Consider the following 56,514-nt stretch of genomic DNA (forward strand, 5'->3'; position numbering starts at 1 on the left):
GCAGCAATGCCCATGGGCGGCGTTCCAGCAACGGGCCCAGCAGCAGCAACAGGACCAGGTCGGCCATGGCCACCGCCGCCCACGCACCGTCGCCACGCGCGCCGGCCAGGTGCGCAAGCAACGGATAGGCCAGCGCCAGCGCCACCCGCAGGCCCATCAGCAACGCCGGTGGGGCCGCGCGCGCCGGGATCGCCGGCTCAGCCGGCCTTGCTGGTTTCGACATGCGCCGACAGCGCGCGCAGCGAGGCGAAGATGCGGCGGTTCTCGTCGTTGTCCGAGCGCAACTGGAAACCGTAGTGCTTGCTGATCGCCAGCGCCAGTTCCAGCGCATCGATCGAATCCAGGCCCAGTCCGCTATTGAACAGCGGCGCCTCGGGGTCGATCGCGCCGGCCTCGACGTCTTCCAGGTTCAGGCTTTCGACCAGCAATTGCGCGAGTTCGCGTTCGGCGGCGGTTTGCGGGGACATCCGGTGGTTTCCATGGGTGGCAGGGGCGACACGATCCGGTATCGGCGTCGCCTTGGCAACCGGCGCCCGCGAGCGCCGCGTTATCATGGGCCTCTGTTCCCGATGAACGCCGACCATGGTTTTGCCAGGATGACCGAAGCCGATCCCGCCAGCGCCCAGCCCCGCATGGAGACGCCGGCCGCGGAGTCGGTGGTCGCGATGGCGAAGGATGCGATGGCGGTCGACGTACTGGTGATCGGCGGCGGTCCCGCCGGTACGACCGCGGCCACTCTGCTGGCGCGCAAGGGCTGGAAGGTGGTGTTGCTGGAAAAAGGCACGCACCCGCGCTTCCACATCGGCGAATCGCTGTTGCCGATGAACCTGCCGATCCTCGAGCGCCTGGGGGTGCTGGAGCAGGTGCGCGGGATCGGCGTGTTCAAGCCCGGCGCGGATTTCCCGCTGCAGGGCGACGCCAGCAGCGTCAACGTGTTCCGCTTCGAGCGCGCCCTCAACCCCAGGTTCCCGCATGCCTACCAGGTCAAGCGCGAGGAATTCGACCTGCTGCTGTTCCGCAATGCGGTGGAGAACGGCGTGGACGCGCGGATGCAGGTAGCGGTGGAGAAGGTCGAGTTCGGCGCCGACGGCCGTCCCGGCACGGTGCACGCGCGCGGCGCCGAGGGCGAAGCCCTGGCGTTCGCCCCGCGCTACCTGGTCGATGCCAGTGGCCGCGACACCTTCCTCGGCGGCAGGCTGAAACTGAAGAAGAAGAACGCGCTGCACCAGTCGGCGGCGATCTTCAGCCATTTCCGCGGCGTCGCCCGCCGCGAAGGTCCGGACGCGGGCAACATCACCGTCGAGCGTTTCGCCCATGGCTGGATGTGGCTGATCCCGCTGCGCGACGACGTCATGAGCGTCGGCGCGGTGTGCTTCCCGGAATACCTCAAACAACGCCGCGGCGACAATGAGGCCCGCTCCAATGAAGCATTCCTGCTGCAGACCCTGCAGGGAACGCCATCGGTGTGGACGCGCATGCAACAGGCCGAACGCGTGGCCCCGGTCCACGTCACCGGCAACTATTCCTATACCTGCGCGCGGATGACCGGGCCGGGCTGGGTGATGGTCGGCGATGCGTACGCATTCATCGATCCGGTGTTCTCGTCCGGCGTATACCTGGGCATGAACAGCGCCGAGCATGCGGTGGAAGTGGTCGACGGCGCGCTGCGCGACCCTTCCAGCGAGACACGCCTGCAGCGGGCCATGGAAAAGCGCCTGAAGCGCGGGCTGAAGCATTTCTCCTGGTTCATCTACCGCTTCAACACGCCGGTCATGGAGCGCCTGTTCGCGAATCCGCGCAACACCTTCCAGGTCGAACAGGCGGTGATCTCGATGCTCGCCGGCGACGTGTTCGACAACAAGCCGGTGTTGCGCCGGCTGCGCCTGTTCCGGCTGATCTACGCATTCAATGCGCTGCAGCTGGCGCCGCGCGCGTTGCGCGGCTGGCTGCGCAGGAAACGCCAGGTCGGCGAAACCTTTGGCGGCGACACCCTCCAGGAAGGCAACCCATGAGTCGGCCGATGAGTTCACCACTATCCGCGGCCGCGCCGCACGCGCGCCTGGACGTGGACTACGTGCAGGCGGATTCGCCGGAGACACTGCTGCGCGGCGATGACGTGCTGGCGGTGCTGGGCTTCGGTAACGACGCCCCGCGCGTCGACGACCCGCGTTACCTGCGCGTGCCCTTGCAGCCGTATGGCACGACGCCATTCGAGATCTGGCGCACCCGCTCGCCGGTCGCCCATGGCCGCGAAGGCGACATCGCCTGGGCCACCGACGGACAGCTTTCGTTCGGTGCGATCGAGATCGATGAACGCGAGATCGGCATCGATGCCGCCGCCGAGAAGGCCTATTCCCGGCTGCTCGCCTTCGTCGGCCGCAGCGCCACGCCGCGGTTGTTGCGGATCTGGAATTACCTGGATGCCATCACCCTGGGCGACGGCGATGCCGAACGCTATCGCCAGTTCTGCGTCGGCCGCGCACGCGGGATGGGCGATTTCGACGCCACCACCTTGCCGGCGGCGACCGCGATCGGCCGTTGCGACGACGAACGCGTGATCCAGGTCTACTGGCTTTCCGCGCGCGAGGCCGGCACGCCGGTGGAGAACCCGCGCCAGGTCAGCGCCTACCACTATCCCCGCCAGTACGGCCGCCAGTCGCCCAGCTTCGCCCGGGCGATGCTGCCGCCACCGGGCGGCAACATGCCGCTGCTGCTCTCGGGCACGGCCAGCGTGGTCGGCCACGCCTCGCAGCATGCCGGCCAACTGCAGGCGCAGATCGAGGAAACCCTGGCCAATTTCGATGCCCTGCTGGGCGCGGCGCGACAGCGCGCGCCTTCCCTGCCGGCGCAATTCGGCCCGGGCACGCGGTTGAAGGTCTATGTGCGCGATGAAAGCGATCTGCCGACCGTGGCCGAGGCCCTGGACCAGCGCTTCGGCGACCGCGTCCCGCGGATACTCCTGCATGCGGCGATCTGCCGCCGCGAACTGAGCATGGAAATCGACGGCGTCCACGGTTGATCCCGAAGCGAGCGTAGGAGCGCCCCTTGGGCGCGATGCCTTTCGACCAGATCGCGCAAGAGCATCGCGGGCAAGGCCCGCTCCTACGTGCGCAACAACTTCAACAATTCCGCGCGCGGCAACTTGCCGGTTTCGCTGCGCGGCAACGCGGGCACGCATCTGAGCGGGCGCGGCAGGAACACCGGATCGATGCTTTCGCGCAGCATCGCAAGGATCGTGGCTTCGTCGAGCGTCGGCGCCACCACCAGGGCGGCGACGCGCGCCACGCCGAGGGCGTCGCCTTCGTCGTGTTGCAGCATCACTCCATCGACCACGCCGGGAATCGCGAGCAGGCGCCGGGTCAGATCGCCGAGCGAAGCGCGCTTGCCGGCGATTTCCAGCAGGTCGGCCTGGCGCCCGCGCAAGTGGAAACGGCCGTCGTCCTCCAGTTCCACCAGGTCCGCCAGTGTCACCGGCAACGGCAGGTGCGCCGCGCTGACCAGGGCGCCGTCGGGCCGTGGATGCACGTCGACTCCGGGCAGCGGCGTCCACGCGGTTTCGCGGGCGGTGCGGCGGCGCGCGATCACGCAGGTCTCGGTCGATCCGAATACTTCGCGCACCTCGCAGCCGAAACTCGCCTCGGCCGCGGCGGCAAGCTCCTGCGACAGCGGCGCCGTGGCCGAAACGATTCCGCACAGCGGCGGCAGGCGCACGCCGGACTCGACCAGCGCGCGCAGGTGCACCGGCGTGGTCGCCAGCAACCGTGGTTCCGGGGTTTCCTCCAGCACCCGGGCCACGTCCTGCGGAAAGAACGGCCGTCCCACATGCAGGCCCGCAGGACCGAGCAAGGGCAGCAGCACCGACAATTCCATGCCGTACATGTGTTGCGGCGGCACCGTCGCCACCACGTTCGCCATCGCATGTCCCTGCCACAGGCTTTCCAGCGCGGCCAGGTTCTGCCCGGTGCTGGCGCGGAACGCGGCCCAGGTCTTCGGGTTGGGCTTGGGATGGCCGGTGCTGCCCGAAGTGAAGCCGATCGCGACGACGGCGCTTTCGTCGATGGTCGGCACTTCAGTCGGCGCTTCGCCCGCAAGCGCAGGCAGGGGTTCGGGCAGCAGCCAATGCCCGGGCGGCACCGCCTCGAGCAGGCCGTCGCCCAGGCTGTAGCTGTCGGCGTACTGCGCCAGCACGTCGGCGACCACCGCCGGCGCGCGCGAAGGCGGCAGCAGGGTGACCTGGCCGCGCAACGCGACCGCACAGAACGAGACCAGGAAACGATAACGGTCCTCGCAAAGATTGACCGCATGCCGGCCCGCCGGCAGCACGGCGGCGACGGCGCGCACATGGGCGAGGAAGGTATCCAGATCGGTGCGTCCGTTCCCATCGAAGGCGACGGTGCGATCGCCACAGCCCACAGCCAGTGGCTGCGGCCGGGACGATCCGGTCGAGGATTGGACGACTGCCGACATTGCGTTGCGCTCTCCTGTGGTTATCCGGGACGCCGGCTTCCCCAGCCTCGCGGCCCCGCCTCTTGCGCAGGTGCAGCGACCGGCCGAGGGCGCATGGATTGTGTCGGAAACGGCGTGACGAAGGAACCGCATGCGTTCAGCCAGCGGGCATGACCACTGGCCGGGTCGGCGGTCGCGCCCGGCTGGTACCCTTGCGGTTCAGCGTATCCAACGGAAAAAACCATGCGTCCCAGCCTGCCGGCCCGCCTGTCCGCGTTGTTGCTTGCATTGCCTTTCTTGTTCGTCGTCCACAACGCATCCGCCCAGGACGCTGCGCCGCTGACCATCGAACAGGTGATGGCCGACCCGGACTGGATCGGTCCGCCGGTGGAAAACGCATGGTGGGCCTGGGACGGCCGACAGGTGCAATACCAGCTCAAGCGCGAGGGCAGCCCGATCCGCGATACCTACCGGCAAGCGCTGGACGGAAGCGCCGCGCAACGCGTGGCCGACGGCGAACGCGACCACCTGGATGCGGCCGCACCCGCCTACGACGCGCAACGCCAGCGCATGGCCTTTGTGCGCAACGGCGATGTCTTCGTCCGCGACCTGCGCAGCGGCGCGCTGCAACAGTTGACCCGCAGCAACGACGAGGAATCGCAGCCGCGGTTTTCCCCCGATGGCGGCGTGGTGTGGCGCGTGGGCAACCAGTGGTATCGCTGGACCCCGGGCGGCGGCGTGGCCCAGGCCGCGCTGGTCAAGGCCGAGAAGGATCCCGCGGCCAAGCCCAAGGCGGATGCGTTGCGCGAACAGCAGCTGCGCACCCTGGAGACCCTGGCCCGCGACAAGGCCCAGCGCGAGGCGCAGCGCCAGCAGGGCGAGGCCTGGCGCAAGGCCGACCCCAGCCGCGCGCCGGCGCCGGTGTACCTGGGCGATGAAGTCGAGATCGTCGACACCGCTCTGTCTCCCGACGCGCGCTGGTTGCTGGTGGCCACGCAGAAGAAGGGCGCCGAGGCCGGCCAGGCCGGCAAGCTGCCGCGCTACGTCACCGAATCGGGCTACGAGGAATTCGAGGAAGTGCGCACCCGCGTCGGCCGCAACGCGCCGCTGGCGCAGACCCTGTGGCTGGTGGACCTGGTTGCCTCCAGCGCGCGCGAACTGAAGTTCGATGCCCTGCCCGGCATCCACGACGATCCGCTCGCCGCCCTGCGCAAGGCCGCCGGCAAGGAACCGCTCAAGGGCAACCGCGAGGTGCAGGTGGCGACCAGCGGCGACAACGGCGACGCCTCGCTGCTGCGCTGGAGCGACGACGGCCGCAACGCCGCGATCATGGTGCGCGCGATCGACAACAAGGACCGCTGGATCGCCAGCGTGGACCTGGCCGCAGGCAAGCTGCAGCCGCGCCATCGCCTGACCGATCCGGCCTGGATCAACTGGGGCTTCAACGACTTCGGCTGGCTGCCGGACAACAGGACGCTGTGGTTCCTGTCCGAGCAATCCGGTTATTCGCACCTGTACACGCAGCGCGATTCCGGCAAGCCCATGCAGGTCACCTCCGGCGATTGGGAAGTGTCGCTGCCGCAACCAACGCCCGCTGGCGATGGCTTTTTCTTCCTCTGCAACCGCAACGCTCCCGGCCGCTACGAAGTCTGTCGCGCGGACGGCGGCAAGGTCCGCGAACTCACCGACCTGGGCGGCGTGGAGGACTTCACCCTGTCGCCGGACGGCCGCCAGTTGCTGTTGCATCGTTCCGGCAGCTACCTGCCCTCGCAGCTGAGCGTGGTCGGCGTCGAGGGTGGCGCGGCGACCGCACTGACCGACACGCGCACGCCAGCGTTCAAGGCGCGCGCGTGGATCGAACCGACCCTGGTCCAGGTGCCTTCGCAACACGGCGCGGGCAAGGTCTGGGCGAAATACTACGGCCCGCAGGCGATGGAACCGGGCAAGAAGTACCCGATCGTGATGTTCGTGCACGGCGCCGGCTACCTGCAGAACGTGCATGCGCGCTATCCGGCGTACTTCCGCGAGCAGATGTTCCACAACCTGCTGGTCCAGCGCGGCTACATCGTGCTGGACATGGACTACCGCGGCAGCGAAGGCTACGGCCGCGACTGGCGCACCGCGATCTACCGCAACATGGGCCATCCGGAGCTGGAGGATTACCTGGACGGCCTCGACTGGCTGGTCGCCAACAAGCAGGGCGATCGCGACCGCGCCGGCATCTACGGTGGTTCCTACGGCGGCTTCATGACCTTCATGGCCCTGTTCCGCGAACCCGGCAAGTTCAAGGCCGGAGCCGCGCTGCGCCCCGTGGTCGACTGGACCCAGTACAACCACGAATACACCAGCAACATCCTCAACACGCCGGAACTCGACCCCGATGCCTACAAGGCGTCCTCACCGATCGAGTACGCCGCCGGCCTGCAGGACCACCTGCTGATCGCGCACGGCATGATCGACGACAACGTGTTCTTCCGCGATTCCGTGGTGCTGACCCAGAAGCTGATCGAGCTGCACAAGGACAACTGGGAAATCGCGCCCTATCCGCTGGAACGGCACGGCTTCACCCGCGCCGATTCGTGGCTGGACGAATACAAGCGGGTGCTGAAGCTGTTCGAGGAAAACCTGAAGTAGGCGATGGCGGTGAAGGCGATGCCGCGCTCGGAGTTCGTCACGGTCATGGCCTGGATTTCGCTGGCCCTGGGAATTGCGGGCGTGGCTTCGGGAATCGTGCAGGGCATGATGCTGCTGGCCCTGCCGACCGACCGCATGCTGCACGACTTCCTGGGCGTGATCGCGCCGGAAGCGCAATTGCCTCCGGCAATGTTGTGGGTATTCGGGAATCTCGGCCTGCTGAACTTCCTCTCGCTGCTGTCGTCGGCGTTGTTCGCCGCGGTTTCGTACGGCTTGTTGAAGCGTTTCGAGTGGGGACGCGTGGGCTTCGTGCTGTTCCTGGCCGCGAGCGCGCTGGCCGGCCTGCTCGGCGCCATCGCCTTCGTCCATGTCCTGTCGCTGGCGAGCGGAATGGGCGCCACCGACATCGCGGAGCTCGACCCCGCGTTCCAGAGCCTGCAGTCGGCCATGAAAGTGGCGATGATCGCGGCCGCGCTGCTGGTCGCCATCCTGCATGGGGCCATCATCTGGAAGTTGTACCGACCGGAGATCCGCGCCGAGTTCACCCGCTGAGTCGTGTGGGAGCGGCGTAAGCCGCGAGCTCTTCCCTCCCTATGCTTTGCAGCTGGCGTTAATGAGCCAAAGTCAAAAGCTCGCGGCTTACGCCCCGAAGGAAGTCCCCTTGGGGGACGCCGCTCCCACACTTCTACACGCCGCTAGAATGTGCGCATGAACGAATTCGACCGCGTCCGCGATTACCTCACCGGCCTGCAGGACCGCCTCTGTGCCGCCATCGAAACCGCCGACGGTGGTGCGCATTTCATCGAAGATAACTGGACGCGCGCCGAAGGCGGTGGTGGCCGCACCCGGATCCTCCGCGACGGCGCTGTGTTCGAGCAGGCCGGGATCGGCTTTTCCGATGTCTCCGGCACCAAGCTGCCGCCCTCCGCGTCCGCGCACCGGCCGGAACTGGCCGGCGCCTCATGGCGCGCAGTCGGCGTGTCGCTGGTGTTCCATCCACGCAATCCCTACCTGCCCACCACCCACGCCAACGTGCGCCACTTCCGCGCCGAGCGCGACGGACAGGCCGTGGCCTGGTGGTTCGGCGGCGGCTTCGACCTGACCCCGTTCTATCCGTTCGACGAGGACGTGCTGCACTGGCACCGCACCGCGCGCGACCTGTGCGAGCCATTCGGCGGCGAGGAGCGCTACGACGCGCACAAGCGCTGGTGCGACGACTATTTCTTCCTCAAGCATCGCAATGAGACCCGCGGCGTGGGCGGGCTGTTCTTCGACGACCTGGGTGCGGACTTCGAGCGCGACTTCGCCTACCAGCGCGCGGTCGGCGATGGCTTCCTCGATGCCTACCTGCCGATCGTCGCGCAACGCAAGGACATGGCCTACGGCGAACGCGAGCGCGAGTTCCAGTTGTACCGGCGCGGCCGCTACGTGGAGTTCAACCTGGTCTACGACCGCGGCACCCTGTTCGGCCTGCAAAGTGGCGGCCGTGCCGAATCGATCCTGATGAGCCTGCCGCCACGCGTGCGCTGGGAATACGGCTACGCCCCGGAAGACGGCAGCCCCGAATCGCGGCTGGCCGATTACCTCAAGCCGCGCGACTGGCTGCAGGAGCTCAAGACCCCGTAGGAGCGCCCCTTGGGCGCGATGCTCTTGTGGGAGCGGCTTTCCGCCGCGAGCTCTCCGTCCCGCGTCCGGGATCCCACCGAAGAGCATCGCGGGCAAGGCCCGCTCCTACAGTCGTCGTCATGACCTATCGCGCGTGACCAGGGTGATGTGGCCGTTGGTCTCCAGCACCGCCATGCGGATGTCGTCGAGATCCTCGACCCCGGATTCGCGCATGGCCTTGTCGAAATCCGCGCGGCTGATCAATTCGCGTCGCAACACGTCCTTGTAGACCTTGCCATCGCGCGCCAGCAACACCGGCACGCCTTCCACCAGCGCTTCCATCCTGGCGCTGCGCGCCGAGACCAGCCCGACCAGCCAGTTCAGCAACAGCAAGGTCGCCGCCAGCAGCAGGCCGCCGCCGACCGAGGTGTCCTGCCCCAACAACGCGTTCTGCACCGCATTGCCCAGCAGCACCACCAGCAGCATGTCGAAAGGCGTGAACTGGCCCATGGTGCGTTTGCCGGAGGCGCGGATCAGCAACAGCAGGATGAAGTACACGATGCAGGCGCGCAGCACGAACGCCCACCACGGCATCGCCAGGTCGAACATCCCATCGAATGCATGCGCCATGGTCGGATCCAGAAGAGTTTGGAGAGTGGGTGCGCGCACCTTAGCGCAACGCGCTTGCGGATCCGGAGGAAAAAAGGTTCCGCAAATAAAAAGCCCCACCGACCAGGGGGGGGTCAGCGGGGCCAGGGAACTGGGCCTGGGGAGGGGCCTTCGTTCCAAGATCACTCCAGGGGATGGGAGGGATCCAGTGACAGACCTTGCATCTGTCACGGGCTATATGACCAGACCGGGCATGGATAGTTCGTGAAGATTCCGATTAAAAAAACGTAATGTTTAGGGCGGATTCATTTTATTGAACTGGCCAGTATTGAATTTACAGCGCGCTCCCTCGCACAGGAACCCGCCGTAACCGCCCGCACGCCAACGGAATTGTGCTTGTTTCCGGCACTCAGTGCGCTTCATCCCAGTTGTCGCCGACTCCACTGTCGACCACCAGCGGAACGGAGAGTTGCGCCGCGCCCGACATTCTCGTGGTGACCGCTGGCAGCAGCGTGTCGACGAAATCCTGTTCAGCTTCGAACACCAGTTCATCGTGCACCTGCAGGATCATCAACGCGCTCGAGGCGTGATCCATGAGCCAGGCATCCACCGAAACCATCGCGCGCTTGATGATATCGGCGGCGGTGCCCTGCATCGGCGCATTGATCGCGGCGCGCTCGGCGCCGGCGCGCTGGCCCTGGGTGCCCTTGTTGATGTAGTCGAGATAGAGGCGGCGACCGAACACGGTCTCCACATAGCCCTGCTCGCGCGCCTGCTGGCGGGTCCGTTCCATGAAATCGCGCACGCCCGGATAACGGCTGAAGTACAGCGCGATGTAATCCTGGGCCTCGCCGCGACCGATGCCGAGCTGGCGCGCCAGGCCGAAGGCGCTCATGCCGTACATCAGGCCGAAGTTGATCGCCTTGGCGGCGCGGCGTTCGTTGCCGGTGACTTCGTCGAGCTTGCGGCCGAACACTTCGGCCGCCGTGGCCTTGTGCACGTCCACGCCGGATTCGAAGGCGCGGGTGAGGCCGGGGTCCTCCGACAGGTGGGCCATGATCCGCAGTTCGATCTGCGAATAGTCGCATGCCACGATCTTGCGGCCCGCCGGTGCAACGAAGGCCTTGCGGATGCGGCGGCCGTCGTCGGTGCGGATCGGGATGTTCTGCAGGTTGGGATCGGAGGAAGACAGGCGTCCAGTCGCCGCGCCGGCCTGGTGGTAGCTGGTATGCACGCGGCCGGTGTCGGGATTGACCATTTCCGGCAGCTTGTCGGTATAGGTGCTGCGCAGCTTGGCCAGGCCGCGGTATTCCAGGATCACGCGCGGCAGTTCGTGCTGGTCGGCGATCGCCTCCAGCGCCTCCTCGTTGGTCGAAGGCTGGCCGGAAGGCGTCTTCACCATCACCGGCAGCTTGAGTTCCTCGAACAACAGCGCGCCCAGCTGCTTGGGCGAATCCAGGTTGAAGGTGCGCCCGGCCAGTTCGGTGGCTTTCTGCTGCGCGGCCAGCATGCGCTTGGACAGGTCGGCCGACTGCCGACGCAGCTCGTCGCCGTCGATGCTCACGCCATTGGCCTCGATGCGTTCCAGCACCGGCACCAGCGGCATCTCGATGTCCCGATACACGCTTTGCAGGCCGGGTTCCGCCGCGAGCTTCGGCGACAGCGTGCGATGCAGGCGCAGGGTGATGTCGGCGTCCTCGGCCGCATAGCGGGTGGCATCGTCCAGCGCGACCTGCGAGAACAGGATCTGCTTGGCGCCCTTGCCGGCGACCTGTTCGTACTTGATCGTGTCGTAGCCGAGATAGCGCCTGGCCAGGCTGTCCATGTCGTGGCGGCTGCTGCCCGAGTTCAGCACGAAGCTTTCGAGCATGGTGTCGTCGGCATAGCCGGCGACCTCGACGCCATGGCGGCGCAGCACGTGCAGGTCGTACTTGCCGTGCTGGCCGAGCTTCTTCTTGTTCGCATCGGCGAACAGCGGCGCCAATGCGGCCAGGGTCGCGGTGCGATCCAGTTGCGCGGGCGCGCCGGGATATTCGTGCGCCAGCGGCAGGTACACGGCCTTGCCGGGTTCCACCGCGAAGCTCAGGCCGACCAGATTGGCCTGCATCGGATCCAGGCTGTCGGTTTCGCTGTCGAAGGCGAACTCATCGGCTTTGCGCAGCACGCCGATCAAGGCGTCGAGCTGATCTCCGGTAAGCACGGTTGCGTATTCGCCCGGCGCGGACAACGCGGGATCCAGCGCCACTGCATCGGTCGTGGCGGCAGCGGCGAAACCGGTTCCGCGCGCGCGGCCGGGCTCCTTTTCGGCGACGGGGCCAGAAGATGTCGCTGCCGATCCGCTTTCCAGTTCTTTCAATGCCTGGTTGAAACCATAGCGCTGGTACAGCCGGCGCAGCGCTTCCACGTCGCGCTCGCGCAGGCCCAGGCTTTGCGCGTTGCCGTCGAGCGGGACGTCGACCTTGATCGTCACCAGTTCGCGATTCAGCGGCAGCCGCTCGAGCGCGGCGCGCAGGTTGTCGCCGATCTTGCCCTTGATCTCGCCCGCATGCTCCATCACCCCGTCGAGCGTCGCGTATTCGGCCAGCCATTTGGCCGCGGTCTTGGGCCCGCACTTCTCGACGCCCGGTACGTTGTCGACCGCATCGCCCATCAGCGCGAGCAGGTCGACGATCTGGCCGGGCTTGACCCCGAATTTCTCGAACACCTTTTCGTCCGAATCCAGGCGGCTGCCGCTCATGGTGTTGACCAGCTCCAGGCCCGGGCGCACCAGCTGGGCGAAATCCTTGTCGCTGGTGGAGATGGTCACGTCGATGCCGTCGTCGACCGCCTGCAGCGCCAGCGTGCCGATCACGTCGTCGGCTTCCACGCCATCCACACGGAGGATCGGCATGCCCAGCGCCTGCACGATCTCGCACATCGGCACGACCTGCGCGCGCAGGTCGTCGGGCATCGCCGCGCGGTTGGCCTTGTACAACGGATACAGGTCGTCGCGGAAGGTCTTGCCCGGCGCATCGACCACGAAGGCGAGGTATTCCGGATTCTCCTTCAGCGTCGCGCGCAGCATGTTGACCACACCGAACAACGCGCCGGTAGGCTCTCCCTCCGCATTGGTCAGCGGAGGCAGCGCGTGGAAGGCGCGATACAGATAACTGGAACCGTCGATCAGTACGAGTCTGGGCATGCGCCGATTCTACCCCTCATGCTTTGATCCTCATGCCCAGGAAACTCCTGTTCATCCCTTTCGCCCCCAGAAGTCGGCAGCCGAAGGTCAAGAGCCTACTCGTTCCTCGTTCCTCACTCCTCTCACCCTCTCACCCTCTCACCCACACTTAGCGCGCCCGGCGCATAATCCGCATCCGATACCGACCGCGAGGAATGGTCATGAAAGCCTTGTTGATCGTCCCCCTGCTGGCGCTCGCCGGTTGCGCCGCGATGGGCTCGTCACGCAACGATCCGGCAGTGGACCTGGCCGATGCGCAGGTCGCCGTGCGCACCGAAGCCAATGGCGACGTGATCGAGGAATATCGCGTCGGCGGACTACTGCGCATGGTCAAGGTCACGCCTGCGCGCGGGCCGGCCTATTACCTGATGGACGAGAACGGCGACGGCCGCCTGGACAAGAGCAAGGGCGAAGGCCCGGTTTCCCCGGTGTACTGGAAGCTCTACGGATGGTGAACGGCGCGATCGGCCCGGGCTGATTCCAGCACGTGGCGTAGGGCGGGCCATGGCCCACCTTGCGAGATTCCGAAATACCCCGAGGGTGGGCCAAGGCCCACCCTGCGCTGTTACAGCTTTTTCCAGCCAAGCCCTTCGCCACGCCGGTAATAGACCGCCAGCGCGCGTCCATACAGCCCGCTTGCCGGTACGAAACCGAAGAACCGGCCATCGTGGCTGTTGCCACGCGCATCGCCCAGCATCAGCACCTGGCCTGCCGGCACCGTGATCGCATGCAGGTCCGGACCTCCGCCGTAGGCGAGATTGAGGCGCGCGCGATGCTGCTCGAACAGTTCGGTATCCGCCTGGTCCAGCGCCTGCATCGCCACGCCGTTGATGCTCAGCCGGCCTTCGACCAGGTCCACTTCGTCGCCGGCCACCGCCGCCACGCGCTTGATCAGGCGCACGCCGTCCTCCGGCGAATCGAAGATCGCGATATCCCCGCGCTCGGGCTTGCCGGTCGCCAGTAGCTGCACGTCGGTGAACGGCAGGCGCACGCCGTAGGCGCGCATGTCTACCGCCACCCGGTCGCCGACCTCCAGGGTGTGCTCCATCGAACCCGACGGCACGTAGTAATGATTGGCGAAGGAATCGCGCGCCGCGGCGAGCAGCAGCAGCATCAACAGCAGTTGCGGCAGTTCGGACCTCAGCCAGCGGGCAACCGGCTTGCGGCCTGGCGACGGCGTGGCGGTGGCATTCATGGCATGTCCGGTGGGGGCTACGTCAGTGAATGTCCGCCATCGGCGGCCTGCGGGGCATGTGCCATGGGTAATAGCGGCTCAGCGGATCCGCGCGGGATTGCCCGCCACTGTCGCGGCCGCCGGCACATCGCGGGTCACCACGCTGCCGGCGCCGATCAGGGCGTCGTCGCCGATGCTCACGCCGGGCAGGATGATCGCGCCGCCGCCGATCCAGACGTTGCGGCCGATGCGCACCGGCTTTCCGGATTCGAGGCCGGTGCTGCGCAGCTGCGGATCGCGCGGATGGTCGGCGGTGTAGATCTGCACGGCCGGGCCGATCTGGGTGCCGTCGCCTATCGCCACTTCCACCACATCCAGGATCACGCAATCGAAGTTGAGGAAGACACCGGCGCCGAGATGGATGTTGTAGCCATAGTCGCAATGGAACGGTGGCCGGATCACCGCGCCAGCGCCTACGCTGCCGAAGCGCTCGCGCAGCAATACATGGCGCGCTTCATTGCCGTGGTCGATCGCCGCGTTGTAACGCGCCAGCCAGGCCATGCTGGCGGCCTGATCGGCCTGGATCTCCGGCGAATCGGCGCGATACAGCTCGCCGGCCAGCATCTTTTCCTTTTCCGTCCTGCTCATGTGCGTTTCCTGCCCTGCGCCCGTTCGACGGGTATCGGACCACCTGCAGGTTGGCGTAGGCCGGCACCAGCCGCGCCGCGATCGAACCAAGGCGCCCTTTTCTCCAACGCTGCGCACCGCACGGAAGTCCATCCGCTCATGCGGAAGAGAGATTCGCATAGGCGAGAACCAGCCATTTACTCCCAACCTCGTCGAAGTTCACCTGCACGCGCGCATGGGCGCCGTTGCCTTCGTAGTCGGTGACCACGCCCTGGCCGAACTTGGGATGCATGACATTGGCGCCGAGCCTGAGCGGCGGCGCCTCGATGGCGGCGTGGCCGGGGTTGCGCGACGGACCCGATGAATACGTGCGCGACACCTGCACCTTGGGCCGCACTTCATTGAGCAGGTGCGGCGGGATCTCGCGCAGGAAGCGCGAGGGAATGCCGTACATGTCCTGGCCGTGGATGCGCCGGGTCTCGGCGTAACTCAGCATCAGTTTCTGCCGCGCACGGGTGATGCCCACGTAGGCCAGGCGCCGCTCCTCTTCCAGGCGTCCGCTTTCGTCCAGCGACTTGCCGCTGGGGAATAGGCCTTCCTCGAGACCGCCGAGGAACACCAGCGGGAATTCCAGGCCCTTGGCCGAATGCAGGGTCATCAACTGCACCCCGTCCTCGCCGGCCTGGGCCTGGCCTTCGCCGGCCTCGAGCGAAGCATAGGATAGGAACGCGACCAGTTCGCTCATCCCCTCGGTCTCTTCCTCGTCGCGGCGCACGAAGCGCGAGGCCACGGATACCAGTTCGTCGAGGTTATCAGTGCGCGAGTCCTGCTGGCCCTTGCTTTCGTTGAGGTAGAACTCGCGCAGGCCCGAGCGCATCAGCACGTGGTCGATCTTGTCCTTGAGGTCCAACGTGGCGGCTTCGACCGACAACGCCTCGACCAGGGCGATGAACCCGGCCAGCGCGTTGCGCGCGCGGCCGGCGAGTTCGTTGCCGATGGAGAGCTCGCGCGCCGATTCGAACAGCGATTGCGACAGCGAACGCGCGCGCTTGCGCACTTCGTCCAGGGTGCGGTCGCCGATGCCGCGCGTGGGCGTGTTGACCGCGCGCTCGAACGCCGCGTCGTCGGCGCGGTTGGTGATCATGCGCAGGTAGGCCAGGGTGTCCTTGATCTCGGCGCGCTCGAAGAAGCGCATGCCGCCGTAGACGCGGTACGGCACCTGTTCGGCCAGCAGGACTTCTTCGAAGGCGCGCGACTGGGCGTTGCTGCGGTACAGGACGGCGGCCTCGCTGTAACTGCCGCCGTCGCGCACCCATTGGCGGATGCGCTCGACCACGTAGCGCGCTTCGTCGACTTCGTTGTAGGCCGCGTACAGGTCGATGGTTTCGCCATCGCCGGTGTCGGTCCACAGCTGCTTGCCGATGCGGTCCGGGTTGTGCGCGATCACCGCATTGGCGGCATTGAGGATGTTGGCGCTGGAACGGTAATTCTGTTCCAGGCGGATGGTCTGCGCGCCGGGGAAGTCCTTGAGGAAACGCTGCACGTTCTCCACTTTCGCGCCGCGCCAGCCATAAATGGCCTGGTCGTCGTCGCCGACCACGAACACGTGGCCGCTGTCGCCCGCCAGCAATCGAACGAATCCGTACTGGATGGAGTTGGTGTCCTGGAATTCGTCGACCAGGATTTCGCGGAAGCGCGAACGGTAATGGTTGAGCAACGCCGGGTTGTCGCGCAGCACTTCATGCGCGCGCAGCAGCAGTTCGGCGAAATCCACCAGTCCGGCGCGGTCGCAACGCTCCTGGTACAGCGCGTAGGCGCGGCGCAGGGTATCGGTCCATTGATCGTCGCCGGGCTGGATGTGTTGCGCGCGGCGGCCTTCGTCCTTCTGCGCATTGATCCACCAGGCGATCTGCCGCGGCGGGAAGCGCGCCTCATCCAGTTCCATCTGCTGCACGACGCGCTTGGCCAGGCGCAGCTGGTCGTCGGAATCCAGCACCTGGAAGCTTTCGGGCAGTTTCGCTTCCTGCCAGTGCAGGCGCAGCAGGCGATGGGCGAGGCCGTGGAAGGTGCCGATCCACATGCCGCGGCTGCCGTTGCGCAACTGCGCATCGGCGCGGTGGCGCATCTCGCCGGCGGCCTTGTTGGTGAAGGTCACGGCGAAGATGCCGTGCACCGGCACGCCATGCACTTCGTTGAGCCAGGCGATGCGATGGGTGAGCACGCGGGTCTTGCCCGAACCGGCGCCGGCGAGCACGAGGTAATGCCCGGGCGCGGCGGAAACGGCTTCGCGCTGCGCCGGGTTCAGGTCATCGAGTAGGTGGGAGACATCCACTACGTGAGTTTAATGCGCAGCGGCCTTGGCCTTGTGATTGTCGTTCTGCATCAGTTTGTCGGTCCAGGCGATGCCGATGGCCGAAAGGATGAAGACCGTGTGGATGATCGTCTGCCAAAGCACGCCGATTTGCGTGACTGTCGTACAGGTTTTCAGCTTCGACTGCGCGGCACTGGCCATCTCGGCCGCCGCGAAGGCGTCGGCGGTACCGCAAAAAGGAAGCTCGCCCAATCCGCCCACCTCGATGAAGGTCTTGAGCAAGTGGATGGAGGAGATACCGATAATGGCCATCGCCAGCTTCACCTTGAGGACTGAAGCGTTGACGTGGCTCAGCCATTCCGGCTGGTCGGGGTGGTTTTCCAGACGCAGACGCGAGACGAAGGTCTCATAGCCACCCACGATCACCATCATCAGCAGGTTCGAGATCATCACCACATCGATCAGACCCAGCACCAGCAGCATGATGTCCTGCTCGCTCAGGCTGATGGCGCCATGGACCAGGTGCCACAACTCCTTGATGAACAGCACCACGTACACGCCCTGGGCTACGATCAGGCCGAGGTAAAGCGGCAACTGCAGCCAGCGCGAGCTGAAGATCAGGGCAGGCAGGGGGCCAAGGCTTACGGGTTGCTTCTGTTGCATGGGATCGGAATGCTGCGTTGCGGGAATGCGGCAGGTTACCGGCCGAGCGTGACGCTGCCAAGCACGAATCGCGGGCTAAACTCGCAATCCCCACGCCGCAACGAGTATGGAACATGATCGACCTGCACTACTGGCCCACCCCCAACGGCCACAAGATCACCCTGCTGCTGGAAGAGCTGGTCGATGCCGGCCATGCGCTGGAATACGCGGTCAAACCGGTGAACATCGGCGCCGGCGACCAGTTCAAGCCGGAATACCTGGCCATTTCCCCCAACAACAAGATGCCGGCCATCGTCGACCATGCGCCAGCCGATGGCGGTGCGCCGGTCAGCGTGTTCGAGTCCGGCGCGATCCTGCAGTACCTGGCCGAGAAGACCGGCCTGTTCCTGCCCGAGGATCTTCGCGGACGCACCGCGACCCTGGAATGGCTGTACTGGCAGATGGGCGGACTGGGCCCGATGACCGGCCAGCGCGGCCATTTCCACGTCTATGCGCCGGAAAAGATTCCGTACGCGATGGACCGCTACGACCGCGAGGTCGCCCGCCTGCACGGCGTGCTGGACAAGCGCCTGGCCGACAACGCGTTCATCGCCGGCGACGGATACAGCATCGCCGACATGGCCAGCTATCCATGGATCGACGCTTACGCCGGCCTGCCGCCGGATTTCGACGCCTTCCCGAACATGAAGCGCTGGTACGACGCCATCGCCGCACGGCCTGCGACCGCGCGCGCCTATGCGTGGGGGGAGAAAGTGAATCCGGATGCGGGCAAACCGATGAGCGACGAGGAACGCAAGCATCTGTTCGGCCAGGGAACGCAGAATCGATGACTTCGTCATTCCAGCGAACGCTGGAGGTGCTTTTCTACAGCCGCATGGCTGGTCATCCAGTTTGATCTTGGTCTTCCGGCATTTCGCGAAGATCAACATGGATCCCGGCGTACGCCGGGATGACGAAACAGAATCCAACCGGGAAACGCCATGCGCCACCTGATCCTCTCCCTGTTGCTCACCCCCCTCATCGCCTGCGCGACTCCACCCATGCCCCCTCACGCACCCGTCGAAACAGCCAGCGCCGCCCTGGGCGGCATCGCCGAAGCGTATGTCCACCTGACCCTCGAGGCAGGCGAGCACGAACCAGGCTATGTCGACGCCTACTACGGTCCGGCGACATGGGCGGAACAGGCGAAAGCGGAAAAACGTTCCTTGCCGGACCTGCGCGCAGCGACCGACGGACTCATCCAGCGCGCGCAAGCGATCGACACCGGTTCGCTCACCGCCCTTGAAATCCGCCGGAAGAAACTCCTCGTCGCCCAGCTGACCGCCGCCGCGACCCGCATGGCGATGATGGCGGGCGAGAAGCCGGCTTTCGATGACGAGGCCGAAGGCCTGTATGCATTGCGCCCCGTGCTGAAGCCGCTGGACGATTACGATCCGGCGCTGCAGCGACTCGAAGCGGTTTTCCCCGGCGATGGCCCGCTATGGCAGCGCGTCGATACGTTCGCCAGCACCACCGCGATCGCGCACGACAGGCTGGAGCAGGTGATGCATGCCTCGATCGACGAGTGCAAGCGCCGCACCCTGGCGCACATCGCCCTGCCCGCCGACGAGAAATTCACCCTGGAACTGGTCACCGGCCAGCCCTGGTCCGGCTACAACTGGTACAAGGGCGATGCGACCAGCGTGATCCAGATCAACACCGATCTGCCGGTGCTGATGAGCCGCGCGGTCGACCTGGGTTGCCACGAAGGCTATCCGGGACACCACGTGCTGAACATGCTGCTGGAGCAACGCCTGTACCGGCAGCGCGGCTGGATCGAGTTCACCGTGTATCCGCTGTACAGCCCGATGTCGCTGATCGCCGAGGGTTCGGCCAATTTCGGCATCGAACTGGCCTTCCCCGGCGAAGAGAAACTGGCGTTCGAACGCGACGTGCTGTATCCGCTGGCCGGACTGGATCCCGAACTGGCCGCACGCGATGCGCAACTGCAGCAGGCTCGCGCCGAACTGGCCGGCGCACGACTCAGCATCGCCCGCGACTACCTGGACGGCCGCATCGACCGCGCCGAGGCGGTGCGGCTGGCGCAGAAGTACCAGCTGATGTCGCCGCAGCGCGCGGAACAATCCATCGCCTTCGTCGACAGGTATCGCAGCTACGTCATCAACTACGGGCTGGGCCAGGACCTGGTTCGCGCACATGTGGATGCCGCCGGCAAAACGCCGGAAGCGCGGTGGACGGCCATGGAGCGGATCCTTTCGGAGCCGACGATTCCGGGGGATTTGTTGCCTGGGTCGGGCAACAAATAGTCTGATTCAAGAAAGGTGAAGCCGCGACGCTTCCCTTCTCCCGCCGGGAGAAGGTGGCGCGCAGCGACGGATAAGGGAAGGAGCCACCAGTTGCGAAATGCTTTCCATGGATCGGAATTCTCCCTCCCTCATCCGCCCTTCGGGCACCTTCTCCCGGAGGGAGAAGGGAAATCACTAGCGTGACCTCCGGCGCATTGCCCGCCTGCCGCCGAACGCGTAGGGTCGGCGATCCTCCTTTCCGCTGGAACCTCGCCGATGAAGCCACTCGTCCTCGCCATCGCCCTGGCGCTGTCCGCACCGCTGCCCGTCTTCGCACAAACTGCGGCCCCCACCGCACAGGCCAAGCCTGCCGCAGCACCTGCCTGGGTGGAAGCCAGCAATCGCAATGCGCAGATCCTGCTCGCCGCGCAGGCGCCGTTCCAGCCGGAATACGCCAGCTTCTTCGGCATTCCCGGTTACGACGACCAGGTCGCCGACCTGGGCCCGGACAACGGCAAGCGCTATCGCGACGCGACCGCCAAGGCCAGGGCCGAGTTGCAGGCCAAACTGCAGTCGGAGCGCGACGCCAACGTCCGCCAGGACCTGGAGATCATGATCAAGGCCGCCGACGAGAACATCGAAGGCAGCACGCTCAACGAGAAATACCTGCTGCCGTGGAGCGACGCGCCGCAGATGGTGTTCAACGGCCTCAACGGCCTGCTTTCGGATCAGACCCCGGCGGAGCGACGCGCCAAGGCGCTGGACCGGCTGAAGCGCTATGTCGGCCTTGCTCCCGGCAGCACCGCGATCACCACGCTCGCGCGGCAACGCTATGAAGAGAAGCTGTCCGACACGGCCTTGTTGCAGCCGACCAAACTGGAAGTCGAGCGCGCGGTCGGCAATGTGGATACCTATGTGTCGGGCGTGCGCGACCTGTTCGCCAAGTACAGGATCGACGGCGCCGAGGAAGCGCTGGACACGATGGAGAAGCAGCTCAAGGACTACAACGAATGGACCCGCAGCGAGGTCCTGCCGAAGGCGCGCACCGACACCCGCCTGCCGCCGGAGCTCTACGCCTACCAGCTCAAGCAGTACGGCATCGATATCGATCCGGCCTTGCTGATGCAGCGCGCGCAACTCGAATTCATGGAAACCCGCGCGGTGATGCAGCAATTGGCGCCGTTGGTGGCCAAGGCCAAGGGCATCGACGCCAGCGACTACCGCGACGTGATCAAGGCGCTGAAGAAGAACAGCATCGCCAACGACCAGCTGGAAACCTACTACCGCGGCATCATCGACCGGATCGATCCGATCATCCGCAACGAGAAGATCGTCGACGTGCCCAACCGGCCGATGCAGATGCGCCTGGGTTCGCCGGCCGAAAGCGCCGCGCAACCGGCGCCGCATTTCCTGCCGGCGCCGCTGGTCGGCAACACCGGCCAGCAGGGCACGTTCGTGCTGCCGCTGGGCAACCCGGACAAGGACGGAAAGGGCAAGAACTACGACGACTTCAATTTCGACTCGGTGGCGTGGACGCTGTCGGCGCACGAAGGACGCCCGGGCCATGAGCTGCAGTTCACCGCGATGGTCGAACGCGGCATCTCGCTGGCGCGCAGCATGTTCGCGTTCAATTCGGTCAACGTGGAAGGCTGGGCGTTGTATGCCGAAGCCGAGATGGTGCCGTACGAGCCGCTGGACGGGCAGTTGATCGCGCTGCAGTTCCGCCTGATGCGCGCGGCGCGTGCGGTGCTCGATCCCAGCCTCAACCTGGGCCTGATCGATCGCGAACGCGCGCGCCAGGTGCTGGAGGAAGACGTGGGCCTGTCCGAACCGATGGCGCGCCAGGAACTGGATCGCTACACCTTCAACGCGCCCGGACAGGCCGGCAGTTATTTCTACGGCTATACCCGGATCATGGAACTGCGCCTGCAGACCGAACTGGCGCTGGGCAAACAGTTCGACCGCAAGGCCTTCAATAATTTCCTGCTCGACCAGGGCCTGCTGCCGCCGGACCAGCTGGCCAAGGCGGTGAGGGAAACCTTCATTCCCGCGCAGCGGCGCAAGTAAGTAGGGAACGGCTTTTGTGGGAGCGGCGTAAGCCGCGAGCTCTTCAGGCACTCAAACGACCATCAAGAGCTCGCGGCTTACGCCGCTCCCACAATGTCGCTCCCACAGAAGCCGACCTAAGGTTGCGCCGGTTCCGCCCCCGGCGGCACGTAGATCGCTACGCCAGCCGCTTTCTTCTGCGTGGTCGGGATGCCGATGCCGACGCCGCCTGCGCTATGGCGTCCATAACTGCCGGCGCCGACCGACATGCCGACCGGCGAACCGCTGGAACCCACGCCCATCAGGATCACGCCGTTGGCGCCCAGCGCCGCGGCTTCGCGCTTGAGCCGGGCGACGGCGGCATCGGTCTGGCCCTGGGTGCCGAAGCCGACCGCGCTGGAGGATTCGAGCTGGGCGATTTCCACCGAGCCCGGCGGCGGCGTGGTGTAGATGCGGACCTGGGCCGGATCGACCGGCGGGCGCGCCTGCCCGAGCATGACCTTGGAGGTGCCGGCGCAGGCCGTCAGGGCGAGGACGAAGAGGACGAGTGCGGGACGAAGGCTCATGGCGGTGCTCCCTGGAACAGGGACCAGATGATCGGTCCGAGGGACTGAATGCTCGCACACCCGTTGCCCGCCTGGCGGTGACGGCGTCCGTATTCCATGACCATCGGGTCTCGGGGCCACGGCGGTCGGGGGTTATAGTCGACCCCATTCAACCAAGGAGCAAACTCATGGGCCTGATCAGTGTGTTGTGGGGCGTAGTGGCCATGATCTGGATGGTGCTGGCGCTGATTCCGCTACTGGGCTGGGGCAACTGGTTCCTGATTCCGTTCGCCGCGGTCGGCGCGGTCATCGCCGCCATCGGCATCCTGTTCACTTCCAGCGCCAAGACCGGGCGTGCCAAGGCCGGCCTGCTGCTCAATGGCATCGTCATCGTGGTCGCCATCGTGCGCCTGGGCATCGGCGGCGGGATAGTTTGATCCGCGTGTGGGAGCGGCTTCCAGCCGCGAGCTCCTGCTCTTGTCTGGCCCGGAAATCATCTTGCCGGAGCGAATCGAAGCTTCCGTAGGAGCGACGTGAGTCGCGAAATGTCGGCGAATTAAACATCCAATCCGGCAGGGTCTCCTTCGCGACTCACGTCGCTCCTACGCGTTGGTAGACGCTTCCCTTCTCCCACCGGAAGAAGGTGGCGCGCAGCGACGGATGAGGGAAGGAGAATAAGTAACCCAGTAATTTCAGCAGAATCTGATAGCTCACTCCCTCATCCGCCCTTCGGGCACCTTCTCCCGGAGGGAGAAGGGAAAAGCGCGCAGGCGTATCATTCGCGCATAGATTCGAGGAGTTCCCATGGCCTATCCCTACACCCGCCCGCGGCGCATGCGCCGCGACGATTTCTCCCGCCGCCTGATGCGCGAGCACGTGCTGACCGCCAACGACCTGATCTATCCGGTGTTCGTGCATGAGCTGTCCGGCCGCGAAGCGGTGCCTTCGATGCCCGGCGTGGAGCGCCTGTCGATAGACGAGTTGCTGAAGGTCGCGGAACAAGCGGTCGAGTTGCGCGTGCCGGCCATCGCCCTGTTCCCGGTCACCGCCCCTGAAGCCAAGTCGTTGGATGCCGCGGCGGCCTGGGACGACGACGGCCTGGCCCAGCGCGCGGTGCGTGCGCTCAAAGCACGCTTCCCCGAGCTGGGCGTGATCACCGACGTGGCCCTGGACCCGTTCACCACCCACGGCCAGGACGGCATCATCGACGACAGCGGCTACGTGATGAACGACATCACCGTCGAAGCCCTGGTCAAGCAGGCGCTGTCGCACGCGCGCGCCGGCGTGGACATCGTCGCCCCCAGCGACATGATGGACGGACGCATCGGCGCGATCCGCGAGGCGCTGGAAAGCGACGGCCACGTGCATACGAAGATCATGGCCTACTCGGCGAAATACGCTTCGGCATTCTACGGTCCGTTCCGCGACGCGGTCGGCAGCGCCGGCAATCTCGGCAAGAGCAACAAGTACAACTACCAGATGGACCCGGCCAATTCCGACGAGGCGCTGCACGAAGTGGCGCTGGACATCGACGAAGGCGCGGACATGGTCATGGTCAAACCGGGCATGCCGTACCTGGACGTGGTGCGAAGGGTGAAGGACGAGTTCGGTGTGCCGACCTTCGCCTACCAGGTCAGCGGCGAGTACGCGATGCTCAAGGCCGCGTTCAACAATGGCTGGCTGGACGAACGCGCCTGCGTGCTGGAAGCGCTGACCGCATTCAAGCGCGCCGGCGCCGACGGCGTGCTGACCTATTTCGCCCTCGACGCAGCCCGCTGGCTCCGCGAACCCTGACCTGTAGGAGCGGGCCTTGCCCGCGATGCTTCCGCCTTTGCCTTGTCCCCCAAGGAGACTTCCTTCGGTGCGTAGAGCCGAGCTTGCTCGGCTGCTTTCCGCGAAGATCAAGAGCAGCGATCAAGAGCAGCCGAGCAAGCTCGGCTCTACAACGGCAAACAACCTGGCTTGCCGTGGCTGGTCGGGGCCAGCGCGCGATAGATGTCGAGCTTGCCCGCCTTCGGCGATGGCGCCGAGCCGGTGACCAGCAGTTCATTCGGCCGGGAAACATCCTGCACCGGGCCCAGCGTGGAACCGTCGGCGGTGTTGAACGACAACGTCCATGGCGCAATATCGGTATAGGCCCTGCCGTCGCAATGCGCGACCTGCAGCTGGATCGGCTTGCTTTCCACATCGCCGGAACGCGCGAACACGATCGCCCTGCCACCGTCGATCCAGGCCGCGTCGAATTCGTCGATCCTGGAGTTCACGCCCGGCACCGGTTGCGGATCGACGAAGGCCTTGCCGTTCCAGCGCGCCACGAACAGGTCGTGCCCGCCGACGCTGCCGAATCCATCGCTCGCGAACAGCAGCTGGCGGCCATCGGCGCTGGGCGTCGGCGCCCATTCGTCGCCAGTACCATTGACGCCTGGGCCGAGGTTCTCCGGCGCGCCGAAACTCCCGTCGGCAAGAATCGCGGCGCGATAGAGATCGTCGCCGCCCTGCCCGCCCTCGCGGTTGGAAAAGAAGTACAGCCACTCGCCGTCGGCGCTGAGCAGCGGATCGAAATCGTTGGCCGCCGAATTGATCGGCAACGGTTGCGGGTCGCTCCAGCGCTTGTCCTGCAGGCGCGCCTGCCACAGGTCCCAGCCGCCGGCGCCACCGGTGCGATTGGTGCTGCCCCAGACGATGCGCTGGCCATCGGCGCTGACGCTGGCGCGGACTTCGGTGTCGCGCGTGGACACCACGCCCATGCCCTCGATGCCGAATTCGGCCAGCTGCGCCACGGCGGCGGCCGAGAGTAGACTGCAAGCCAGGGCGGCAATCGCGAACCTGCGTTTCATGGTTTTCATTCCCGCCTACGCATCCCTTCCCGACTGCCTTTATACCAAGCCATGACAAACCATCACTACGCTGTGTTCGGCCATCCGGTTTCGCACTCGCTGTCGCCGCGTATCCACGCCGCGTTCGGCCGCCAGACCGGGATAGGACTGGAGTACACCGCCATCGATGCCGCGCCGGAAGCGTTCGCGCCGGCGCTGGAGTCGTTCGCGGCCGGTGGCGGCAAGGGCGCCAACGTCACCCTGCCGCTGAAGGAAGCCGCTTTCGCCTTGTGCGCCACCACCAGCGAACGCGCGCGACGCGCCGGTTCGGTGAATACGCTGATCCGCAACGACGGCCAATGGCAGGGCGACAACACCGACGGCATCGGCCTGGTCCGCGACCTGACCGAACGCCTCGGCCTGGACCTGCGCGGACGCCGCGCCCTGCTGCTCGGCGCCGGCGGTTCGGCGCGCGGGGTGGCGCCGGCGTTGCTGGATGCGGGCGTTTCCGAATTGATGATCGCCAACCGCACTTCCGAACGCGCCGATGCGCTGGCTGATGCGCTGGGCGAACCGGCACGCGCGCATTCGCGTTACTGGGATGACCTGGTCAACGAGGGCGACTTCGCCCTGGTCGTCAACGCCACTTCGCTGGGGCGTGACGGCGGCAGCGAATTCCGCCTGCCCTTCCAGTTGTCCACGCCGCGCACGCTGGCGGTGGACCTCAACTACGGCGAAGCGGCGATCCCGTTCCTGGCCTGGGCGCGCACCGCCGGCTGCCGCGACGTGGTCGATGGCCTGGGCATGCTGGTGGAACAGGCCGCCGCGAGCTTCGAGTTGTGGCACGGCGTGCGCCCGGAGACGGCGCCGGTGTATGCGGCGTTGCGCGGCAAGGATGCGTCGCTGGTCACGGCCGACTGAGGAGCCATCGATGGACTCCTTCCTGATTCCTGCGCTGACCACGCTCGGTTATTCGTTCCCGGAACTGCTGGCCTGCGGCATCGCGTTGGCGATGCTGTGGACCGCAGCGCGACCGGGCAAGCCGCGGCAACTCGGTTTGATCGGCGCAGGGCTGATGCTGGCTTGCGCCGTGTTGCAGTTGGCGCTGGGGCTTTACCAGAGCTGGGTGATCCAGGCCGCGAATGCGGGTGCAGCGACGGAGATCAGCGTGATCTTCGCCCGACTCGGCATCGTGCGCATGCTGGTCAACTGTGTGTCGCTGACGGGGTTGGTGATGATTGTTTGGGGGTTGTGCGGGGCTACGCGGTCAGAAAAATAGTTCAAGTCCGACTTCTTCTCGGGGTAATGTCTTAGTTTCACGGTCTAAATCTAGTTAGGTGGCCAAGGGGAGACCATAGTGATTCCAAGCTTCAATCAATCGGGCGTCCTGCCCCCGTTTTTGCCTCAACCGGGACCAACCGTTTCGAGTGCAATGGCGCCTTACCCGACAGACCTACTGGAGATCGCACAAACCCTCTGCAACTCGACAGAACGTAGAGACATCTTGCTTGGACTCATTGACTACCGCGACAGCCTACGAGCTGCAGGGATAACGAACGGGTTCCAATGGATCGCTGGCAGTTTCCTTGAAGACTGTGAGAACCAGCGCCAACGCCCCCCGAAAGATATCGACATTGTGACCTTCGCCAGACGTCCAGCATCAGCTCAGTCGCAGCAAGACTGGGTAACGTTCTATGGTGCAAACCCCCATCTGTTTGATCAGAACATTACTCAATCTGACCATAAGTGCGACGCCTACTACGTCGACCTCCATTTACCGCCAGAAGCCATCGTGAGCAGGTCAAGGTTCTGGTTTGGCCTCTTCTCCCATCAACGAGACACGTACATCTGGAAGGGCTTGCTAGAATTGTCTCTTGCCTCAAACGACGACTCTGCGAGGCGATTTTTAGGAGGCGCTTATGCTCCGTAGACTTCGCCTAGATGCACTTAGAGCAGAGCTCGGGAGTGTTCGCGCTCAGGTTGAGATGTCGGACCAGTACGGCGATATTGTGGGTAGTGGTCAATTTCGCCGTCGCCTAGAACAGATTCAAGAAGAGCTTTCTGTTCTTGAGCTCCAAGACCCCACGAGAGCGTCGGTTGCTCTGTACTTCAGCGGGCGCCCTGTTCTTGGCACTCGCGGAATTGCCGCGGATTTCGCTGGGCGCTGCCTAGAGAACTACCAAGACCTCGTATCAAAGACATTTGCGCGGCGCGAGCTTGGCGCACTGGGTGAGCGCGGCCCAATTCCTCTCCGACAAAACACGGAAATGATGGTCACTGGTGTAACCCATGGCTCGTTTGGCTTCATCCTTGACGAGATGTCCGACCAAACATCAATTCTTGACACGCAACTCAAAGAAGTAGTTAAAGAAGTCTCCCTAACGCTTGAAAAATTCAGCGCTGACAGCGACTCGGAGTTCCTGGAGTTCGCCTCCGAGATTGACCAGAGGACAGTCATTTCCCTTAGGAATTTCTTCCAAGAAATGGACAACTCTTCGGCTACTGTTCGGATAGTTGAGGACATCCACGAGCTCAATCTGGATGGACCTGCCGTTCTAAGAGCGAGGCAGCGAGCTGAATCCTCAACCATCGAGGATGAGGCCACTGACATACAAGGCACGTCGATTCATGTGCTTCCTGAACACCGGACGTTTGAGTTCAGGACGCTCACCGGGGATGTGCTATTCGGCAAGGCTCATGCTGACGCAGTAGAGTCCTATCTCAGCGCGATCGCAATGCAAGTAAATGTTGCCAACTCGCGCATGACGGCGCACATGCAAGTACGTACAGTTCACGCGCTTAACCGCGAACCAAGAAGTACTTATCGGCTGCGCAATTTGTCAATTGAGGGCGGTTTGGCCACCTAACAATTCGTTTTAGCCGAGACCGCTTCGCGGCCTCGGCAACGGCATCAATGATTGCATCATTGCCGCGGTCCGGCTTAACTCAAGCGTTAGCCCGCGTAGGGCGGAACCGCCAAAGGCGATTCCGCCGCATGTATCGCGGCGTATTCGGCGGAAACGGCTACGCGGGTTCCGCCCAACGAGCTCTACCCAAGTTAAGTGACTTGATTCAACATCAGGCACCAGGAGATTTCTTGCGATGGACCACAAACCACCCTTCCTGCTTGCTGCCTTGGCAATCCTTATACTTTCGCCCTGTGTAGCTGCAGCTGCGGAAAACCCTGTAGAGCTTCAGGGACATTACCGCGTCAGAGGGGAGTGTGCCGAGCAACTTGAGGACGGAAGCTACAGAGATTGTGTTTCCTGGAACACGCTGACGCTTGTGCACCGTCCTGATGGCCGTTTCGACTACTCCCTCGACACGTCCACATTCGCCACTACCCAAGGCGGCTGCAGTTCGTCTGGAATTCTCTCCTTGGGCAGGAGTGGTCGGGATGAAATCCTCCACGGGACCGACGCACAAGATGCAATGTGTCGGATATCACTCAGGATTGCACCGAAGCGCATTGAGTTGATTGAGCCATCGCAAGATGAGCTGGGGTGCAAGTCAATCTGCGCCTACAATTCGTCGCTCTATACAGACCCATTCCTGCGCAGCAGCAAGCGCATAGCCCCGCACGATCCCTGAGAACACGTAGGGTGGGCCTTGGCCCACCATCGCCAAGTCTCAACCTGCGATGGCTGTCGAACGAAGTCGTGTTTCCAGATGCAATGACGCCATGACGAAAAGCGATGGGCTTAAGCCCACCCTACAAAAATTGTAGAGCGAAGAGCTCGCGGCTGGAAGCCGCTCCTACAACAACCCATCCCGTTTGACCGCCAGGTAACGCTCCACCAACGCCGCAGGCAATTCCTCGCTGGCGACATCCAGAACCATGACCCGGTGGCTGCGCAAGGCTTCGTGCGCAGCGGTGCGCTGTTCCAGGTAGCGCGCGACCGCGGCGGCGCGGATCGCGCCGGGCAGGTCGTGGACTTCCTCGTTGATCGCCTCGTCCAGCGCGCGCTCGCGCAGGCTGGCGACGCAGACCAGGTGCCGCTTCTGCAGCAGGCGCACCGCGGCCAGCAGATCCTCGATGTCCTCGTCGCGCACGTTGGTCACCAGCATCACCAGCGAACGCTTGCGCTGGCGCAGCGACAACTCCGTGGCCGCGGCCAGGTAGTCGGTCGCCACCGCCTGCGGCTGCAGGTCGTAGCTGGCGCGCAGCAGCGTGTCGATCGCGGCCATGCCGCGCTTGGGCGCGACCCAGCGCGACTCGCCGCCGCTGGCGAACAGGCCCACCGCATCGCCCTGGCGCAAGGCGAGGTAGGAAACGACCAGCGTCGCGTTCAACACATGGTCGAAATGGGCGATCTCGCCTTCCTGCGCCATCATCCGCCGGCCGGTATCGACCATCATCACCAGCTGCTGGTTCTTCTCGTCCTGGTACTCGCGCGAAATGAGTTTCCGCGAACGCGAGGTCGCCTTCCAGTCGATCTGACGCAGGCTGTCGCCGACGCGGTATTCGCGCATCTGGTTGAAATCGGTGCCCTCGCCGCGACGGCGCTTGAGGTGCGCGCCTACCAGGCGCGAGGCCTGTTCCGCGCTGAACAAGGCGAACTTGGTCAGCGGCGCGAAATTGGGATACACCCGCACCTGCTGCGGCGCGCCGGCGATGCGCGACTGGCGCCACAGGCGCAACGGCGAAGCCAGGCGCAACTGCACGCCTTCGAAGATCGCGTCGCCGCGCGCGACCGGGCGCAGGCGGTAGCTGAAGGTGGACGCGGTGGCCGGCGCCAGCTTCAGTCGCTGCGGCAAACCTTGCGCCGGCCATGCGCCTGGATGCAGGTCGAACACGTCGATGCGCTGGCGGGTCATCGATTCCACGCGCAGGGTGACGTCGCGTTCGATGCCCAGCGGCAGCGCTTCGGGGATTTCGCGGGTGACCTGCGGGGTTTCGCGGCGGCGCAGGAACAGAGCATCCAGTGTCGCAAGCAAGACAAGGCCGATGCCGGTCGATTGCCACGCAAGCATCGGCACATCTGCGAACAGCACCGCCAGGCCGGACAGGCCGAACAACACCAGCAATGCGATCAGTAGCGGTGCGGGTCTCACACAAGGACCGGCGTAGGAGCGACGTAAGTCGCGACTGAAAAGCCGGAAACTTCCCGACAGCGAGGCAAATCACAGTCGCGACTCACGTCGCTCCTACGTTGGATATTGCTCTGCTTCATTTCCGCGGCGCTTCCACCTTGGCCAGCAGCGCGTGCAGGGCATCGTCCGGCGACTGGCCCTCGATCTGCAATTCCGGGGACAGGGTGATGCGATGGCGCAGCGCCGGCTTGGCGATGTCGCGCACGTCGTCGGGGGTGACGAAGTCGCGGCCCTGCAGCACCGCCTGGGCACGGGCGGCGCGGACCAGGGCGATGCTGCCGCGCGGACCGGCGCCGAGCGAGATGCCCGGCCACTTGCGCGTGGCCGCCACTATCCGCACCGCGTAGTCGACCACCTGTTCGTCCACCGTCACCGCGGCGGTGCCTTGCTGCATGGCGACGATGTCGGCGGCGCCGAGCACGCGCCGCACCTGCGACAGGTCGAAGTCGCCGGCGCTGCGGCCGGTGGTGATCGCATCGACCATGCGCTTCTCGTCGGCCAGCGCCGGATAGTCGATGAGGATCTTCAGCAGGAAACGATCCAGCTGCGCCTCCGGCAGCGGATAGGTGCCTTCCTGGTCCACCGGGTTCTGCGTGGCCAGGGTCAGGAACGGCGGCGACAGCTCGAACGGCTTGCCCTCGATGGTGACCTGGCCTTCCTGCATCACTTCCAGCAGCGCCGACTGGGTCTTCGCCGGCGCGCGGTTGATTTCGTCGGCCAGCAACAGGTTGGTGAACACCGGGCCGCGGCGGATCTTGAAGCTCTCGGTCTTCGGGTCGTAGACCGCATGGCCGCTGACGTCGCTGGGCATCAGGTCGGAAGTGAACTGCACGCGCGCGTAGTTCAGTTCCAGTGCCTGCGCCAATGCACGCACCAGCAGGGTCTTGCCGAGCCCGGGCACGCCTTCGATCAGCACGTGGCCGCCGGCCAGCAGCGCGATCAGGATCTGGTCCAGTACCTCCGGCTGGCCGATGAAGGCCTTGGAAACTTCCTCGCGCACGGCAGCGGCGCGTTCGGCCAGCGCTTCGCCGGTGATGGGGGCGATCGAAACGGTTGCGGTTGCATCGTTCATAGACGGTTTCTCAGCTGGATCAAAGTGGAAATGCGGTGGCGGAACGCGGACTTGTCGTGCGAAGGCGGCGCCTGCAGGGCGATGCGCACCGCTTCGGCGGGAATGCCGAGGCGCTCGGCGATGGCGCCGACCTGCGGTTCGCCGCTCAAGGCAGCGGCAACCGGATCGCGACGGCGCAGGCGAGCCAGGAAGGAATTGCGTACCGACGCATACAGCAACGCGCGCCTGTTGTAACGGAACAGGTGTTCGCCGCTGGCGCGCACGTGTTCCAGCAACGAACGGCGCTCGCCCGCCGGCGCGGGCCGCAGCGGGCCGAAGCGTTGCATGCGCAGCCACAGCCAGGCCAGCAGGGCCAGCAGCAACGGCGCCCACACCGGCCAGCCACGCTGCAGGACCATGCGCCACAACGACGGCATCTGCGCGGCGTAGACCAGGTGCATGGTGCCGTGGCCGTAGTTGGGCGCCAGCAACTGCCGCGCCAGGGCGCGATGCGGGCCGTCGCGCAGGCCACCGGACCGCGGATCCTCGTCGGGAGCGAAAAGATCGCTTCGCCGGTTGCCGTTGTTGGTCAGGAAATCGAAATCCGCCAGCACGTCGACATGGCCTTCGCCATGGGCCAGGCGCGCGTACACGTAGGCTGCCTGCAGGTCGCCCCAGGCCAGTTCCGGTTCGACCTGGTCGAAGAAGAAGCGACGCCCTCGGCAGAATTCGATGTGTTGTTCTTCGTTCGGCACCTGCAGCGGCGCGCACTCCGGTGCATCGTCGGTCAGCAGTATGTGCAGCGCTTCCAGCAGCGGCACGCCGGTTTCCTGGTTGCGGCTGCCGGCCGGCGGCGTACGCAACAGCAAGTGGCCGCCGCCGGCCACCCATTCCAGCAATCGGCGCGAATCGACCGGGGTCATCGCCCGCGGGTCGTTGAGGATCAGCAGGGTGTCGCGTTTGCCCAACTGCGCCGTGGACAGGTTCAGGCGCTGGCGTGAGTCGACCTTGAGGCGATCGGCCTGCAAGGTCTTCTTCAGCGCGTAAAGGGGGTTGTGGCTGGCTTCGCCGCGCGGCGGCAGGGCGATTTCCTTTTCCACTTTCTCGTAGGCGTGCAGGAACCAGGCGACCCCTGCCGCGACCAGGCCCGCGCCCAGCAATACGATCAGGGCGATGCGCACGCTGCTGCCGAGGCGGCTCATGCGGCCCACCGGTAGCGCCGCTGCAGGGTGGACACCAGGTCGTCGAACTCTTCCGCCGCCGGCAACTGCTGCGCATAGGCCGCGTACTGCCAGGTCCGGACCATGCGCGCGAACAGGCTGCGGTCCTCGCCGTCGGGCATGCGCCGCGAGGCGCGCAGGCATTCGGATTCGGTCGCGCCCGGCACCAGGGCGACACCGGCGCGCTGGGCCATGGTTTCCACGCTGGCCCGGTACAGCAGCGCCAGCGCGTGACGCGGCCTGCCTTGCGACCACAACCTGCGCGCTTCGGTGGGAACGTCGTCGGGCAGGATTTCGGGGATCGCCAGCGCTTCGGTTTCCACCTCCGCGGGCAGCGGCTTGTGCCGGCGCAGCGAGCCGCGCATCCACGGCAGCCAGTAACGCATCGACAGCAGCAACAGCACCGCCAGGATCGCGACCACGAGCCACAGGCCCCATTCGGCGATGAAGGCGAAGAACGTGCCGATGCCGGACAGCCACGACAGGTCGGTCTTTCTGGGCTCCTTGGGCTTGGTCTTGTCGCGCTTTTCCCAGGTCGTCTGCTTGAGCTTGCCGTTGAGCAGCGGGTCCCGGTAAGCCCGGTCGACGGCCTTGCGGAAGGCCTGGTCGTCGACGAGCTGGTCGCCGAACACTTCTGCGGGCGTGGCCGCCGGCTCCGGTGGCGGATTCTTTTCCTGCGCCTGCGCCGGGAACTGGATCGTCGCGCCCAGCAATGCCAGCACCAGCGCGAACGAGGTTGCGGCCGCAGTCAGTCGCGAGCGCAAGCGGCGGAAGGCGATCTCCACGTCCCAGGCCTCGATCTGGGTGCGGCGGTTGAGATACAGGCCGAAGCCGGCGCCGACGAAGAACGGTTCGATGATCGAGGTGGCGATCCAGGCGAACAGGTTGCAGGCCAGCTGCACCCACCATGGCATCTGTTCGGTGATCAGCGACCAGCCGGCGCGCATGGTTTCCGGCAGCTCGTCGATCGGCAGGAACATCAGGATCGAGGCGATGCAGGCGAAGAACAGCGACGCCTCGAAATTGAGGCAGACCAGAGTCAGCAAGGCGGCATTGCCGTAGACCGCGCCGCCGAGCACCCGCCGGCGTTCGCGCAGACGCGTGCCGTGCACGCCCTCGAGCAGGTCGATCGGCAGGAACAGCGAACGCGCCGGACTGAGGCGTCGCCAGGTCAGGTAGTGCAGCAACGGTTTCCAGCCCCAGCGCAATTGCGCGGCCAGGGTCTCGCGCAGGGCCGGCGTCGCGCCGAAGGTGGCGCGCGAGATCACGAACAGCGGGATGCGGTCGAAGGCCGGCTTCAGCCACCACATCAGGAATCCGGCCAGCCACAGGCTGTCGATCCACCAGGTCGCGGCGTTGAGGACGACGAACACGGGCAGCGTGAGCAGGAGCCACGGCTTCCAGATCGCCGCCGCATGCCGGCGGACCAGGGCGGTGCCGAGCTCGACCGCTTCCCAGGCCGAACGCTCGCGCAGGTGCACGGTCATCTGCTCAAGACGCATCGGCGTCTCCGGGCCAGCTGGCTGCGGGCTGGTCATCTATGGGCCGGTTGCGCCCGCCGCGCCACAGCCACAGCAGCACCAGCGTCCACAGCACGCCCGACACGCTGAACTTGATCGCGGCCGGAATGGATTGGGTCGAGGACCAGAACGCCTCGATGAAAGCGGCGACCAGCAGCATGAAGGCCACGCCCAGGCACAATTTCGCGCCCTTGATCCCGGCGACCACCAGCGCGTCGACGCGTCGGCGCCGTCCCGGCGCGATCAGGTTGAGTCCCAGCTGCAGGCCGGCGCCGCCGGCAATCACTATCGCGGTCAACTCGAACGGCGCATGCCCGGCGACGAAGCGCCACAGCGGATCGCCGGAACCGATCTGCTGCAGGTGGCCGAAGGTCGCGCCGATGCTTATTCCATTCGCGATCAGCACCACCACCGAGCCCACGCAGAAGACCAGTCCGCTGGCGAAGGTCTTCAGGCCGATGCTGATGTTGTTCATGATGTAGTAGCCGAACATCTGCCAGTCGCTGCCGCTGTCGCGGCCCAGCTTGCTGTGTTCGGCGGCGGGATCGAAGCTGCGTTCGGCCTGCGCGATCTGCGCCGGGTCCATGATTCCGTGGATCAGTTCCGGATACCACTGCAGCAGCACGAACATGGTCGCCAGCGGGACCACGAACAAGGCGGCCGCGGCCCACATGGCGCCGGCTTCGCTGCGCACCAGGCGCGGGAAATCGGCGAGCAGGAATTCCACCGCGCGCTGCCAGCGCGGCGGCGGCGTGCGATAGAGCAGGTTGTGCCCGCGCTGCATCAGCATTTGCAGGCGCGCGGTGACCATCGGGCTGTAGCCGCGCTTGCGCGCCAGCGCCAGCTGCTGGCACAGGCGCCGGTAGCGCGCGGGGACGTCCTCGTCGCCGATCTCGCCGGTATTGCGTTCGGCGCCGGCCTTGCGCGCATCGCCACGGGTCTCCAGCCAGTGCTCGAAGGCCTGCCATTCGCGCTGGTAGCGGGCGACGAACTGCTCCTGCCTCATCCGCATCCCCCCGTAGAGCGGGGCGCGACGGCATCGTTCGAAAATTTCATCGCCGCCCCAGCAGCCAGTTGGCCATGCCGTACAGGCGCAGCACCCCGGCCTCGCCGCGCGCGCCGGTCAGCGGTTCGGCGAGATCGGCCACTTCCACCTGGCGCGCGGGCGTGAGCAGCGGCGCGCGTTCGGCGAAGGCGACTACCGCCCTCTGTTCGCCCGGCCGCAGCGCCAGGCTCGGCGCCAGCACCGCATTGATCGGCGCGGGTGCGTGCTCGCGTTCGCGCACGTCATGCACGACCAGGGTCCCGGCGACCAGGTCGCCCAGGCGGCGGCCGTAGGGATCGGCCAGGCTGGAGATCAGACCGGCGGCGTAACCGAACGGCAGCATGTCCACGGTGCGCAGCAGGTTGCGGGTGATCGAGGCGAGCCAGCCGACTGGCGCGCCGTCGCCGGCGACCACGCGCAGGGACATCGCCTTCTTGCCGGGCGTCTGTCCGTTCCAGACCGCCTCGAGCACGATCGGATAACCCCAGAACACCAGGAAGTAGGCGACCAGGTACAGGCCCATGCCGGCCGCGCCCAACAATCCCAGCATGGTGCCCAGCAACATCAGGATGCCGAGGCGGATGGCCAGGTCGATGACCCAGGCCACCGCGCGCGGCACCGGGCCGGCGGCGGGCAGGTGCAGGGCCACGCCTTCGGGCGTGATCACTTCGCGATAGGTGTCGAGCATCAGGCGCGCACCGCGCGCCGGCCGGTTCCCGTGCGGATCGAAGCAGGCGCCGCCAGCGGTTGCCGGCGTCCTGGCCGTGGGGCTTTGCTGCGCGGCATGCGCGATTCCTGTTCCATTATCCCTGTCGACACGACTTTAGCGGCGAAATCACGGCTTGCCCAGCGCGATTAGACTGTCGCGATCATGCAAACCCGAACCTTCGAGTGCCGCGCCCATTGCGCCGCCTGCTGCATCGCGCCGTCGATCAACTCGCCGATCCCCGGCATGCCGCAGGGAAAGCCGGCCGGGGTCGCCTGCGTGCAGCTCGACGAGCAATTGCGTTGCAGGCTGTTCGGCAAACCGGAACGGCCGGCGTTCTGCGTGTCGTTGCGGCCGTCGCTGGAGATGTGCGGGAATGATCGCGGCGAGGCGTCGGCCTACCTCACCAGACTGGAAATCGCGACCTCCCCGTAGGAGCGCCCCTTGGGCGCGATGCCTTCGCTTTGTAGATCCGAGCTTGCTCGGATGTTTTTGATTTGCGCGAAGAGCATCCGAGCAAGCTCGGATCTACAAAGCGAAGAGCTCTTGGTTGTTTCGCGGTCGGATCGGAGAGCATCGCGCCCAAGGGGCGCTCCTACGGGGCGGCGTCGAGGTACTGGTCCTTCAGGCGCACGTAATGCTGCGCCGAATACAGCAGGCTCTCGATCTCCCTGTCGCCCAGCTTGCGCGCGAAGCGACCGGGGTTGCCCAGCCAGAGCTCGCCTTCGCCCACCACCTTGCCCGGGCCGATGATGGCGCCGGCGCCGACGAAACCATGGGTCATCACCGTGGCGCCATCCAGGATGCAGGCGCCCATGCCGATCAGGCAGCGGTCGCCGATGCTGCAGGCGTGGATGATGGTGCCGTGGCCGACGGTGACGTCCTCGCCGATCAGGGTCGGATGGCCGGCCTGGTTGTAGGGGCTGTGGTGGCTGACATGGATGATGGTGCCGTCCTGCACATTGGTGCGCGCGCCGATGCGGATGAAGTTCACGTCGCCGCGGATGACGGTGCCGGGCCAGATCGAAACATCGTCGCCCAGCTCCACGTCGCCGATGACGGTGGCGGCCGGGTCCAGGTAAACGCGTTGGCCGAGGGTGGGAAGCCGGCCAAGATAGGGGCGTAGTGCGGTCATCCTCGCATTGTAGTGGACAGGGGTGTGGGCAGGCCCGCGGAGCCCGGACTACACTGCGGCGTATGGAACCTTCAGCCGACACTCCCCGCACCGAATTGCCGCCCACCCTGGCCCGTTTGCGCGCGGCCTGGCAGGGCAGGCGCCCGGATTACCAACAACGCCGCGACGACCTGCAGCGCCTGCGCGACGCGCTGAAACGGCGTCTGGAGGAAATGGCCGAGACCATCGCTTCCGACTTCGGCCAGCGTTCGCGCCATGAGTCCCTGATCGCCGACGGCATGACCGTGCTCAACGAGATCGACCACCTGCGCAGCCACCTGCGCCGCTGGATGAAACCCCGGCGCGTCGGCGTGGGCTGGCGCTTCTGGCCGGCGCGCGCGGAGATCCGCTCCGAACCGGTCGGCGTGGTCGGGGTGATCGCGCCCTGGAACTATCCGGTCAACCTGGCCCTGATTCCGCTGGCCACCGCGATCGCCGCCGGCAACCACGTCTACCTGAAACCTTCCGAGCACACGCCCAACACCACCGGTTTCCTGCGCAGCCTCCTGGCCGAAGTGTTCCCCGCCGATCGCGTGGCCGTGGCCGCTGGTGGCGCAGAGGTGGCGGGCGCCTTCGCCGCGCTGCCGTTCGACCACCTGGTGTTCACCGGTTCCACCGCGGTCGGGCGCAAGGTCATGGCCGCGGCGGCGCCGAACCTCACCCCGCTGACCCTGGAGCTGGGCGGCAAGTCGCCAGCGATCGTTTGCGCGGATTTCCCGGTCGAACAGGCCGCGGCGCGGCTGGCCACCGGCAAGTGGTTCAACGGCGGCCAGACCTGCATCGCGCCGGACTATGTGCTGATCGACGAAGGCCGCGCGCCCGCGCTGGCCGAGGCCCTGCGCGAACAGGTGCGCGCCCGCTACGGCGCGCTCGCCGATTCGGCCGACTACACCCGCATCATCAACGACGGGCAGTACGCGCGCCTGCAAGGCTACCTGGAAGACGCGCGCGCGCGCGGCCTGCAGGTGCTGCCGCTGGGCGAAAACGGCAGGGACGGCGAACGCCTGTTCGCACCGACGCTGGTACTGGAGCCGGGCGACGACGCCAGGGTGATGCAGGAAGAGATCTTCGGGCCGATCCTGCCGATCAAGTCCTATCGCAACCTCGACGAGGCCATCGCCTACGTCAACGCGCACGACCGTCCGCTGTCGCTGTATCCCTTCAGCCACGACCGCGGCAAGGTCGAGAAGATCCTGCGCGGCACCCTGGCCGGCGGCGTCACCGTCAACGACACGGTGCTGCATTTCGGCATCAACGCCCTGCCCTTCGGCGGCATCGGCCCCAGCGGCATGGGCGCCTACCACGGTCGCGCCGGCTTCGACGCGATGAGCAAAGCCCTGCCGATCCTGTGGCAGCCGCGCCGCGCCGGCAGCGACATGCTGAAGCCGCCGTATTCGAAGGTGGCGCGCTTCATCGACTTCATCATCCGCTAGGCGGTCGGTCACACATCGCACATTCGCCCTCCGAAGGGACTTCCTTCCGGGCGTAGGAGCGGGCCTTGCCCGCGATGCCTTACCCTTGAGGCAAGAGCATCGCGGGCAAGGCCCGCTCCTACGGAATCGATGTCATGAAAATCGCCAGCTGGAACGTCAACTCGCTCAACGTGCGCCTGCCGCACCTGCAGCAATGGCTGGGCGCGTTCGCGCCGGACGTGGTCGGCATCCAGGAAACCAAGCTGGAGGACCACAAGTTCCCGGACACGGTGCTGGCCGAAGCGGGTTACCGCAGCGTGTTCGCCGGGCAGAAGACCTACAACGGCGTGGCCATCGTCTCGCGCCTGCCGATCGCCGACGTGCAGGTCGGGATCCCGAACTTCGAGGACGAACAGAAGCGCGCGATCGCCGCGACCGTGGGCGACACCCGCATCGTCAACCTGTACGTGGTCAACGGCCAGGACGTGGGCACCGACAAGTACGCCTACAAGCTGCGCTGGCTGGAAGCAGTCCACGCCTGGCTGGAACAGGAATTGCGCGAGCATCCGAAGCTGGTGGTGCTGGGCGATTTCAACATCGCGCCCGACGATCGCGACGTGCACGATCCTGCGGTATGGAACGATTCCCACATCCTCACCTCCACCGCCGAACGCGACGCGCTCAAGCGCCTGTACGCGCTGGGCCTGCACGATGGTTACCGCCTGCACCACGAGGAAGGCGGTGTGTTCAGCTGGTGGGACTACCGCATGGCCGGTTTCCGCCGCGACCTGGGCCTGCGCATCGACCTCACCCTGGTGTCCGAAGCGCTGCGCGAGCGCACGGCCTCCGCCGGCATCGACCGCGAACCGCGCACCTGGGAACGCCCGAGCGACCACGCGCCTGCGTGGGTGCAGCTCGAGGATTGATCCTCGCCGTTGCGGGATGGCTACCCACGGAAATGGCGCCAAACGAACAAAGGCCCGGCATTGCCGGGCCTTTGCGGTGCCACGAACCATGGGTGCGTCTTGTTAGCGCACGCGGTCGCAGCGAAACGTTTACCGCGCCTTGCCGCGCGTAAACAGGTTGACGATCAACAGCAGGACGACCGCGCCGATGAAGGCGGTGATCAGGAAGCCGAGGGTACCGCCCATGGCGAAACCGAGTTGCGGCAACAGCCAGCCGCCCAGGAAACCACCGATGATGCCGACGACCACGTTGAGGATGATGCCTTGCGAACCATCGCGCTTCATCACGATGCTGGCGAGCCAGCCTGCGATACCACCGACAATCAGATAGATCAGGAAATTCATCCAGTGTTCTCCTTTGTCACTTTCGGAAGGAGCCCCTGCATCTCTGCAGGAACCGTTGGGACGAGCTTCTCAAGTGGATCGATTTAAGGCTTCGATGCGTGAAGCCGCTGTTAAACCCGCGTCCTGGTGGGGCCTTCTCCTTCTTGCCCTGCTAGATAGCGCAAACCACTGGCGCATGCACGCCGCCGCGCAGCAGAAAACCGGCTTCGGCTACATTGGCACCATGCCCTTCACTCCACCGCCCACTCCCGCACGCCTGTGGCTGTTGCCGCACCCCCGCCGCGGACGCGGCGAGCCCGCGGCGCGGCCGTTGTTGTGCGAGGCACTGGCCTGCAGCGACGAGCAACTGCCGCTGCACCGCAGCCTGCAGGGGCGCCCGCTGCTGGGTCCGCCGTACGAACGCTTCGACACCGGCTGGAGCCACAGCGGCGAGGCGCTGCTGCTTGCCCTGGGCGAGTCCATCCAGCTCGGCGTGGATCTGGAACAGGTTCGCCCGCGACCGCGCGCGCGCGAACTCGCCCGGCGCTTCTTCCATGCCGACGAAGTGCGCTGGCTGGAAGCAGGCGCTGCCGACGCCATGGAATCCTCGTTCCTGCGCCTGTGGTGCGCCAAGGAGGCGCTGCTGAAGGCGCACGGCCAGGGCTTGTCGTTCGGCCTGGACAAGCTGGTCTTCGCCGAGCAGCAAAACACCATGAAACTGGTCGCCTGCGATGCCGCGCTCGGCGCGCCGGATGACTGGACCGTGCATGAGTGGACGCCGCTGGACGGCTACCGCGCCGCGCTGGCGTGGCGGCCGCTGACCGCCGGTGCAGGAGCGGTGTAGGAGCGGTGTAGGAGCGACGTGAGTCGCGACTTGACGCCTTGGATCAACACCCTTCGCGACTTACGTCGCTCCTACACCGCCCCTACGCCGGCACGGGATGGCTGCGATAATGTCGGCGATGAACAACCCTGCCTTCCCTGCCGCGCTGCGCGACGAACTCCATCGCGGCCTGACGGCATTGCATCTGGACGCCGACGCCCTGGCCCCGCCCTTGCTCGCCTACCTGGCCTTGCTGGATCGCTGGAACCGCACCTACAACCTGACCGCGATCCGCGACCCGGGCGAGATGGTGACGCGCCACTTGCTCGATTCGCTGGCGATGCATGCTTTCGTCGAGGACGGCGCGCTGGCCGACCTGGGCACCGGCCCCGGCCTTCCCGGCATCCCGCTGGCCATCGCCAAACCGCAATTGCAGGTCACCCTGGTGGAAAGCAACGGCAAGAAGGCGCGCTTCCTGCGCGAAGCCGTGCGCACGCTGGGCCTGGCCAATGCGCGCGTGGCCGAATCGCGGGCCGAGGCGCTGGACGTCCACGTCCATAACAGCGGGGTCGCCTACGACGCCATCACCGCGCGCGCGCTGGACACGCTGGCGGGAATCATCGGGGTCGGCGGGCATCTGCTGAAACCGGGCGGAAAGCTGCTGGCGATGAAAGGAATACGACCGGAAGAGGAAATCGCCGCCTTGCCGGCCGGCTGGACGGTTTCGGCCGTGCATCCCCTGGCCGTTCCCGGCCTGACGGGCGAACGGCATCTGGTCGTCGTGAGTCGCGAAGCGTCCCCGTCGAGCCAATAAGGTCCCCTGTGGGAGGGCTTCAGCCCCGACGCTCTTTCCGGAAAAGCGTCGGGGCTGAAGCCCTTCCCACATGTCGTCAGGCCCCGTTTTCCGCCCTTGGCGGACGGGGTTCCCCAAACTTGCCGCCTTCATCCCGCATAATCCCCGACCCACCAGGGTTCCACGAGGCGCTCCACACATGGCCCGTATCATCGCCATCGCCAACCAGAAAGGCGGGGTCGGCAAGACCACCACCGCGGTCAACCTGGCCGCCGCGCTGGCTCGTGCGCCCAAGCGCGTGCTGCTGGTGGACCTGGATTCGCAAGGCAACGCGACCATGGGCAGCGGCGTGGACAAGCGCGAGCTGGAAGCCTCCAGCTACGACGTGCTGCTGCAGGAAGCCGAAGCGCGCGCGGTGATCGTGAAGACCCCGGAAGACTTCGACCTGCTGCCGGGCAACATCGACCTGACCGCGGCCGAAATCCAGCTGATGCAGCTCGAGGATCGCGAACAGCGCCTGAAGCTGGCGCTGGATCCGCTGCGCGGCGATTACGACTTCATCCTCATTGATTGCCCGCCGGCTTTGTCGCTGCTCACCTTGAATGCATTGACCGCGGCCGACTCGGTGCTGGTGCCGATGCAGTGCGAGTACTACGCGCTGGAAGGCCTCAGCGCGCTGATCGAGACCATCGATGCGCTGAAGGCGCGGCTGAACCCGGCACTCGAGATCGAAGGCGTGCTGCGGACCATGTTCGACGTGCGCAACAACCTGGCCAATGCGGTCTCGGGCGAACTCACCAACCATTTCGGCGACAAGGTGTTCCGCACCATCGTGCCGCGCAACGTGCGCGTGGCCGAGGCGCCCAGCCACGGCCAGAGCATCGTCGGTTACGACCGCGCCTCGCGCGGCGGCGTCGCCTACCTGGGTCTGGCCGGCGAGATCCTGCGCCGCCAGTCCGAACGCAACAAGCAGCAAGTCCGACTGCAACCCCGGCTGCAACCCAGTTCTACGGAGAACGTGTAAATGCCTGCCCCCAAGAACATGCCGGCGAAAAAGCGCGGCCTCGGCCGCGGCCTGGAAGCCCTGCTCGGCCCCAAGGCCGCCGCGACCCCGCCGCCGGAAGCCCAGCCGGGCGAGGTCCTGCGCCAGATCCCGGTCAAGCAGCTGCAGCCCGGCAAGTACCAGCCGCGCATGGCCATGGACCCGGCCAAGCTGAGCGAACTGGCCGAGTCGATCAAGGCCCAGGGCGTGATCCAGCCGATCGTGGTCCGCGAGTTGTCCGCCGGAAAGTTCGAGATCGTGGCCGGCGAACGCCGCTGGCGCGCCTCGCAGGAAGCCGGCCTGGCCAGCGTGCCGGTGGTGGTGCGCGAGCTGGACGACCGCACCGTCATCGCCATGGCCCTGATCGAGAACATCCAGCGCGAGGACCTCAATCCGCTGGAGGAAGCGCAGTCGCTGCAGCGGCTGATCGGCGAGTTCTCGCTGACCCACGCCGAAGCCGCCGAAGCGGTCGGCCGTTCGCGCGCCGCGGTGTCCAACCTGCTGCGCCTGCTGGAGCTGCCGCCGGCTATCCGTGCGCTGCTGGAGGCGCGGCGTCTGGAAATGGGCCATGCGCGCGCATTGCTGACCCTGTCGCCGGAGCTGGCCAGCAAACTGGCCTCCGAAGCCGCCGACCAGGGCTGGTCGGTGCGCGAGGTCGAACACCGCGCACAGCAATTCGCCGCCGGCAAGGTGCCGGTCAATGGCGGCAAGAAGGCCAAGCCCGGCAAGGCCACGCCGCAGGCCGACATCGCCTCGCTGGAAACCGAGTTGTCCGAATCGCTGGGCACCAGGGTCGCCATCGCCCACGGCCGTGGCGGCAAGGGCAAGCTGGTGATCCACTACACCGACCTGGATACGCTGGACGGCGTGCTGGAAAGGCTGCGCGCGCCGCGCTGAAGCAGCCCCCGCTTTTGTAGGAGCGGGCCTTGCCCGCGATGCTCTTCGTAAGGATCGTGGATACGTACCGAAGAGCATCGCGCCCAAGGGGCGCTCCTACGATGCGACCCGTTCGCGCGTCATTGCCGTCGCAGCAATGCGATCATTCGTGCTTCCCTTGCTGCGGACAATCCTCGTGAAGCAATTCCTCATCCTTGCGCTGCTGGCGCTGTTCCTTGCCGGTACTCCCGCCGCGCCGGCGAAAGAGAGTCCTGCCGACCGGCAGTTCCAGTCCCTCTACGAGAAGGAATGGAAATGGCGCGTCGAGAGCTTCGGCAGCGTCGACGAGGACAGCGACAACAGCGCCGGCAACGACCACCTGCCGGACGTCGGCGCCACCGCCCAGGCCGAGCGGCTGAAGGTGTGGACCGATGTTCTGCGCCAGCTGGACACGATCGATCCGGCGGCGCTTTCGCCCGACAACCGCATCAACCTGGCCGTGTACCGGCCGCAGGTCGAGAACCTGGCTGCCGAAGTGCGCCTGCGCGGCTATGAAATGCCGTTCAATTCGGACTCCTCGTTCTGGTCCGACCTCGGCTTCATGGCCCGGCAGCAGATGCGCGGCGTCGGCGAATACGACGCCTACCTCGCCCGGCTCAACGACGTGCCGCGCTATTTCGACCAGCAGATCGACAACATGCGCGCCGGCCTGGCCCGCGGCTTCAGCGTGCCGCGCGCGGTGCTGGACGGCCGCGAGGTGTCGATCGCGTCGATGGCCGAGCTGAAGGATCCGACCGCCGCCAATTTCTACGAACCGTTCAAGCACTTGCCGGCGCAGATCCCGGCCGCCGAACAACAGCGCCTGCGCACTGCCGCCGCCGCCGCCATCGGCCAGCGCATGATCCCCGCCTACGCCAAACTGCTGAAATTCTTCCGTGAGGAATACGTGCCGCAGGCACGCACCACCCTGGCCGCCGAAGCCATGCCCGAGGGCCAGGCCTATTACCGCCAGCAGATCCGCGAATACACCACCCTGGACCTGGATCCGGAACAGATCCACCGGGTCGGCCTGGACGAAGTGGCGCGGATCCAGGCGCAGATGGACGCGATCATCAAGCAGGTCGGGTTCAAGGCCCCGCCCGGGGAGGAGGTGTTTCCCGCCTTCCTGCAGTTCCTGCGTACCGACCCGCAATTCTATGCAGCCACCCCGCAGGCCCTGCTGGACCGTGCCGCGTGGATCTCCAAGCGCGTCGATGGCCAGGTCGGCAAATTCATCGGCACCCTGCCGCGCGGCCGCTTCACCATCGTCCCGGTGCCCGCCGACATCGCCCCGTTCTGGACCTCCGGCCGCGGTGGCGCCGATACCTATTGGCTCAACACCTACAACCTGCCGGCGCGGCCGCTGTACAACCTGCCGGCGCTGACCCTGCATGAGTCCTCGCCCGGCCATTCGCTGCAGGGCGCGCTGGCGAAAGAGCAGGACGGGCAGCCCGAGTTCCGCCGCCGCAACTACATCTCCGCGTATGGAGAGGGCTGGGGCCTGTACAGCGAGAAGCTGGGCAAGGAAATGGGCATCTACGAGACCCCGTACGAGGATTTCGGCCGCCTGACCTACGAAATGTGGCGCGCCTGCCGGCTGGTGATCGACACCGGCCTGCACCACGAGGGCTGGACCCGCGACCAGGCCCTGGCCTACCTGCGCGACCGCACCGCGCTGAGCGAACACGAAATCACCACCGAAGTGGACCGCTACATCTCCTGGCCGGGCCAGGCCCTGAGCTACAAGCTGGGCGAACTGGCGATCGTGCGCCTGCGCGCCGAGGCCGAGGTCGAGCTGGGCGACCGTTTCGACATCAAGGCCTTCCACGACGCCGTGCTGCGCCAGGGCTCGGTGCCGTTGCCGGTGCTGGAACAGCAGATCCAGGCCTTCATCGCCGAGAGCAGGGCCAAGCCGCTGGCCAGGGCCGACGACTGAGGGTGGGGCCCGGGCGGCAATGACCCGGGCCGTCCTCGGCGGGCGAGCCTTCCCGCCCCACGGCCCGGCTGAGGGGCTGCCGGACTGCGGTGGCCCGGGCTTGGGCCCGGGCTAAGTGTTTGCGCCACAAGGGGAAGCCGGGCATAATGCGCGGCTCGCTGCGTCCGGATCCGTCCGGATTTGCGCCCGGAAGTGCGATTCCGGCCCGCCCCGGCAGTGGACCCATTACCCGTATCGCGCGATGGCCACCCCACCTGGAGCCGTCATCGGGGCCGCCGTCTCCCTGGCTAAGGGCGACAAAAACAACCATCGAGGTGCGTAATGTCCCGCGTATGCCAAGTGTCCGGCAAGCGTGTGATGACGGGTAACAACGTCAGCCACGCCAACAACAAAACCCGTCGTCGTTTCCTGCCCAACCTGCACGAGCGCCGCTTCTGGGTCGCCAGCGAAAACCGCTGGATCAAGCTGAAAGTATCCGCGCATTCGCTGCGCACCATCGACAAGAATGGCATCGACTCCGTTCTGAAAGAGCTGCGCGCGCGCGGCGAAAAGGTCTGAGGAGATAAGACATGGCAGGCAAACGCGACAAGATCCGTCTGATTTCCTCGGCCGGTACGGGCCACTTCTACACGACGGACAAGAACAAGAAGAACACCCCGGGCAAGATGGAAATGAGCAAGTACGACCCGGTCGTGCGCAAGCACGTCGTCTACAAGGAAGGCAAGATCAAGTGACGCATTGGCCCGCGCGCTAGCGCGGCTTTGCCAATGCGTCATCCCCGCGAAGGCGGGGATCCAGCGCCTTACAAGACAAACCCGCCGAAAGGCGGGTTTGTCGTATCCGGATTTCAAACTTGCGCCCCCCCCCTCTCCCCTTGCGGAAGAGGGACAGCTTCGCGCAGCGAAGCAGAGCCTGCCCCCGCGAAGGCGAGGGAGAGGGGTCTGTCGCGTAAAGCATGCCGGGCTTCGCCCGGGCACCTCTCATCCGCCCTTCGGGCACCTTCTCCCACAAGGGGAGAAGGACGCATCTCGACTTCAAGTCCTGGGGCGGATCACGCCTTTGTCGTTTCCCGCGCCAGCCCGCAGAATCGGCGCATGAACTCCCTCCTCCATCAGTTCGCCGATTGGGCGGCGCCGTTTTCCACCGGCGTCTGGCTGCTGGCGCTGGACTGGGTCATCCGCCTGGCCGCGCTGTTGTGGATCCCCACCCGCACCACCCCGGCCGCGGCACGCAGCTGGTTGTTGCTGGTGGGTTTCCTGCCGCTGGTGGGATTGCCGCTGTACCTGCTGTTCGGCCATCCGTGGCTGTCGCGCGAGCGCGTGCGCCGGCAGGCGCTGGCTTCCGAGGTAATCCGCGCGGAGCAGGCTCCGCATGGCGCATTGCGCTGGTCGCCCAGCGGATCACCCGACGGATCCGGCGCGGCCGTCGAAATGGTGCCGCTGGTCGAACGCCTGGGCGACTTCATGCCCACGCATGGCAATGCGGTGGAATTGCTGGACGACTACGACGCCTCGCTGCGCGCATTGCTGATCGACATCGACGGCGCCAGGGAACGCGCGCACCTGCTGTATTACCTGTTGTTCGACGACGCGGTCGGCGAAGCGGTCTGCCAGGCGCTGGAGCGCGCCGCCGCGCGTGGCGTGCACTGTCGGCTGCTGCTCGACGCGGTCGGCGCCAAACGCGGGCTGAAGCATTATGCGCGACGCCTGCGCGCGGCCGGCGTCGACCTGCAGGTGATGCTGCCGGGCGGTCTGCGCTGGCGCCGCAGCGGGCGCATGGACCTGCGCAACCACCGCAAGCTCGCGGTGATCGACAGCGGCGCGGGCTACGTCGGTTCGCAGAACCTGGCCGATGCGATGTTCGTGCGCGGTTTCCCCAATCGCGAACTGGTGGCGCGGGTGCAGGGGCCGGTGGTGGCGCACCTGGAAGGCGTGTTCGCCAGCGACTGGTATATCGAAACCGGCGAGCGCCTGCAGGTGAAGCCGGTGCCCGTCAGCAGCGATGCCAACGTGGCCATGCAACTGCTGCCCAGCGGTCCGGCGTATCCGTTCGGGAATGCGCGCGATACGGTCAACGCGTTGATCCATCTGGCCCGGCACAGGATCGTGCTGACCACGCCCTACTTCGTGCCCGACGACGCCACCCTCAGTGCGTTGCGCATCGCCGCGTTGTCCGGCGTGGAAGTGCAGCTGATCCTGTCGGCCAGCAACAACCAGCGATTGACCGCATGGGCGCAAGACTCGTACTACGACGAACTGCTGGCCAGCGGAGTGAGGATCGCCCTGTACCGGCCGCATTTCCTCCACGCCAAGCACTTGAGCGTGGACGACGACATCGCCCTGGTGGGTTCGATCAACCTGGACATCCGTTCGTTCGCGCTCAATGCCGAAATCGGCCTGCTCTGCTACGACCGCGAGGTGGTCGCGCGGATGCGCGAGGTGGAAGCCGATTACCTCGCCGATGCGGACACCGTCACCATGGAGCAGTGGCGCCGTCGTCCCGCCTGGCGACGCAGTCGCGAAGGCATCGCACGGTTGGCCGATTCGCTGATGTAGCGCTTTCCAGCATGCTTTTCCCCTCTCCCTTTACGGGAGAGGGAAAGGCGCGCAGCACCGAGGGAGAGGGTTCGGCTTTTGATCCTGCTCGCCGGTAGCCTTCCTTCCGAACCCGGAACGCCTGACGCAATCGGAAGCACCTTCGCTCCGTTCTCCCCTCTCCCGCCGCGCAAGCGCATCGACCCCGTATCAAGTGCTGGGCAAGCTCTCTCCCGCAAGGGGAGAGGTGGATCAAGCCAGCAATTTTTCCCCCTCTCCCTTTTCGGGAGAGGGAAAGGCGCGCAGCGCCGAGGGAGAGGGTTCGGCTTTTGATCTTGCTCGCCGATAGCCTTCCTTCCGAACCCGGAACGCTCGACACAATCGGAAACATCCTCGCTCCGTTCCCCTCTCCCGCCGCGCTAGCGCGGCGACCTCTCCCACGAGGGGAGGGGTGGACCAGGTCAATTCCCGGCAGCAAAAACCGGGCATCGCGGACCATCGCCTACAATATCGCCCATGACTGCAGATCAATCACTCGCCGATTTCGATATCGCCATCATCGGCGGTGGCGCCGGAGGCGTGCTCACCGCGATCCATGCGCTGCGCCTGGCCGATGCCGGTGCCCGCATCGCCTTGATCGAGCCCGTCGCGCGGTTGGCGCAAGGCGTGGCCTATGCCACCACCCATGGCGAACACCTGCTCAACGTGCCCGCGCGGCGCATGAGCGCGTACAAGGACCGGCCGGACGACTTCGTCGACTTCCTGGTGGCCAGCGAGGGCGAAGACGCGCGCGACGCTATCGCCGTGGCCTACGCCGAGCGTCGGCGCTACGGCGACTACCTGCGCGATCGCCTGCAGCTTGCGCGCAGCGGCAGCGCGGCGCATTTCGAGGTACTGCAGGATCGCGTCACCGGCATCGATGGCGAAGAGGGAAGCGGACGCCTGCGCCTGCAACTGGAATCGGGCACGGAGTTGCGCGCACGCGGCGCGGTGCTGGCGGTGGGCAACAATCCCAAGCCGTTGCCGGCGCGTGGCGCGGCCGGTCTGCCGGCGGGGTCGGTGCTGGAAGCCTGGGATTTCGATGCGATCAAGCGCATTCCCGCCGAGGCGGAAATCTGCATCGCCGGTTCCGGCCTGAGCATGGTCGATACCGTGCTGAGCCTGGCCGCCAACGACCATCGCGGCCGCATCCATGTGCTGTCGCGGCATGCGCTGCTGCCGCTGCCGCATACGAAGCACGCGGTGGCCGGATTCGAAGCGGAAACACTGTTGGCGATGCCGCTGCGCCAACGCATGCGCGCCCTGCGCGAAGCCGCACGCGATGCCGAACGACAGGGCCTGCCGTGGCAGGCAGTGATGGAAACCGCGCGCCCGCTGGTGCGGGAGTTGTGGTGCACGTTGAGCTACGACGAGCAGCGCCGATTCCTGCGCCATGTGGTCCGTTACTGGGACGTGCACCGTCATCGCATCGCCCCGCAGGTCCATGCGCAGCTCGAAACCTTGCAGGCCAGCGGCCAGTTGCGACTGCACCGTGGCCGCTTGCAGACCGTGGCCCGCGAAGGCACGCGCATCCGCGTCAGCGTGTCGATGCGCGACCGTCGCTCGCTGGAACTCGACGTGGACCGCATCGTCAATGCCACCGGCGTGGAGATGCGCGCGCAGCTGATGCGCAATCCGTTGCTGTCGGACCTGCTGGGCAAGGGATTCGCACGCCCGGGTCCGCACGGCATCGGCATCGACACCTGCGCCGAGGGCGAACTGGTCGATGCGCAGGGTCGCAACCTGCCCGCCATCGCCGTGGTCGGCAGCCTGCGCATCGGCAGGCTGTGGGAAAGCATCGCAGTGCCGGAGCTGCGTGGACAGGCGGAGACCGCCGCAAGACGGTTGCTGGCGCACGCTCGAGAGTAGGAGCGGGCCTTGCCCGCGATGCTCTTGCGCGAACTGGACGAAGGGCATCGCGCCCAAGGGGCGCTCCTACACCAAGTGGTCGTGCAAGGGTACGCCGAGGACCTGCAGTGCAAGACGCAGTTGCGCATCAGGCGGCAAGTCGACCGGTAGCACCACGACGTCGTCCTCGTCGCCGGGCTCCTCCAGCGTGGCGAACTGGCTGTCGAGCAGCGACACCGGCATGTAGTGGCCACTGCGACCGCGCATGCGTTCGCCGATCAGCGCCGCCTCGCCGCGCAGGAACAGGAATTGCAACGGCAAGCCCGCGGCGCGCAGCAGGTCGCGGTGCTGGCGGCGCAGTCCGGAGAAGGCCAGGGTCACGCGCGCTCCGTCGGCCACGCGGCGTTGCAGCTCGGTGGCGATACCCGCCGCCCACGGCTGGCGCATCTCGTCGGTCAGCGGCTCGCCTCGCGCCATCAACTCCCTGGCCTCATCGCTGTGGAAATCGTCGGCGTCGAGGAAGGTCGCCTCCCATGCCCCGGCCAGCGCGCGCGCCAGCGTGGTCTTGCCGCTGCCGGACACGCCCATCACCACGCCCCCGCGCACGCCGCTCATGCCGGCCCCGCCTCACCCGGTAATTCCACCCGGACCTGGTACTGCCGCCCCATCTCGATGCCGGAAAAGGCGTCGCCGTCCAGCCATCGGCCATCCACCGCGACCCGGGCCTCGGTGCGGCCGGCGACGCGCTCGATCTCCACTTCGAACTCGGCCCCGCGGAATCGCCGCCAAGCGCGCGCGCGCGGCCAGTGCGAGGGCAGTTGCGGCGCGAACCGCAGCGCCTGGCCGTCGCCGCGCAGGCCGAACAGTTCCTCCACCAGGCAGCGGTACATCCACGCCGCAGTGCCGGTGTTGAACAGCTGGCTGGAGCGGCCGGCGGTGCGCGGATGCAGGCGCCAGGCGCCGCGGTAGTAGTTGGGCACGAACACCGGCAGTTGTCCGCGCCGCAGGCAGTCCTCCAGGTCCGGGCCGGACAGCATCGCGCGCAACACGTTCCAGGCGCGGTCCGCTTCGCCGGCCTTGTACAGGCTGTGCAGGTAGAAGGCGGCGGCATGGTTGTAGACCGCGCCATTCTCGGCCGAGCCGGGGAATTTCTGGGTCAGCCGACCGATGTCGTCGCGCATGCCGGTGTATGGCGGGTCGAGCATGGCCACGCCGTACGGCGAGACCAGCTGCGCGTCGACCGCGGCCAGCAGGAGCGCGCGGCGCGGCGCATCGGCCGCGCCGCTGAGCATCGCCCAGCTCTGCGGGTTGAGGTAGATGCGGCCCTCGCTGTCGGCGCGCACGCCGAACACCACGCCGTCATCGGTGATGCCGCGGCCGTACCAGTCGCCATCCCACAGATGGGCGTTGACCGCGGCATTGAGCGCTTCGGCGCCGGCTTCGAAGCGCGCGGCCTGCGCAGCGCGTCCGTTGCGTGCGCAGACCGCGGCCCACAGCCGCAGCGCATGCGCGCTGGCCAGCGACAGCCAGCCGGAGACGCCTTGCCCCTTCCAGCCGACCATGTTCATCGGATCGCACCAGTCGCCCTGGGCGATGTAGCTGAGCCCGCGCGCGTCGCGCGCCTGCAGCAGCCAGTCCATCGCCCGGTCGATGCGTTCGGCGACGCTGGCCGCATCGCCCTCGCGGTCGGTCACCGTCGCCTCGAGCAGGGCGTCGTCGCCGGTCTCGTCCAGGTAGGCCTGCAGGCATACCGGCAGCCACACGCAGTGATCGGCATGCGGCACCTGGTTGATGTACTTCAGCTCCGCGCCTTCGATCAGCAGGATGCCGTCGGGCATCGCGCCGCCGGGCTCCTGCTGCGACAGCGCATGCAGGAAGGCGGCCCGCGCCGTCGCCGGCCGCAGGTAGGCCATGCCCATGTGGTCCTGCAGGTAGTTGCGGGTCTGCGGGTCGGTGGTCAGGCGGTTGCAATCGCCGTGGTAGTAGACCTGCCGCGGCAGCCAATGGTTGGCGAAGTCGTCCAGCCACGGATCCGGGGTCTCGATCCGCAGGCAGCCGCGGCCTTCGTCCAGATAGGACGCATGAGCCGTGGCGGCGTCGGCGAAACCATCCGCGGACAGGTAGCGCGCGCGCAGCGCGGCGGTCCCGGCGTCGTCGCGGGCTGGAGCGAAGACGAAGCGGAAGGTTTCTTCGCCCTCCGCCGCCAGGGCGATGCGGTACTGCAGCACCGCCGCCGGCATCTCGTACAGCGCATCGCCGCCCGCCAGCCGCTCATGCGCGGTGACGGCGGTCGGTGCGTGCAATCCACCCTCGCCCTCGAACGCGGCCTGGTTCGCTTCCCAGGCATCGGGCTGGCGCTCGTGCAGCAGCACGGTACGGTCCTTGAATTCGCGCTGGCGGAAATGGTCGACCACCTTCTGGTACGGGGTGACGCTGTCGCAAACGATCCCGCCCAGGTCGGCGCGATAGCGGCCGGACTGGTTCATCCACGACATGTAGCCGACCGGGAAGTACGGATACAGGCTGATCCGGCGCGCACGACCGCAACGGTTGCGCACGCGCACGGTCCACAGTTCGGCGACGTCCTCCACCGGCAATCGCACCGAGATCTCCACCTCGATGCCATCGCACTGCACCGTCCAGGCGACATCGCCTTGGCCGACCGAGAAGGAAAACGCATCCGGTGCGCGATTCACCGGCGCGTGCGGCGCCGAGAACAGCAGGTCGCTTTCCTCGTCCTTGACGTAGTAGAAGCGGCCGGGATGGTGCGTGTAGTACGGCTGCTCCGGCTGCATGAAGCTTTTGGCCTCCAGCGTCGGCGCGTGCGCGTACCTGGCCGGCTCCGGTTGCATGAACTGCGCGGTGGCGTAGCCGCGGCAATTCAGCTGCAGCAGCATCCGCCGGTTCCACAGGAAGGTGGAGGCCTGCGGCATCGCGGTGGGACTGGTCAGGACGAAGCGCCGGCCCTGTTCCTCGAAGCCGCAGATTCCGGTTCCGGAGGGAACGCCGCTCATGCCATCGCCTCGCGCCGCGCCTGCAGCTCGGCCTGCACCCGGGCCAGGGTCGGATCGTCGAGCGGATAGAAGCGCATCACCCAGGCCGCGACCAGCGCCACCACGCCCGGGATCACGGTCAGCAGCAGCACGATCCCGTGCCGCGACGCATCCGATTGCGCCTGGTTGGCGACATAACCCATCGCCGCCAGCATCCAGGCGATCACCGCGGAGGCCAGCGCACCGCCGAACTTCTGCGAGAACGCCGCCGCGGCGAAGGTCATCGCGGTGGCGCGGCGCCCGGTCTTCCATTCGGTGTAGTCGGCGCAGTCGGCATACATGGAGAACGCCAGCGGCGACTTCGGTCCGAGCAGCAGGCCGATCAGCAGGTTGAGCGCCAGCATCGTCCCGATCGCCTCCTTCGGCACGAAGTACATCGCGCAGCTGAGCACGCCGACACCGGCCATCAGCCAGATCAGCAGGCGCCGCTTGTCGATGAAGCGGGTCAGCAACGGGGTCGATGCCGCGCCCGCCGCCAGCGCCAGCGAATAGCTGCCGAGGAACAGCCCGGTCAGTTCCGGCCGCGCCACGTGGTACTTGAGGTAGTACACCAGCGAGCCGCTGCGCATCACGATCGTGACCATGATGATCAGCGCCAGCACGAACAGCACCAGCCATGGCCGGTTGCGCAGCAGGTCCAGCACATCCTGGCGCATCGTGCTGCGCTGCTGCGCTGGCGGCTCGATCCGCTCGCGCGTGGACAGGAATACCGCGGCGAAGCAGGCCGCCGCGATGATGCCGTACAGGCCCAGGGTCAACTGCCAGCCCAGCGGCTCGTTGCCGCGGCCGAGCCAGCGCACCAGGTCCAGGGTCAACCAGCTGACCACCGTGGTGCCGGCGAACGCGGCGATGAAACGGAAGCTGATCAGCGTGGTCCGCTGCTGGCTGTCGGCGGTCATCACGCCCGACAGCGCCGAGTACGGCATCGACAGGACGGTATAGGCCAGCATCATCAGGGTGAAGGTGGCATAGGCCCACAGCAGCCGGCCGCCGCCGTCCAGATCAGGCACGGTCCAGGTCAGCACGCCGGTGAAAGCCAGCGGCAACGCGCCGAACAGCAGGTACGGCCGGAACCGGCCCCAGCGGCTGCGGGTACGATCGGCGATGGCGCCCATGAAGGGATCGGTCACCGCATCGACCAGCTTGGTGACCAGCATCATGGTGCCGACCGCGCCGGCGGCCAGGCCCATCACGTCGGTGTAGAAGATCAACAGGAAGGCCGAGATATTGGCCCAGTAGAGGTTGAAGCCGAAGTCGCCGATGCCGTAGCCGATCTTCTCGTGCAGCGGCAGGCGCACGGCGGTCGCGCGCTTGTTCCCGGCTCCTGCCATGTCCTGATCCTGCCTCATGCCTTTGCCCCGGAAGACCGGCATGCCAGCGCACCTCGCGCGCATGCACCAGCTGTTGACCGCATTTCAGCTTGCCGACATCGCCCGGCGCAGGCAAGCAGGCAGCCGGGCGAGGCGGCACGGCATACACTCGCAGGCCCAAGATACGGAGCGCCGCATTGGTTTCCAGCTGGATCCTGCTGTTGGTGTCGATCGGCTACGCCGCGTTGCTGTTCGGCGTGGCCTGGTGGGGCGACCGCCGCCCGATGTATCCGGACCGGCCGTGGCTGCGGCCGGTGGTCTACAGCCTGGCCCTGGCCGTGTACTGCTCGTCGTGGACGTTCTACGGCGCGGTCGGCAGCGCGGTGCGCAACGGCATCGGCTACCTGCCGATCTATCTCGGCCCCCTGCTGCTGTTCCTGTTCGGCTGGCGCATCATCGAGCGCCTGGCGCTGATCGCACGCAGCCATAACACCGTTTCCATCGCCGATTTCATTTCCTCGCGCTATGGCCGTTCGCGCCGGCTGGCGGCGCTGGTCACGGTGATCGCCCTGATCGGCGTGGTCCCGTACCTGGCGCTGCAGTACAAGGCGGTGGCCTTGAGCCTGGGCGTGCTGACCGGCCAGGGCGCCGGCAACACCGGTTTCTTCACCGATCCGGCCCTATACGTGGCGCTGTTGATGGCGCTGTTCGCGGCCTTGTTCGGCACCCGCCAGGTGGATGCGACCGAGCACCACCACGGCATGATGCTGGCGATCGCGCTGGAATCGCTGATCAAGCTGCTGGCGATGATCGCGTTGGGCGTGTTCGCCTACCTGTGGCTGGGCGGCAAGGCACTGCACGTCGAGCAATCGGCGCGCACCTTGTTCGAGAACGCGCCGCCGGTGGGTTTCTTCACCCAGACCCTGCTCGGCTTCCTTGCCATCGTCTGCCTGCCGCGCCAGTTCCACGTGGCGGTAGTGGAATGCAGCGACGTGGGCGACATCCGCAAGGCGCGCTGGCTGTTCGGCATTTACCTGATCCTGATCTCGGTGATGGTGGTGCCGATCGCCGCCGCCGGCGTGGCCATGTTCGGCGGCGACGGTTCGGCCAGCGATACCTTCGTGCTGGCGCTGCCGCTGACCGCGGGCAACAACGCGCTGGCGCTGGTGGCTTACGTGGGCGGCTTTTCCGCGGCCACCGGCATGGTGATCGTGGCCAGCATCGCCCTGGCCACCATGGTCAGCAACGACCTGGTCATGCCGGTGCTGCTGCGCCGTGGCTGGGCCGAGCGCCATGCCGAGGCCGACGTGGCCACGCGCGTGCTGTGGATCCGGCGCATCGCGATCCTGATGCTGGCGTTGTGCGCGTATGTCTATTACCGCAACAGCGGCAACGACAATTCGCTGGCCTCGTACGGCCTGATCGCGTTCGCCGCGGTCGCCCAGTTCGCCCCCGGCCTGCTCGGCGGTCTGTACTGGCGCGGCGCGAGCCGGCGCGGGGTGGAAATCGGCATGCTGGTCGGCTTCGCCACCTGGATCTACACGCTGCTGCTGCCGACCCTGTCGGCCTCGGGCTGGTTGGGTCCGGAGTGGTTGCAGACCGGCCCGTTCGGCATCCCCTGGTTGCGGCCGCAGCAGCTGTTCAACCTGACCGGCTGGGATCCGCTGACCCACGGCACCTTCTGGTCGCTGCTGCTCAACGCCGGGGTGATGATGCTGGTGTCGGCGCGCTGGCGCCCGAGCGTCGACGAGCGTCTGCGTATCGCCCCGTTCCTGGATCCGTACGCGCAGCGCCAGACCCTGGTCGCCGGCGAATGGCCGGGCAACGTGCGCATTTCCGACCTGTTGTCGCTGGCCGAACGCATCGTCGGCGAGCGTCATGCACGCCGTGCTTTCGCCGAGCAGGCCGCCACCCTGCAGCGCGAACTGCAGCCCGCCGCGGTCGCCGACCGTGCCTGGGTGCAGTTCACCGAACGCCTGCTGGCCGCGTCGATCGGCGCGGCGTCGGCACGGCTGGTGCTGACCAGCGTGCTGCGCGGCTCGGGCATGGAACTGGCCGAGGTGGTGGCGGTGCTGGACGAAGCCGGGCAGGAGCTGCGCTTCAACCGCGACATCCTCTCGGCGACCCTGGAGAACATCAGCGCCGGGATCAGCGTGGTCGATCCCGACATGCGCCTGGTGGCGTGGAACCGCAGCTACCAGCGCATGTTCGGTTATCCCCTGGGCATGCTTTACGTCGGCCGGCCGGTGGCCGACCTGATCCGCTACAACGCCGAGCGTGGCGAACTGGGCGAAGGCGACCGCGGGGAAAAGGTCGCCAAGCGCATCGAGTACATGCGCACCGGTTCGCCGCATATCTTCGAACGCGTGCGCAGCGACGGCAGCGTGATCGAGATGCGTGGACAACCATTGCCGGGGGGCGGCTACGTCACCAGCTACAACGACATCACCGATTTCAAGCGCGCCGAGACCGCCCTGCTCGAGGCCAACGAGAACCTGGAGCAGCGCGTGGCCGACCGCAGCCGCGAAGCCGAGGCCGCGCAGCAATCCAAGACGCGCTTCCTGGCCGCGATCAGCCACGATGTGCTGCAGCCGTTGAATGCGGCGCGCCTGTTCACCTCGGCGTTGCGCGACACCGAAGAACCCGACGAACAGCGCCATCTCGCCGAACGGGTCGATGCCTCGCTGCGCGCGGCGGAGGAATTGCTGGACGGCTTGCTGGACGTCTCG

Annotated in this window: 50 protein-coding genes (2 of these 50 running past the window's edge); 28 read left to right on the top strand and 22 right to left on the bottom strand. The window is 66.4% G+C overall.

The window, feature by feature from the left end; translation table 11 throughout:
• A protein-coding gene (locus CSC74_RS13245; protein ID WP_162314962.1) for a COG4648 family protein crosses the window boundary here: on the bottom strand, positions 1-223 show its start. It extends 524 nt beyond the left edge of the window; 223 of the gene's 747 nt are visible here — the first part of the coding sequence; the start codon lies at positions 221-223; its stop codon lies off the left edge, out of view.
• Positions 198-467 carry a phosphopantetheine-binding protein gene (locus CSC74_RS13250; protein ID WP_162314963.1) on the bottom strand — a complete coding sequence of 90 codons (270 nt, stop codon included), beginning with the start codon at positions 465-467 and terminating at the stop codon, positions 198-200. Before CSC74_RS13250 ends, CSC74_RS13245 begins: the two co-directional genes overlap by 26 nt.
• Positions 468-632: 165 nt before the next feature.
• Between CSC74_RS13250 and CSC74_RS13255 the strand changes: the two genes are divergently transcribed.
• Positions 633-2,012, top strand: coding sequence for an NAD(P)/FAD-dependent oxidoreductase (locus tag CSC74_RS13255; RefSeq protein WP_162315097.1), 1,380 nt, complete (start codon positions 633-635; stop codon positions 2,010-2,012).
• A complete protein-coding gene (locus CSC74_RS13260; protein ID WP_425501464.1) occupies positions 2,009-3,019 on the top strand; it encodes a chorismate transformation FkbO/Hyg5 family protein in 1,011 nt (336 codons plus the stop codon). Before CSC74_RS13255 ends, CSC74_RS13260 begins: the two co-directional genes overlap by 4 nt.
• 83 nt (positions 3,020-3,102) lie before the next feature.
• On the opposite strand, the gene CSC74_RS13265 is transcribed toward CSC74_RS13260, so the two are convergent.
• On the bottom strand, positions 3,103-4,467 hold the full coding sequence (locus tag CSC74_RS13265; protein WP_162314965.1) for an AMP-binding protein: 1,365 nt from the start codon (positions 4,465-4,467) through the stop codon (positions 3,103-3,105).
• A 222-nt stretch (positions 4,468-4,689) separates the two neighbouring features.
• Here CSC74_RS13265 and CSC74_RS13270 point away from each other — a divergent pair, with 222 nt between their 5' ends.
• The 3 genes from CSC74_RS13270 to hemF all read left to right on the top strand — a co-directional run bounded on the left by CSC74_RS13270 (position 4,690) and on the right by hemF (position 8,706).
• The gene (locus tag CSC74_RS13270; protein WP_162314966.1) at positions 4,690-7,080 is read left to right on the top strand and encodes a S9 family peptidase; all 2,391 of its coding nucleotides are present in this window, start codon (positions 4,690-4,692) and stop codon (positions 7,078-7,080) included.
• A 3-nt stretch (positions 7,081-7,083) separates the two neighbouring features.
• The gene (locus CSC74_RS13275; RefSeq protein ID WP_162314967.1) at positions 7,084-7,632 is read left to right on the top strand and encodes a hypothetical protein; all 549 of its coding nucleotides are present in this window, start codon (positions 7,084-7,086) and stop codon (positions 7,630-7,632) included.
• A 156-nt stretch (positions 7,633-7,788) separates the two neighbouring features.
• Complete coding sequence (gene hemF, locus CSC74_RS13280) at positions 7,789-8,706, top strand: oxygen-dependent coproporphyrinogen oxidase (RefSeq protein WP_162314968.1); 918 nt, start codon at positions 7,789-7,791, stop codon at positions 8,704-8,706.
• 117 nt (positions 8,707-8,823) lie between these two features.
• Here hemF and CSC74_RS13285 read toward each other — a convergent pair whose 3' ends face one another.
• Positions 8,824-9,315, bottom strand: coding sequence for a DUF421 domain-containing protein (locus CSC74_RS13285; RefSeq protein WP_162314969.1), 492 nt, complete (start codon positions 9,313-9,315; stop codon positions 8,824-8,826).
• A 388-nt stretch (positions 9,316-9,703) separates the two neighbouring features.
• Positions 9,704-12,475 (bottom strand): DNA polymerase I, encoded by a 2,772-nt coding sequence (gene polA / locus CSC74_RS13290; protein WP_162314970.1) that lies wholly within the window; start codon positions 12,473-12,475, stop codon positions 9,704-9,706.
• A gap of 200 nt (positions 12,476-12,675) precedes the next feature.
• Between polA and CSC74_RS13295 the strand changes: the two genes are divergently transcribed.
• A complete protein-coding gene (locus tag CSC74_RS13295; protein ID WP_162314971.1) occupies positions 12,676-12,969 on the top strand; it encodes a DUF2782 domain-containing protein in 294 nt (97 codons plus the stop codon).
• 110 nt (positions 12,970-13,079) lie between these two features.
• On the opposite strand, the gene lepB is transcribed toward CSC74_RS13295, so the two are convergent.
• The 4 genes from lepB to CSC74_RS13315 all read right to left on the bottom strand — a co-directional run bounded on the left by lepB (position 13,080) and on the right by CSC74_RS13315 (position 17,289).
• Complete coding sequence (lepB, locus tag CSC74_RS13300) at positions 13,080-13,709, bottom strand: signal peptidase I (protein ID WP_162314972.1); 630 nt, start codon at positions 13,707-13,709, stop codon at positions 13,080-13,082.
• Positions 13,710-13,787: 78 nt separating this feature from the next.
• The gene (locus CSC74_RS13305) at positions 13,788-14,336 is read right to left on the bottom strand and encodes a sugar O-acetyltransferase (RefSeq protein WP_162314973.1); all 549 of its coding nucleotides are present in this window, start codon (positions 14,334-14,336) and stop codon (positions 13,788-13,790) included.
• A 136-nt stretch (positions 14,337-14,472) separates the two neighbouring features.
• Positions 14,473-16,647: a DNA helicase II gene (gene uvrD / locus CSC74_RS13310; RefSeq protein WP_162314974.1), complete on the bottom strand. Its 2,175-nt coding sequence runs from the start codon at positions 16,645-16,647 to the stop codon at positions 14,473-14,475.
• Positions 16,648-16,656: 9 nt separating this feature from the next.
• On the bottom strand, positions 16,657-17,289 hold the full coding sequence (locus CSC74_RS13315; RefSeq protein ID WP_162314975.1) for a TIGR00645 family protein: 633 nt from the start codon (positions 17,287-17,289) through the stop codon (positions 16,657-16,659).
• Between the two features lie 113 nt (positions 17,290-17,402).
• Between CSC74_RS13315 and CSC74_RS13320 the strand changes: the two genes are divergently transcribed.
• From CSC74_RS13320 to CSC74_RS13330, 3 genes are all read left to right on the top strand, one after another.
• Complete coding sequence (locus CSC74_RS13320) at positions 17,403-18,119, top strand: glutathione binding-like protein (protein ID WP_162314976.1); 717 nt, start codon at positions 17,403-17,405, stop codon at positions 18,117-18,119.
• Between the two features lie 150 nt (positions 18,120-18,269).
• On the top strand, positions 18,270-19,595 hold the full coding sequence (locus tag CSC74_RS13325; protein WP_162314977.1) for a hypothetical protein: 1,326 nt from the start codon (positions 18,270-18,272) through the stop codon (positions 19,593-19,595).
• Between the two features lie 255 nt (positions 19,596-19,850).
• Complete coding sequence (locus tag CSC74_RS13330) at positions 19,851-21,641, top strand: DUF885 domain-containing protein (protein ID WP_162314978.1); 1,791 nt, start codon at positions 19,851-19,853, stop codon at positions 21,639-21,641.
• Positions 21,642-21,757: 116 nt separating this feature from the next.
• Here the strand turns inward: CSC74_RS13330 and CSC74_RS13335 are convergent, their stop codons facing one another.
• Entirely contained in the window at positions 21,758-22,186 is a 429-nt protein-coding gene (locus CSC74_RS13335; RefSeq protein ID WP_162314979.1) for a hypothetical protein, read from the bottom strand.
• A 167-nt stretch (positions 22,187-22,353) separates the two neighbouring features.
• Between CSC74_RS13335 and CSC74_RS13340 the strand changes: the two genes are divergently transcribed.
• A complete protein-coding gene (locus CSC74_RS13340) occupies positions 22,354-22,602 on the top strand; it encodes a hypothetical protein (RefSeq protein ID WP_162314980.1) in 249 nt (82 codons plus the stop codon).
• Between the two features lie 367 nt (positions 22,603-22,969).
• Positions 22,970-23,959: a porphobilinogen synthase gene (hemB, locus tag CSC74_RS13345; protein WP_162314981.1), complete on the top strand. Its 990-nt coding sequence runs from the start codon at positions 22,970-22,972 to the stop codon at positions 23,957-23,959.
• A 146-nt stretch (positions 23,960-24,105) separates the two neighbouring features.
• Here the strand turns inward: hemB and CSC74_RS13350 are convergent, their stop codons facing one another.
• Complete coding sequence (locus CSC74_RS13350; protein WP_162314982.1) at positions 24,106-25,002, bottom strand: TolB family protein; 897 nt, start codon at positions 25,000-25,002, stop codon at positions 24,106-24,108.
• A gap of 51 nt (positions 25,003-25,053) precedes the next feature.
• Here CSC74_RS13350 and aroE point away from each other — a divergent pair, with 51 nt between their 5' ends.
• The 4 genes from aroE to CSC74_RS13365 all read left to right on the top strand — a co-directional run bounded on the left by aroE (position 25,054) and on the right by CSC74_RS13365 (position 27,848).
• Positions 25,054-25,902: a shikimate dehydrogenase gene (aroE, locus tag CSC74_RS13355; RefSeq protein ID WP_162314983.1), complete on the top strand. Its 849-nt coding sequence runs from the start codon at positions 25,054-25,056 to the stop codon at positions 25,900-25,902.
• A gap of 10 nt (positions 25,903-25,912) precedes the next feature.
• The gene (locus CSC74_RS13360; protein ID WP_162314984.1) at positions 25,913-26,260 is read left to right on the top strand and encodes a hypothetical protein; all 348 of its coding nucleotides are present in this window, start codon (positions 25,913-25,915) and stop codon (positions 26,258-26,260) included.
• Between the two features lie 78 nt (positions 26,261-26,338).
• On the top strand, positions 26,339-26,911 hold the full coding sequence (locus CSC74_RS17770; protein WP_425501465.1) for a DUF6932 family protein: 573 nt from the start codon (positions 26,339-26,341) through the stop codon (positions 26,909-26,911).
• Between the two features lie 55 nt (positions 26,912-26,966).
• Positions 26,967-27,848 (top strand): hypothetical protein, encoded by an 882-nt coding sequence (locus CSC74_RS13365; protein ID WP_162314985.1) that lies wholly within the window; start codon positions 26,967-26,969, stop codon positions 27,846-27,848.
• An 889-nt stretch (positions 27,849-28,737) separates the two neighbouring features.
• On the opposite strand, the gene CSC74_RS13370 is transcribed toward CSC74_RS13365, so the two are convergent.
• The 6 genes from CSC74_RS13370 to CSC74_RS13395 form a co-directional block, all read right to left on the bottom strand.
• The gene (locus CSC74_RS13370) at positions 28,738-30,036 is read right to left on the bottom strand and encodes a DUF58 domain-containing protein (protein WP_162314986.1); all 1,299 of its coding nucleotides are present in this window, start codon (positions 30,034-30,036) and stop codon (positions 28,738-28,740) included.
• A 115-nt stretch (positions 30,037-30,151) separates the two neighbouring features.
• Complete coding sequence (locus CSC74_RS13375; protein ID WP_162314987.1) at positions 30,152-31,147, bottom strand: AAA family ATPase; 996 nt, start codon at positions 31,145-31,147, stop codon at positions 30,152-30,154.
• Complete coding sequence (locus CSC74_RS13380; protein ID WP_162314988.1) at positions 31,144-32,328, bottom strand: DUF4350 domain-containing protein; 1,185 nt, start codon at positions 32,326-32,328, stop codon at positions 31,144-31,146. Before CSC74_RS13380 ends, CSC74_RS13375 begins: the two co-directional genes overlap by 4 nt.
• A complete protein-coding gene (locus tag CSC74_RS13385; protein WP_162314989.1) occupies positions 32,325-33,848 on the bottom strand; it encodes a DUF4129 domain-containing protein in 1,524 nt (507 codons plus the stop codon). Before CSC74_RS13385 ends, CSC74_RS13380 begins: the two co-directional genes overlap by 4 nt.
• Complete coding sequence (locus CSC74_RS13390) at positions 33,838-34,872, bottom strand: stage II sporulation protein M (protein WP_162314990.1); 1,035 nt, start codon at positions 34,870-34,872, stop codon at positions 33,838-33,840. Before CSC74_RS13390 ends, CSC74_RS13385 begins: the two co-directional genes overlap by 11 nt.
• A 46-nt stretch (positions 34,873-34,918) precedes the next feature.
• Entirely contained in the window at positions 34,919-35,599 is a 681-nt protein-coding gene (locus tag CSC74_RS13395) for an RDD family protein (RefSeq protein ID WP_162314991.1), read from the bottom strand.
• Positions 35,600-35,782: 183 nt separating this feature from the next.
• Here CSC74_RS13395 and CSC74_RS13400 point away from each other — a divergent pair, with 183 nt between their 5' ends.
• The gene (locus tag CSC74_RS13400) at positions 35,783-36,052 is read left to right on the top strand and encodes a YkgJ family cysteine cluster protein (protein ID WP_162314992.1); all 270 of its coding nucleotides are present in this window, start codon (positions 35,783-35,785) and stop codon (positions 36,050-36,052) included.
• A 160-nt stretch (positions 36,053-36,212) separates the two neighbouring features.
• On the opposite strand, the gene CSC74_RS13405 is transcribed toward CSC74_RS13400, so the two are convergent.
• Positions 36,213-36,752, bottom strand: a complete 540-nt coding sequence (locus CSC74_RS13405) for a gamma carbonic anhydrase family protein (RefSeq protein ID WP_162314993.1) — start codon at positions 36,750-36,752, stop codon at positions 36,213-36,215.
• Positions 36,753-36,814: 62 nt separating this feature from the next.
• Here CSC74_RS13405 and CSC74_RS13410 point away from each other — a divergent pair, with 62 nt between their 5' ends.
• A complete protein-coding gene (locus CSC74_RS13410) occupies positions 36,815-38,224 on the top strand; it encodes a coniferyl aldehyde dehydrogenase (RefSeq protein WP_162314994.1) in 1,410 nt (469 codons plus the stop codon).
• Between the two features lie 134 nt (positions 38,225-38,358).
• Entirely contained in the window at positions 38,359-39,129 is a 771-nt protein-coding gene (gene xth / locus CSC74_RS13415; RefSeq protein WP_162314995.1) for an exodeoxyribonuclease III, read from the top strand.
• Between the two features lie 129 nt (positions 39,130-39,258).
• On the opposite strand, the gene CSC74_RS13420 is transcribed toward xth, so the two are convergent.
• A complete protein-coding gene (locus tag CSC74_RS13420; RefSeq protein WP_162314996.1) occupies positions 39,259-39,513 on the bottom strand; it encodes a GlsB/YeaQ/YmgE family stress response membrane protein in 255 nt (84 codons plus the stop codon).
• A 223-nt stretch (positions 39,514-39,736) separates the two neighbouring features.
• Here CSC74_RS13420 and CSC74_RS13425 point away from each other — a divergent pair, with 223 nt between their 5' ends.
• From CSC74_RS13425 to CSC74_RS13465, 9 genes are all read left to right on the top strand, one after another.
• Positions 39,737-40,336 (top strand): 4'-phosphopantetheinyl transferase family protein, encoded by a 600-nt coding sequence (locus tag CSC74_RS13425; RefSeq protein WP_162315098.1) that lies wholly within the window; start codon positions 39,737-39,739, stop codon positions 40,334-40,336.
• A 118-nt stretch (positions 40,337-40,454) separates the two neighbouring features.
• Entirely contained in the window at positions 40,455-41,129 is a 675-nt protein-coding gene (gene rsmG, locus CSC74_RS13430; protein WP_162314997.1) for a 16S rRNA (guanine(527)-N(7))-methyltransferase RsmG, read from the top strand.
• Positions 41,130-41,307: 178 nt separating this feature from the next.
• Positions 41,308-42,132, top strand: coding sequence for a ParA family protein (locus tag CSC74_RS13435; protein WP_162314998.1), 825 nt, complete (start codon positions 41,308-41,310; stop codon positions 42,130-42,132).
• Positions 42,133-43,047, top strand: a complete 915-nt coding sequence (locus tag CSC74_RS13440; RefSeq protein ID WP_162314999.1) for a ParB/RepB/Spo0J family partition protein — start codon at positions 42,133-42,135, stop codon at positions 43,045-43,047.
• A gap of 136 nt (positions 43,048-43,183) precedes the next feature.
• Positions 43,184-45,001, top strand: a complete 1,818-nt coding sequence (locus tag CSC74_RS13445) for a DUF885 domain-containing protein (RefSeq protein WP_162315000.1) — start codon at positions 43,184-43,186, stop codon at positions 44,999-45,001.
• Positions 45,002-45,322: 321 nt separating this feature from the next.
• A complete protein-coding gene (gene rpmB / locus CSC74_RS13450; RefSeq protein WP_162315001.1) occupies positions 45,323-45,559 on the top strand; it encodes a 50S ribosomal protein L28 in 237 nt (78 codons plus the stop codon).
• An 11-nt stretch (positions 45,560-45,570) separates the two neighbouring features.
• Positions 45,571-45,735, top strand: a complete 165-nt coding sequence (gene rpmG / locus CSC74_RS13455) for a 50S ribosomal protein L33 (RefSeq protein WP_014159264.1) — start codon at positions 45,571-45,573, stop codon at positions 45,733-45,735.
• A 360-nt stretch (positions 45,736-46,095) separates the two neighbouring features.
• The gene (gene cls / locus CSC74_RS13460) at positions 46,096-47,556 is read left to right on the top strand and encodes a cardiolipin synthase (protein WP_162315002.1); all 1,461 of its coding nucleotides are present in this window, start codon (positions 46,096-46,098) and stop codon (positions 47,554-47,556) included.
• 495 nt (positions 47,557-48,051) lie between these two features.
• Positions 48,052-49,443, top strand: coding sequence for an FAD/NAD(P)-binding protein (locus CSC74_RS13465; RefSeq protein WP_162315003.1), 1,392 nt, complete (start codon positions 48,052-48,054; stop codon positions 49,441-49,443).
• A gap of 66 nt (positions 49,444-49,509) precedes the next feature.
• Here the strand turns inward: CSC74_RS13465 and CSC74_RS13470 are convergent, their stop codons facing one another.
• Genes CSC74_RS13470 through CSC74_RS13480 form a run of 3 tightly spaced genes read right to left on the bottom strand, consistent with a single transcriptional unit; the run spans position 49,510 to position 53,806 of the window.
• Positions 49,510-50,037, bottom strand: a complete 528-nt coding sequence (locus tag CSC74_RS13470) for a gluconokinase (protein ID WP_162315004.1) — start codon at positions 50,035-50,037, stop codon at positions 49,510-49,512.
• On the bottom strand, positions 50,034-52,436 hold the full coding sequence (locus tag CSC74_RS13475) for a GH36-type glycosyl hydrolase domain-containing protein (RefSeq protein WP_162315005.1): 2,403 nt from the start codon (positions 52,434-52,436) through the stop codon (positions 50,034-50,036). The genes CSC74_RS13470 and CSC74_RS13475 overlap by 4 nt, the downstream gene beginning before the upstream one ends.
• Complete coding sequence (locus CSC74_RS13480; RefSeq protein WP_162315006.1) at positions 52,433-53,806, bottom strand: MFS transporter; 1,374 nt, start codon at positions 53,804-53,806, stop codon at positions 52,433-52,435. The genes CSC74_RS13475 and CSC74_RS13480 overlap by 4 nt, the downstream gene beginning before the upstream one ends.
• 176 nt (positions 53,807-53,982) lie before the next feature.
• Here CSC74_RS13480 and CSC74_RS13485 point away from each other — a divergent pair, with 176 nt between their 5' ends.
• Positions 53,983-56,514 carry the 5' portion of a hybrid sensor histidine kinase/response regulator gene (locus CSC74_RS13485; RefSeq protein WP_162315007.1) on the top strand. 909 nt of this gene lie beyond the right edge of the window, so 2,532 of the gene's 3,441 nt are visible here — the first part of the coding sequence; it begins with the start codon at positions 53,983-53,985; its stop codon lies off the right edge, out of view.

The sequence above is a fragment of the Pseudoxanthomonas yeongjuensis genome (assembly GCF_010093345.1).
In the GTDB taxonomy this organism is placed as follows: domain Bacteria; phylum Pseudomonadota; class Gammaproteobacteria; order Xanthomonadales; family Xanthomonadaceae; genus Pseudoxanthomonas_A; species Pseudoxanthomonas_A yeongjuensis.

What these genes read in the sequence shown, in the direction of transcription:
- CSC74_RS13250 (WP_162314963.1), bottom strand. Translation starts at nt 467, where the DNA reads ATGTCCCCGCAAACCGCCGCCGAACGCGAACTCGCGCAATTGCTGGTC.
- CSC74_RS13255 (WP_162315097.1), top strand. Translation starts at nt 633, where the DNA reads ATGGAGACGCCGGCCGCGGAGTCGGTGGTCGCGATGGCGAAGGATGCG.
- CSC74_RS13260 (WP_425501464.1), top strand. Translation starts at nt 2,009, where the DNA reads ATGAGTCGGCCGATGAGTTCACCACTATCCGCGGCCGCGCCGCACGCG.
- CSC74_RS13265 (WP_162314965.1), bottom strand. Translation starts at nt 4,467, where the DNA reads ATGTCGGCAGTCGTCCAATCCTCGACCGGATCGTCCCGGCCGCAGCCA.
- CSC74_RS13270 (WP_162314966.1), top strand. Translation starts at nt 4,690, where the DNA reads ATGCGTCCCAGCCTGCCGGCCCGCCTGTCCGCGTTGTTGCTTGCATTG.
- CSC74_RS13275 (WP_162314967.1), top strand. Translation starts at nt 7,084, where the DNA reads ATGGCGGTGAAGGCGATGCCGCGCTCGGAGTTCGTCACGGTCATGGCC.
- hemF (WP_162314968.1), top strand. Translation starts at nt 7,789, where the DNA reads ATGAACGAATTCGACCGCGTCCGCGATTACCTCACCGGCCTGCAGGAC.
- CSC74_RS13285 (WP_162314969.1), bottom strand. Translation starts at nt 9,315, where the DNA reads ATGGCGCATGCATTCGATGGGATGTTCGACCTGGCGATGCCGTGGTGG.
- polA (WP_162314970.1), bottom strand. Translation starts at nt 12,475, where the DNA reads ATGCCCAGACTCGTACTGATCGACGGTTCCAGTTATCTGTATCGCGCC.
- CSC74_RS13295 (WP_162314971.1), top strand. Translation starts at nt 12,676, where the DNA reads ATGAAAGCCTTGTTGATCGTCCCCCTGCTGGCGCTCGCCGGTTGCGCC.
- lepB (WP_162314972.1), bottom strand. Translation starts at nt 13,709, where the DNA reads ATGAATGCCACCGCCACGCCGTCGCCAGGCCGCAAGCCGGTTGCCCGC.
- CSC74_RS13305 (WP_162314973.1), bottom strand. Translation starts at nt 14,336, where the DNA reads ATGAGCAGGACGGAAAAGGAAAAGATGCTGGCCGGCGAGCTGTATCGC.
- CSC74_RS13315 (WP_162314975.1), bottom strand. Translation starts at nt 17,289, where the DNA reads ATGCAACAGAAGCAACCCGTAAGCCTTGGCCCCCTGCCTGCCCTGATC.
- CSC74_RS13320 (WP_162314976.1), top strand. Translation starts at nt 17,403, where the DNA reads ATGATCGACCTGCACTACTGGCCCACCCCCAACGGCCACAAGATCACC.
- CSC74_RS13325 (WP_162314977.1), top strand. Translation starts at nt 18,270, where the DNA reads ATGCGCCACCTGATCCTCTCCCTGTTGCTCACCCCCCTCATCGCCTGC.
- CSC74_RS13330 (WP_162314978.1), top strand. Translation starts at nt 19,851, where the DNA reads ATGAAGCCACTCGTCCTCGCCATCGCCCTGGCGCTGTCCGCACCGCTG.
- CSC74_RS13335 (WP_162314979.1), bottom strand. Translation starts at nt 22,186, where the DNA reads ATGAGCCTTCGTCCCGCACTCGTCCTCTTCGTCCTCGCCCTGACGGCC.
- CSC74_RS13340 (WP_162314980.1), top strand. Translation starts at nt 22,354, where the DNA reads ATGGGCCTGATCAGTGTGTTGTGGGGCGTAGTGGCCATGATCTGGATG.
- hemB (WP_162314981.1), top strand. Translation starts at nt 22,970, where the DNA reads ATGGCCTATCCCTACACCCGCCCGCGGCGCATGCGCCGCGACGATTTC.
- CSC74_RS13350 (WP_162314982.1), bottom strand. Translation starts at nt 25,002, where the DNA reads ATGAAACGCAGGTTCGCGATTGCCGCCCTGGCTTGCAGTCTACTCTCG.
- aroE (WP_162314983.1), top strand. Translation starts at nt 25,054, where the DNA reads ATGACAAACCATCACTACGCTGTGTTCGGCCATCCGGTTTCGCACTCG.
- CSC74_RS13360 (WP_162314984.1), top strand. Translation starts at nt 25,913, where the DNA reads ATGGACTCCTTCCTGATTCCTGCGCTGACCACGCTCGGTTATTCGTTC.
- CSC74_RS13365 (WP_162314985.1), top strand. Translation starts at nt 26,967, where the DNA reads ATGTCGGACCAGTACGGCGATATTGTGGGTAGTGGTCAATTTCGCCGT.
- CSC74_RS13375 (WP_162314987.1), bottom strand. Translation starts at nt 31,147, where the DNA reads ATGAACGATGCAACCGCAACCGTTTCGATCGCCCCCATCACCGGCGAA.
- CSC74_RS13380 (WP_162314988.1), bottom strand. Translation starts at nt 32,328, where the DNA reads ATGAGCCGCCTCGGCAGCAGCGTGCGCATCGCCCTGATCGTATTGCTG.
- CSC74_RS13385 (WP_162314989.1), bottom strand. Translation starts at nt 33,848, where the DNA reads ATGCGTCTTGAGCAGATGACCGTGCACCTGCGCGAGCGTTCGGCCTGG.
- CSC74_RS13390 (WP_162314990.1), bottom strand. Translation starts at nt 34,872, where the DNA reads ATGAGGCAGGAGCAGTTCGTCGCCCGCTACCAGCGCGAATGGCAGGCC.
- CSC74_RS13395 (WP_162314991.1), bottom strand. Translation starts at nt 35,599, where the DNA reads ATGCTCGACACCTATCGCGAAGTGATCACGCCCGAAGGCGTGGCCCTG.
- CSC74_RS13400 (WP_162314992.1), top strand. Translation starts at nt 35,783, where the DNA reads ATGCAAACCCGAACCTTCGAGTGCCGCGCCCATTGCGCCGCCTGCTGC.
- CSC74_RS13405 (WP_162314993.1), bottom strand. Translation starts at nt 36,752, where the DNA reads ATGACCGCACTACGCCCCTATCTTGGCCGGCTTCCCACCCTCGGCCAA.
- CSC74_RS13410 (WP_162314994.1), top strand. Translation starts at nt 36,815, where the DNA reads ATGGAACCTTCAGCCGACACTCCCCGCACCGAATTGCCGCCCACCCTG.
- xth (WP_162314995.1), top strand. Translation starts at nt 38,359, where the DNA reads ATGAAAATCGCCAGCTGGAACGTCAACTCGCTCAACGTGCGCCTGCCG.
- CSC74_RS13420 (WP_162314996.1), bottom strand. Translation starts at nt 39,513, where the DNA reads ATGAATTTCCTGATCTATCTGATTGTCGGTGGTATCGCAGGCTGGCTC.
- CSC74_RS13425 (WP_162315098.1), top strand. Translation starts at nt 39,737, where the DNA reads ATGCCCTTCACTCCACCGCCCACTCCCGCACGCCTGTGGCTGTTGCCG.
- rsmG (WP_162314997.1), top strand. Translation starts at nt 40,455, where the DNA reads ATGAACAACCCTGCCTTCCCTGCCGCGCTGCGCGACGAACTCCATCGC.
- CSC74_RS13435 (WP_162314998.1), top strand. Translation starts at nt 41,308, where the DNA reads ATGGCCCGTATCATCGCCATCGCCAACCAGAAAGGCGGGGTCGGCAAG.
- CSC74_RS13440 (WP_162314999.1), top strand. Translation starts at nt 42,133, where the DNA reads ATGCCTGCCCCCAAGAACATGCCGGCGAAAAAGCGCGGCCTCGGCCGC.
- CSC74_RS13445 (WP_162315000.1), top strand. Translation starts at nt 43,184, where the DNA reads ATGCGATCATTCGTGCTTCCCTTGCTGCGGACAATCCTCGTGAAGCAA.
- rpmB (WP_162315001.1), top strand. Translation starts at nt 45,323, where the DNA reads ATGTCCCGCGTATGCCAAGTGTCCGGCAAGCGTGTGATGACGGGTAAC.
- rpmG (WP_014159264.1), top strand. Translation starts at nt 45,571, where the DNA reads ATGGCAGGCAAACGCGACAAGATCCGTCTGATTTCCTCGGCCGGTACG.
- cls (WP_162315002.1), top strand. Translation starts at nt 46,096, where the DNA reads ATGAACTCCCTCCTCCATCAGTTCGCCGATTGGGCGGCGCCGTTTTCC.
- CSC74_RS13465 (WP_162315003.1), top strand. Translation starts at nt 48,052, where the DNA reads ATGACTGCAGATCAATCACTCGCCGATTTCGATATCGCCATCATCGGC.
- CSC74_RS13470 (WP_162315004.1), bottom strand. Translation starts at nt 50,037, where the DNA reads ATGAGCGGCGTGCGCGGGGGCGTGGTGATGGGCGTGTCCGGCAGCGGC.
- CSC74_RS13475 (WP_162315005.1), bottom strand. Translation starts at nt 52,436, where the DNA reads ATGAGCGGCGTTCCCTCCGGAACCGGAATCTGCGGCTTCGAGGAACAG.
- CSC74_RS13480 (WP_162315006.1), bottom strand. Translation starts at nt 53,806, where the DNA reads ATGGCAGGAGCCGGGAACAAGCGCGCGACCGCCGTGCGCCTGCCGCTG.